Genomic DNA, 57671 nt, shown 5'->3' with positions numbered 1-57671 from the left:
AGTAACTCTCTCCTACAATTTTGTTTATCTCCGATTTTTCTTTTGCACTATTGCTCTTTTTTAGTTGTACCAATCCTTCTTTAAGTGCTTTTTCAAAATTACCTTGTTTGAAACTCATATCGGCTTGATAGTATGATAAGTTTTTGTTCAAGTCTTTATCATCTTGTACTTGTTCAAAATATTGGCTTGCTTGGGCATAATCATCAGCATCATACGCCATATATCCCAAATAATAAGCTGCTTTTGGACCATATTCTTTAGAGTTTTTCACTGAGGTAAAATACTTTTTCGCCTCCGCTTTTTTCCCTTGCGAGAAAAGTGCGTATCCCTTCTGGAAATTATACTTATCTCTCTCGGTGGGACTTACCAAGCGAGCATCAACTTTATTATACCACTCTTCCGATTGTTTGTAGTTCCCCTGTGTGAAATAATAGTCCGCTACATCAAGGCTCGCATTGCCTGCATAGGGCGAAGAAGGATATTCTGCCAAGAATTGCTCCATAAGTGCATCAGCACCACTTTGCCCCAAACGAATAGCTGATGAGGCTACAAAATAGCTACAATTTGCCTTGGTATTGGCATCGGTGGTTTGTTGCATTTCTTGTTCAAAGAAGTGCTGTGCAGGCCTATATTGCTTACGATTGTAAAGCGATAAAGCTTTCTGAAAAGCAACCTGCGAATGTGTGTATTCCATTGTAGCTTGTGAAAAAGCAGTTGTTGCTACTCCCAAGCAAAAAATCGGTACTATGTGTCTGAATTTCATATTAAATAGGTTTTAAATGCCCAAAAGTAGTATATTATTTGATAAACAACAATTTTTTTTCAAAGAATTAACAAATAAAATTCCATTACAAACGAAAAAAGACCTTCGTAAAAAAGGTCTTTTCGCAAAAAAATTAAGTCATATTATAACTTATAAAGCATACTTCTATATTTCTCTAACAAAATTATTGGTATTTGCAATACAATATACATATAGGCAATCCATTGATTCGAAACGCTTTAGTAAGTTCTCTATTTTCATCTACATCTATTTTGACAATCTTAGTATCATCACCCTATAATAGAAGCCTCGCAGAAAATAGTGTTCATCTGAACCAATACTTTTGATACCAATCTACATAAAATATAATTAAAACAGGATTTCTTACATTGATTATTTCTCTAAAAACAGGTATACTACTTATATTTTTATGTAATATTTTTCAATTATTTGAAGTAAATAGCCCAAAGTAATACATTCTTATCGGTAGTTTGTATTTGCTTATCAAGCAATTGGAATACTGACAAAGAAACTGCAGGACACCCCCAACTCTCAGGTATTCCCTTAGGATAAGGAGCTTTATCAGGGATAATACTCCAAGGATGAAGTACAATATCTCGCCTTAAAGCATTGTTATTAGTAGAATCTTGCCCATAAAGAAGATATTTCTCCCCAAAATTTGTACTTTTGACTTTTTGCTTGGATAACAAATATTTTCCCAATGAAGAGCAATGACTATTAGGTTCATTACTAAAAACAGGTTTTTCTCGCGAAAAATCTTCTGCTGTGGGCGATGTACCACAACCATGACTTACCAAGTAACTATTTACAAATTTTTCCGTATTGAAATTGTAAATAAAAAGTCTTTCTTTCCCTGAATGTATTGAATAATCTATCAAAATAAAAAAATCTGTACAAAGTTTTTTCTTCTGACAATAAGAAGTAGCTTCTTTTATATAACTATCGTATAAAACCTCTGCTGACTTGTCCATCTTTTTTTGTTTCTTATTTGAAAATAAACCCCAAGTTATACTTGATAAACATAGTATCAATATCAGCAATAATATTTTTTTCATACCTAGTTACTATTTTCAGAATATTGATTATTCTTTTTTTGTATATTTTTGGATTTTTTCAATCAGAATATCTGCCGAATCAACCCCCTCTTCACGCCAAACAACATCGCCAAGATAGTACAGAATAAAAGTAGGTAATCCATTGATTTGAAATGCCTTAGTAAGCTCTCTATTCTTATCAACATCCATCTTGATAATTTTAGCATCATCACCCATTACGATAGAAACCTCGCGCAAAATTACATTTATTTGTTCAGATAAATAATGCCAATCAGCACAAAATGTAATAAGAACAGGTATCTTTGTATTGATTATTTCTCCAAAAACAGGCATAATACTCTTTATTTTTATTTTCTTTTGCAAAAATATAAAAAAGTTTTTTACTACGCAACTTTTTTTCGTAATTCTATAACAGTTATTTCAGGCGGCATTCCTACCCGACCAGGGAAAGCTAAATATCCAAACCCTCGATTTACATTGATATATCGATTATTTTCAATATAAATACCACCCCAATACTTGTAACGCCATTGTACGGGACTCCATTTTATCCAATTCGGAATTTCGATACCAAATTGCATTCCGTGGGTGTGTCCGCTCAATGTCAAGTGTATAGGTACTGGATTCTCAATAACTTGGTATTGCCAGTGTGTAGGGTCGTGGCTCAAAAGTAGTTTAAAATCAGTCGGTTCTGTTTCTTTTAAGGCTTTTTGTAAATCTCCTTTTTTAACAAACCCTTCTCCCCAATTCTCTACACCAATGATAGCAATGCGTTGATTTTCTTTTTCTATAAAAGTGGATTCATTTAGTAATAAATTGTATCCTAATTGTTTATGTATTTTTTTGATTTGTTGCAAGTTTGCTTCTTTTTCTTCGGAAGAGCGCCATTGTACATAATCGCCATAATCGTGATTGCCAAGCACCGAAAAAACACCATCTTTTGCTTTTAATTTATCAAAAACGTCAAGCCAATTATCCATTTCTTGTGCTTTGTTATTAACCAAATCACCCGTAAAAAAAATCACATCACTTTGTTGTTCATTGATAAGGTCTATTCCGTATAGAACTTTTTGTTTGTTATCAAAACTTCCGGAATGAATATCAGAAATATGAGTTATTTTATATCCGTCAAAGGCTTGGGGTAAATCATCAAAAAAAAGCGTATGTTTTATAACGCGATAATTGTATCTACCTCTGAAAATGCCGTGTAACATTCCTGCAAAAGGAATTGAAGCGATTCCTAAACCTAACAGACTTACAAATCGTCTTCGAGAAGGAATTTTTGGAGTTTTTTTCAAACGAAAAGGCACTGATAACAAGCGAATACCATCTTCACCTACAACAAACAAAGTCAAAATTGTTGTAAAAAACAACCACGAAAGTAAAAATCCAAACGAATACTGCCTATGATTATCCCAGATACCTTCAAAAGAGCTATTCCATACCCAAAGAAAATAACCTAAAAGAATAGCAGAAATAAGGTAATAAATATACACATATCGACGCCGTACAAGCGCTTTACGAATGGCTATTGCTCCAAGCAACATCATCACCACATAAAAAATACAGAGATAATTGATAAAATTATGCATCTAAAATTAGTTTTACAAAATATTTTCTAAACGAATGATTTGAGTAGCAAAAACTTTGCCAGAAATGAATTTTTGGGTAATTTTTTTTATTTTCAAAAAAAACTGATTTTTGTTTTACAATTAACTTCTTTTTTCATTTTCTGTCCGATATTCATTTGGTGTTTTTCCTACAATTTATTTAAATACCGTAGTACTGAAATACCTTTGTGAAGTAAAACCTATTTCAAAGGCTATTTCAGAAATATTTTTTGTTGTTTGCAAAAGTACACGGCTTTACCCAACAGGGCTATGCGAATTGATTATTCCACAATAAATACTAAATTTACTAATGGAGGCGATGCCACAGGTAGATGTGTTCACTGTATGAAAGATTTATAAAAAATTTTTGAGTTCATCATATAAATTCACATCTTTGCAGTATGTAAAATCAAGTTGTTATGAAAATTTTTAAAGGTCAAAATCTCTTAGAGTTTGCAGAGCACTTCAAAACCAACTTAGATTGTAAGGAATATTTAGCTCATTGGAGATAATTTGCAAGAATACAAAATTAGAATCTGTCAAAGAGAACTTTCCTATACAAAATACATTTTTTATTGATATATCTTTTCCTAAAATAAAAACTGATTATGTCAAAATAATTCTTAAAGATACTATCGTTTCTTCTTGGCACAAAGGCAAAGATATTGCTACATTTTTATTCGTTGATAAAAATTGATATTGATTAACAATCTTTATAAGAAACTCTCAGGAGCTTCTTCTGCCCAATTGGCATAAGTTATATAATGTTGTGCTAACTTAGATATTTGTTCTATTTGCTGGGCAGAAAGTTCCTTTACTTTGCGTGCAGGAACTCCTGCATAAATACTCCCCGAGGCTATTCGCGTATGCTCTATTACAACAGCTCCTACCGCTATAATACTATTACTTTCCACTACACAATCGTCCATTACGATACTTCCCATTCCTATCAAAAACATTATCTTCTATCGTACAACCATGGACAATAGCTCGGTGCCCAATAGAAACATTATTCCCTATTGAAACAGCGTATTTATTAAACGTCGCGTGAATAATAGCCCCATCTTGAATATTCACATTATCACCAATGCGAATACTATTCACATCGCCACGAAATAACAGCATTGTACCAAACACTGCATGCTTTTCCCAACACAACATCTCCTACAATTGTCGCATTTTCAGCTACATACGTTTTTTCTCCTTATAATAGGTTTCTTTCCTTGTATTTCTTTGATTATCATTGATAATAAATTTTAAAAAACCAAAAATACAATTTTTTCCCGAATTTCTACTCCTTTTATTTCATTTCACAAAAAAAGAGTATCTTTGCCAAAAATTTTCCAAATGAAATGGATTATAGCTTTATTAAGTTATGTACTTACAAGAAGTTTTTGGGGAGGATTATTCGGTTGGATAATAGGTTCTGTCCTTGAAAATATAGGAACAAATAAAAATCATTCTTCAAAAAAATCAACAATTTTTAATACTCACAGGGCAAATTATTTTTCTGCCGATTTTGAGCTGAACTTACTCTCTCTTTGTGCTTTTGTTATCAAAGCAGACGGACGTACTACTCAACAAGAATTGGATTATGTTCGTAGCAAATTTGTAGCTATGTATGGACGTGAACGTGCCAATGAAGTATTTTACTCATTCAATAACTTGATAAAACACCAAAATATTTCCATTGAACAGATTTGCGCACATATATATATACGTACTCAGTATGCTACTCGCTTACAGATTATTCATTTTTTGTTTGAAATTGCCCAAATTGATGGACATATAAGCGACGCCGAGTATAATCAAATCTTACGTATTGCACGAAATCTTCGTATTTCATCACAAGATTTTGAGAGCATCAAAGCGATGTTCATCCAAACTCAAAATAATGCTTACAAAATTCTCGAAATAAACCCCGATGCTTCCGATGCCGAAGTGAAAAAAGCCTATCGTGAAATGGCTAAAAAATATCACCCAGACCGCGTAGTAACCCAAGATGACGCCATAAAGAAAGGTGCCGAAGAAAAATTCAAAAAAGTACAACAGGCTTATGAACAAATCCAAAAAGAACGAGGTTTATAATTCGTTTTCAATCTAATTCCTTCCGTAATCTTGCTACGGGTATTCCGAGTTGTTCACGATATTTTGCCACAGTTCTTCGAGCTATTGGATAACCTTTTTCTTTCATAATCAATGTAAGTTGATCATCAGGATATGGTTTCTTTTTATCTTCGCCATCAATAATTGTTTGTAGAAAGTCTTTTACCTCATGGGTTGAAATATCTTCTCCTACTTCATTCTTTATTCCTTCTGAGAAAAATTCTTTAATAAGTTTTGTTCCATATGGAGTATTAACATACTTACTACTTGCCACTCTCGAAATAGTTGATACATCCATATCAACCATTTCTGCTATATCTTTAAGTATCAAAGGTTTAAGTTTAGTTTCATCTCCCGTCAAAAAATATTCTTTCTGCCGTATCATAATGGCATTCATCGTTATATAAAGCGTGTGTTGGCGTTGTTTTACAGCATCAATAAACCATCGAGCAGCATCTAATTTTTGTTTGATGAATAAAACGGCTTCTTTTTGTCCCGATTTATTTTTAGAATCTTTGTAAGTTTCAAGCAAATCAATATAATCTTTTGATACGTGTAGCTCAGGAGCATTTCGACCATTGAGCAAAAGTTCCAATTCACCTTCATTTTCACGAATTGTAAAATCAGGAATTATTTGCTCTGTACGCATCTCTTCCGAATATCCTGGTTTAGGATTTAAACGTTCTATTTCGGCAATTACTTTCTTAAGATTTTCTTCCGAAATTGAATATTTTTGTGTCAGCTTTTCATAATGTTTCTTACTGAACAAATCAAAATTATTTTTCAGAATATCAATAGCGGTTAACACACTTAGAGTATGATTTTTCCTTTCAAGTTGTATCAAAAGACATTCCTGTAAATTGCGAGCACCCACTCCTGCTGGGTCAAGTTGAAAAATAACAGACCGAAGCACTTTTTCTACCGTTTCAACATCGGTATAAATGTTTTGTGTAAAAGCCAAATCATCAGTAATATCTGTCAATTCTCTTCGTATATATCCATTATCATTGATACTTCCTACCAAAAATTCGGCAATATCTCGTTGCAAATCAGTTAATCGAAATGTGTTCAATTGGTTCAAAAGCGATTGATGAAACGAAACTTCTGCTTTGTAAGGGATATCATAATCCGCATCATCATCACTATAATTGTTAGTATGCAAGCGATATTCTGGTATTTCATCATCACTCAAATATTCATCTACATTGATATCACTTGCTTCTATTATTTCTCTATCTTCGTAATCTTCTTGCGAATTATCAAATTCGTCTGCAAACACATCTTCTTCGTATGATGACTCCTCTACTCCACTTTCAAGCGCAGGATTCTCTTCCAATTCTTGCTTAACTCGTTGCTCAAAAGCCAATGTTGGTAACTGAACCAATTTCATCAACTGAATTTGTTGAGGTGATAATTTCTGAGCTAATTTTAGCTGTAATTGTTGCTTTAACATAACTGATTTATTTGGGGCAAAAATAACAATTTTTAATCATTTCAAGTACTTTCTGTACAAAAATATTATTCAATGTAACTTATTTCTCAATAATTTTAATAATTTTGTTTAAACTTTTTCATTAAAAACAAAAGTTGTTATTTTAAATAAAGTAAAATTCCCTATCATTTTGAGCAAAATTGAGAAATAATATTAAAAAAGGACTTCGATGTACATACTCAATTTCGCAATTTTGTTCAACTTGACAGCACTATACTCAAAGAATAATCTCACAAATGATAAAAAACTTAAATCCGTTTAATTTCCAATTTCATTCAAGCAATAACAAAATAAACTAAATTACTATTTAAACTCAATCTATATAAGCTTATAAGCAACATATTTTTTTATTTTTTTATTTTTTTATTTTTTTATTTTTGCATAATAAATAATTACCATTTTCAAAACCATACTTCACAATGAAAAAAATAATATTTTTCTACCTCGCACTTGTTTTCTCGACGCTTTCTGCACAAAGTTTGTACACTATTTCGGGGCGTGTAATTGAAGAAAATACTGAAAGTATTCCCTATGCAGTGGTCTCGTTAATGGACAATCAGTCGCAAAAGGCTATCGCACAAACTACTACTGATGCTAATGGCTATTTCTCCCTATCGGCAAAAAACAGTGAAATGCAAATCGTTATTTTCGCTTCAGGATATGAATCGTATCAAGGACAAGCATTTTTCCTACAACAAAACATTCAACTGGGAAATATTGTACTAAAAGCCTCAATCATCGAACTTAGCGATGTGGTTGTAACAGCAAGCAGCAAAAAGCCCGTAGTTCGGTTAGAAAACGGAAAAATTATTTTTTCGCCCAAAGAAAGTGTCGTCACCTTAGGAAGCAATGCTTTCGATGCCTTGAAAAAAACACCTGGCGTTTTAGTCGATAACACAAATACCATTTCTATTATGGGAAAGAAAGGAACGGTTGTTTTCATCAACGGGAAATCGACTTATATGCAAGCCGAAGACTTGGCAAGTTTCCTCAAATCTATTTCGGCTTCACAAATCAAAAACATTGAAATTCTGCTAAATCCATCAGCTCAATACGATGCCGAAGGTAGCTCAGGAATCATTAACATTGTTCTATCCAAAACCCATATCGAAGGTACATTCCTTTCTGTTGGTAGCGGAATTTCCTACTGGAAACACACTCGAAACAACACCGATATTTCCTTGCAACACAACACCAAGAAACGAAACATAAACTTCGGATACAATCATCAGTTTGGGAATATTGATTACAACTACGGCTCTGACAGGCGATTGGACGATAACTGGTACATAAGCTCCTCTGCAGATACCGACCGACGCAAGTCCATTTCAGCTAATTTAGGCACAGATATTTTCTTAAACGATAAAAACACTATCGGCGTGAACTTAACCGCTAACACGCTCTTTGGAAAAGGAAATATCGACACTCAAAACGACATCTACGACAAGCACTTCACATATCAAAAGACCCTTTACGGACAAAGCAATTACACCAAGCAAAAAGCAAATCGATACGGAGTAAACACTTTTTATGAGTATCGCATTTCCGACGAAGAAAAATATAATGTGGATATAGACTACATTTTCTTCGATGGCGTCTCCGTTATTCTTCAGCCCAATTGGCACAAAGAAATAAACACAGACAAAATAGCAGATGATACTTTTTTAGCTGACAGCGACCGAAAAGTTCATATTTTTGCTGCCGCATTCCATCAGAAGTTCCCTTTATGGCAAGGAAAATGGTCGTCAGGAATCAAATTTTCTCAAGTAAAAACACATAATCGCTCCGATTATCTTACTGTGCTTTCGTCAGGAAATCTGCTGAATGTAAACCGTTCTAATACTTTCGATTATCAAGAACGCCTATTAGCTGCTTATTTGCAAAGTGCTTACCAACTTAGCGAAAAACTTTCAGCCGAAATCGGAATACGAAGCGAATACACTTTTGCTATCGGAAAATTATTCCCTCGACAAGGAAGCCTTCAAAGCTATCAAGAAAACAAGCGTCAGTATCCAAACTTTTTTCCTTTCCTGAACCTTACGTATCAGCAAAATGAAAAAAATAGCTACGCATTGAGTTACAGCAAACGAATTGCACGCCCCGCATATCAAGATTTGAGCCCTTTCATTCAGTCGCTCGACGGGCTATCGGATTGGGTAGGCAATCCTTTTTTAGAACCTCAAAAAATACAAAAACTCACTACTTCCGCCACTTGGGATAAAACAACCGCTATTTTATCTTATACCTTTACAGATAATTACAGCGGACAAATTACCGAGAAACACCAAAATCAACGTGTGATTATGATTCCTCGAAACATCGGACATCAAAATCATTTTTCAGCTTCCATTCTGCAAGAAATTCAATGGACTTCGTGGTACAAAATGCATTTAAATTCGTCTATTTTCTATATGCACAATGTGTTTTCAATACCCGATTATGCTTCGTTTAGCCCACGAAAATGGACATTTACTTGCAACTCTCAACATCAATTCAAACTCCCTTGGCATATCACTGGCGAAGTAAATACGAACTATTACTCCAATCAAATTATTAATGCCAATGAAGTAACTAAGCCCAGCGGATTTATCGACATTGGTCTGCAACGCTCTTTTTGGGACAATCAACTTAACGTTGCCCTTTCATTTACCGATATTTTTCATACGCAACGTTGGGACTCTGAAAGTCATTTGCCTAATTTAGATAATTATATTTGGGGCTATGGAGAATCACGACAAGTTAAATGCTATCTGACTTATAAAATAGGAAAACAAAAAGAAAAAATATCACATCAAAGTGATTTGAATGAAGCAGAACGTTTTTAAAGAAATATTTTTTATTAAAAATCAATTTTGCTAATTGAGTACCCTATCTATTTGACTATCAAAAAAATAAAAATTGAGTTATACTACGTACAATGCTTTGACTACCATTTGATTAAGTTACATTATTACAAAAAAATAAAAAAAATATTATTTTTCTTTGTTTTTTCAAAAAAAGAATTTATTTTTGTCCCGAATTTCATTTAACATTTTTGAAATTTATCCAATATTAAAAATTTTTAAAACAACGTTTTATTTAAATTACATTTTATGAAAAAACAATTTTTAGCCTTAGCTACATTAGTAATTGCTTTCACAACACAGGCACAAGAACAAGCGTATAACAAATGGTCTATTGATGTAAATGGAGGAGTTAATAAACCTATTATAGAATTTTCTTCTGGATACTTTACCTCTACACCTAACCTCTGGACTGTGAATGGTGGGGTTCGTTATATGGCTAATAACAAATTTGGTATTCGATTGGCAGGAGGATACGATAGTTATGAAAATGGAGATAATTCACAAAAATTCAAATCAAACCTTTGGAATGTGAATTTACAAGGAGTTGCTAACCTTGCTCGTGTTTTATCTTTTGAAGATTGGACAAGAGATATCGGGTTATTGACTCACGCAGGTTTTGGTTATGGACAACTAAATGGAGATAACTTATCTAAAGGTGATGGTATTGCTTTCTTCGTAGCAGGTTTAACCCCTGAAGTTCGTTTGAGCAATCGTATAGCTCTACTTATTGATGGGTCTATTTATTTCAATGCACGCCAAGAAAATACATTTGATACATATTCTACAACGAATCGAAGAGGAATACAAGGTATCAACTTTACAGCCACAGCAGGTCTTCAAATTGCTCTTGGTAAACATTCTGTACATGCTGATTGGTTTGTTGATGATAGACTTCAAAAACTTACTGACCGCTTAGCAAAAGCCGAAAGTGATTTGGCTACTCTTGACCAAAAATTAAGTGGTAAAGAAGATAAAATGATTGACGAGAATGGTAATAGAGTACCTGATGAAATTGAAAAATACTTAAACGATAAGTATGGAAATCTAGACAAAGACACTTATAGCAATAAAGATGTAGCTCGTGACCTTATCGAAAAAGGGTATATCAATGTTTATTTCGACTTCAATTCATCAAAACCACAAACTTCTTCATTGTGGGCTGCTGATTTCGTAGCTAATTATTTAAGACAAGATTCTTCAGCTAATGTCAATGTAATCGGATATGCTGATGAAATTGGTGGAGAAAATTACAATCAAAAGCTATCGGCAAAACGTGCTGAAGTTATCAAACAACTTCTTGTAGATAGAGGAGTTGATGCTTCAAGACTTAATTTTGAAGGAAAAGGTGAAGACAATAGCGTAAATAAAAATTCTGCTAATGCTCGTCAAATGGCTCGTCGTGTAACTTTCAGTTTCTAAAATAAAAAAACAATAAAAGATTTTTACTATTTTTAATTAGCAAACCATTTTAATCTCGGTTTAAAAATATTAAACCGAGATTTTTTTATACATTATATTTTCCTTCTATTCCGTATCTTCTTTTCAATTTACTATTATTAGCTGATTAGGATAAATAATTGGTTAAAAAAATTTTTTATTTTATTTTTTCGATATAAAGTAATAAAATATCATTTTTTTTTATGTATCTCCGTTATTACTAATAAAAGAATATAATTGCTAAATTTTATAAGTCAAATGTAAAAATATATAACTGAAAACCAAATAGTTATATTTTCATATTTTTGATAAATTATTACAAAAAAAATCATTTATTACACTAAACGGACATACAAGTTTTTTTTCGTACATTTGTTTTGCATTCTACAAAAAATTTCACTTATTTTAATATCAATATAAAGATTATTCGAGTTAAATAAATCTACAATTCTATAACAGAATTGTTTTACAAATGAATATAACTTTAAATATAAATAATATGAAAGCCGTAATTGTAAACAAAACAGGAACTGGTCCTGTTGAAGTTGTCGAAAAAGAAATCCCAAAAGTAGGAATAGGGGAAGCTTTGGTCGAAGTAGAATATTGTGGTGTTTGCCACACCGATTTACATGTAGCCAATGGTGATTTTGGTAAAGTTCCAGGTAGAATATTGGGACATGAAGGTATCGGTATTGTAAAAGAAGTTGCACCCAATGTAAAATCTTTAAAAGTAGGTGATCGAGTGAGTATTGCTTGGTTTTTTGAAGGCTGTGGTACTTGCGAATATTGTACCACAGGACGCGAAACTCTCTGTCGAAAAGCTAAAAATGCAGGATATTCTGTAGATGGAGGTATGTCAGAATATTGCTTAGTAACGGCTAATTATGCTGTAAAAGTTCCAGAAGGTCTTGACCCTGCACAAGCAAGCAGTATCACATGTGCAGGTGTAACTACGTACAAAGCAATAAAAGTAGGCAATCTCAAACCCGGAGAATGGGTTGCCATATATGGTTGTGGAGGATTGGGTAATCTGGCTATTCAATATGCTAAACATGTATTCAATGCACATGTAATCGCTGTTGATATAAATGATGATAAACTCAACTTGGCAAAAGAAGTAGGCGCAGATTTTATTATCAATAGTAAAAAGGTAGATAATGTACCGAAGATGATAAAAGAATTATCTAACGGGGGAGTACATGCTACAGTGGTTACAGCTGTTTCTAAAGTTGCTTTTAATCAAGCTATTGATTCGGTTCGTCGCGCAGGAAAAGTTGTTGCTGTCGGACTTCCTTCTGAAACAATGGATTTACCAATTATTAAAACTGTTCTCAATGGTATAGAAGTCATTGGGTCTTTGGTAGGTACTCGAAAAGATTTGGAAGAAGCCTTTCAGTTTGGAGCAGAAGGAAAAGTAGTTCCGATTGTTCAAACAAGACCTATTGAAGATGCTCCTGCTATTTTTAAAGAAATGGAAGAAGGAAAAATACAAGGACGTATGGTTCTTGATATGAAAAAAGGAAAAAATACTTGTAATTGTAATCATTAACAAGTTGTACATTAGTTATCTTATCAATTTAGTTTTTAAAATCTGGATAAATTATCCAGATTTTTTAGTTTATATAAATCATCTTATCATCACTATCTTACTAATTCTAATTATTTTTATAAAATTAAAAATAATTAGTACCAATATTCTTTTTTAAATAAAAAAGATTGTATATTTGCAGAGAATTTTCAAACTTACTATTTTCATTTTATATATTTTACAAATAAAATAGTATCTTTATTAAACAAATTATTTATCTTTTATTCTTAGAAAAATACTATGTATGCACTATGTAACTTAAGCGTAGTTCCTATTCGAGAAGAAGCCTCTCATAAAAGTCAGCAAATTACGCAAATACTTTATGGAGATGTTTGTTTCATAATAAGAAAACAAGATAATTGGCTTTATGTACGAATAGATTTTGATCAATATGAAGGATGGGTTGATGAAAAACAAGTACAGCCTATTGATGAGCAAACATATAGAGAAATAAAAGAAACTCCTCCTCGTTATGCTTCTGATTTAGTAGATTTTGTACAAAGTATTGATGATGAAAATCAGTTACAACCTATTTGTATTGGAGCTACTACAAGTAATTCTCACTTTTTGGGTCAATTATTTACAGGAGATATACAACAGGGAGTAAATCGGAAAGATTTGATAGAAATAGCTTACAAATACTTAAATGCTCCTTATCAATGGGGAGGAAAATCTCCTTTTGGTATTGATTGCTCCGGACTTGTACAAATGATTTATAAACTTATCGGAATAAGTATTCCACGTGATGCTTATCAACAATCAGGTATCGGTCATTCAGTTGATTTTATAGAAGAAACTAAGGCAGGTGATTTAGTTTTCTTTGATAATTTTGAAGGACAAATAACTCATGTAGGAATGATTATACAAAAAAATTATATTATACATGCTCATGGAAAAGTACGTATTGATGCGCTTGACCATAATGGCATTTATAATATCGATTTTCAGAAGTATACTCATAAACTAAGAATGATAAAACGCATTCTTCCTAACGAAGAAAAATAATAGTATTAAGTATAAAAACTAATAAATTAGATAAAAGCTCATTATTTTTAAGTGAAATTTATTTATTTTCATATAAATAATTAAAGTATCAATCTAAAAATACAGAATCTCAACATTGAGATAATAAATCTCAACTTAAAAGTATAAAATCTCAATATTGAGATAATAAATATCAATATAAAAATATTGATTTCACATATAGATATTAAATATATTAGTCTAAAAATAAATAATTACAAACTAATTATTGTATATATTATTAAATTTTGTATAATCATAAAATATTTTTTACAATGACAAGAAATAGAAAAACCTTTGCGGGACTTATCTCACAAACACAGTTAATGACTTCTGGATTAAAGAATAATCAAGCAGAAGTAGCCAAACGAGGATTAGAATCAGATTTTGTTGCTGAATTAGAACAGCTTAGTGCAGAAGCTATTCGGTTAAATAATGAACAAGAAAAACTAAAATCAGATTTGAAACTTAAAACAGAAGCTATCAATTCTAAAATTGAAAAAATTCAAGCTAAAATGAGTGAAGCTAAGAAAGTAGTTAAGTTAGCTATTCCTCAAGCTGGATGGAAAGAATTTGGAATAGCAGATAAACGATAATATATAATAAACTTTTACCATAGATATATTTTTGGTAAAAGTTTTTATTATTTATATCACATATAGATATATACCATGTATTTATATCTATATATAGATTTATTATGCTATAAATCATCTTAAATAATCATACAAAAATAGAAAATTTATCTATTTATTATATATTATAACTATCTATTTATAAAAAATTTAATACAATATAATAATGTCAAATATAGAAAAATTTCAAGAAACTATTCGCTCAGGTTATTCTCATAAAGGAAAGTATATAACTATTGGAGGAGCAATGCTTGATGGTGAAGTACTTAAAGATACTTTTATAAATATTCCTTTAAAAACACTAAATAGACACGGACTTATAGCAGGAGCTACTGGTACAGGTAAAACAAAAACATTGCAAGGTTTAGCAGAAAATTTGTCAAAAGAAGGAGTTCCTACACTACTTATGGATTTGAAAGGAGACCTTAGTGGACTTGCTGCTCAAGGTGAAGAAAAATCTTTTATTACTGAAAGACATGCTAAGATGAATATTCCTTTTCAAAATGAAGCATTTCCTGTTGAATTGATGACTATTTCTGCTCAAAGTGGAGTACGATTACGAGCTACTATATCAGAATTTGGTTCTGTATTACTTTCTCGAATTTTAGATTTATCTGATGTACAAGAAGGAGTACTTGCTGTAGTATTCAAGTATTGTGATGATCATAATTATCCACTTCTTGATTTAAAAGATTTAAAAAAAATTCTTCAATATGCAACTGAAGAAGGAAAAGAAGAATTTGAATCTGAGTATGGTCGTATATCAAGTAGTTCAACAAGTGCTATCTTACGAAAAGTTGTAGAACTTGAAAACCAAGGAGCTGATTTATTTTTTGGAGAACGAAGTTTTGATACAGATGATTTATTACGTGTAGATGAAAAAGGACGTGGATATATCAATATTATACGTCTGACAGATATTCAGGATAGACCCAAAATGTTCTCTACATTTATGCTTTGTCTCTTGGCAGAAGTCTATAATACTTTTCCCGAAGAGGGCGATATGGAAAAACCTAAACTTGTCATTTTCATAGATGAGGCGCATCTTATCTTCAATCAAGCTTCCAAAGCACTCTTAAATCAGATAGAAAATATCGTAAAACTTATTCGCTCCAAAGGTGTAGGAATTATTTTCTGTACTCAAAACCCTACCGATATACCCGATGCTGTATTATCACAATTAGGAATGAAAATACAACATGCTTTGCGAGCATTTACAGCCAAAGATAGACAAGCGATAAAACTCACAGCGCAAAATTATCCTTTATCAGATTTCTATAATGTTGCCGAAACACTTACTTCATTAGGAACAGGAGAAGCTTTTGTTACTGTTTTAGATGAGAAAGGTCGCCCTACACCACTTGCAGCTACTATGCTTCGTGCTCCAATGAGCCGAATGGATATTCTTTCTGAACAAGAAATTGATGACGTTTTAAAGAAATCATTTTTAGTTAAAAAATACAATGATGTTATTGACCGAGAAAGTGCCTATGAAATATTGAACAACAAAATAAAACAAATTCAAGCTCAGCAAGCACAAGAGAAACAAAAGAAAGAATCCGAGAAATCTACTTCAAAAACAAGAACTTCATCAGGTAAAAGTACAGCGCAAAATCCTATTCTGAAAATGGTAACTAGTGCTACTTTTATACGAGGTGTATTCGGTGTATTGAGTAAGGTAATGAAAAAATAATCTTTTCTAACTGAATATTTTATCTATTTAGCTAATTATCTAAATAGATAAAATATTCAATAGTTTATAGTAATTATTTTTTAGTATCTTACGGATAACATTTATTTAACGTAGCTTTTTTTCGAAAATAATTCTTTATCCGAAATATTTAATTAACTTTGTAGCTCAAAATTTCAATAAAAAATCAGATAATGAAAAAAATAATATTTTCACTTACCACAATACTACTCATTAGTTGCAATTCAACGGACAAAAAGTTTTTAATAACAAACAATAATGTAGGATTACTCCCAAAAGGATTATTAGTTAGTAAATTAGATTCTGTATTTGCCAAAGATTCTCTTGTAAAAACAGCTTTCGAAGGAGAATTCCGATACGCAAGTGATGAACGTATTATGGTTTTTGAAAAATCAGGAGACAAAAAACAACTTTTAGAAATCACTCCAAGTCTTCCCGAAGGAAATAATCCGCAAGTAGTTCAAGATATTCAAATAATGGACGAACGTTTTGCTACTGAAAAAGGAATTTGCCTTAAAAGCACTTTTGCTGATATTAAAAAAGTATATAAAGAATTTGATGTAGAGGCTTCACTAATGAGCGTAATTGTTAGCCCTAAAGAAAGTTCTTTATATTTTGTTTTTGATAAATCTGAACTAATGGCTTCAAATACAGGAGAATATACCCTTAATGATATTCCAGATACGGCTACTATCAAACGACTTATGGTTACTTGGGTAAAATAATAACATCAATTTTTTCCTACTTAAAAATTTCTCACTAAATTTCAAAACTTAAAAATAAAAAAAGAGTTTGTATATAATACAAACTCTTTTTTATTATAGAATTTTTACCTATTCACTCCACAAATCTCCTTGTGCTGGTTTAGGACTTACAGGTGTAGTTCCTTGTAAAGATAATACATAACTAGCTACCTGTTGGCGTTGTTTTGCATTTAATTTCGATTTCCAAGCCTCCATACCTTTTCCACTACGTCCCCCTTCAGTAATGGTTTTAAATACATTTTTAATTCCTCCTCCCAATATCCAATATTCATCTACCAAATTAGGACCTATTCCTCCTCCTCCATCAGGAGCATGGCAAAGAAAACAATTAGTTTGATATATATCTTTTCCTGCTTGTAAATCAGTAGCGTCAGTAAGTAATGTAACATTTTCTATATCAATCATATTCGGATTTGCTTTTTTGTAAGCTTCCATTGCTTGTTGAGCCGCTACAACTTCTAATCGATATTCTTCTTCTTGATTAGCTCCTCCTAAAAAATGGAAACGTACTAAATAAATTCCAGCAAAAATAACACAAGCATAAAACAAATATACCCACCATGGAGGTAAATTATTATCTAATTCTTGTATTCCGTCATAATTATGGTCAAGGATTATTTCAGATTCTTTATCAAGAGATTTCTGGTCAAGTAATTTTTTGTAAAGTCTGCCAAACCAACTTTGTTCTTCTTGCTGAGCAATTTGTGCTTTTTGTTCATCAGTCAAAAGACTTTCAGCGATTTCTTCTACCCGGTAAGAAATCATTTCGATGACAATTAAAACAATCGTTAAAAACACCAAAAATATAGATATCTCTGGATAAGTAGCAATAGCAGAATTCTCTTCAGTAGAAAAGAAATATTCGGCTGCCAAAGCAGCAAACCCTACAATAATAAGGATTCGTATTAAAGCTAATAAATTTTTCATTGTAAAATGTTGTTGTTATCGTCGTCTTCGTTAAGTGGTATATTGCTGATTTCGTTCAAATCTTTTTTCTTATAAGTTAAAACCCACCAAAAAAGTAAGGCGAAAAAAGTAAAACATATAATAAGCGAAATAATTGGAAATATGGATACTCCATCAATAGTCGTCATATGATCTTTAATGAACTTCATCATAACAAATATTATTTAGATGAGTTATCTGTTTTAATATCTGTACCCAAACGTTGTAAATAAGCAATAAGAGCTATGATTTCTCGTTTTTCCATTGGAATAAAATCTTCTTTTCGCTTTTCTGCTTTTTTACGAGAATTTTCATATTCCTCAACAAATTTGGGATCATTACGTAAATTTTCAACTATTTGTTTAGCTTGGACTTCCATTGATGTGTGTGCATTTTTAATATCTTTTTCTGTATAAGGAACTCCCAAGGTAACCATTGTTTCCATTTTAGCTTGAATATCACTGGCATCTAATTCATTGGTAATCAACCATGGATAAGCTGGCATTATACTTCCTGGTGAGGTAGAACGAGGGTCTTCCATATGGTTAAAATGCCAATTATCATTAAATTTTCCTCCTTCGCGATGTAAATCGGGACCTGTACGCTTACTTCCCCATAAAAATGGATGGTCATATACAAATTCCCCAGCTTTTGAATTTTCTCCATAACGTTCTACTTCACTACGGAAAGGACGAATCATTTGTGAATGACATCCCACACAACCTTCGCGAATGTACAAATCTCTACCTTCTAATTCAAGTGGTGTATATGGTTTCACACTTGTAATAGTTGGAACATTTGATTTCACCAAAATAGTTGGAATAATCTGAACTGCTCCTCCAATAGCCACTGCAATAGTCGCCCAAATAGTCATTTGAATCGGTTTTCTTTCTAACCAATGATGCCAAGTTTCACCTGCCAATCGTCCTTTGCTAATAGGAGCTAAGGCTGGTGCTTGTGCTAACTCATCTTCTACTTTTTGTCCTTGACGAATTGTCTGAATTACATTATATACAGCAAAGACAGCTCCTGTCAAATATAATGTCCCTCCTATTGCACGCATTACATACATAGGAATAATAGCATTGACTGTTTCAAGAAAATTTCCGTACAATAAACTTCCATCAGGAGCAAACTGTTTCCACATTGAAGCTTGTGTAAATCCTGCTATATATAATGGTATAGCATACAGAATGATTCCCAAAGTTCCTATCCAAAAATGAAAATTAGCCAACTTAACCGAATAAAGTTGCGTTTTCCACATCTTAGGAACTAAATAATAAATCATACCAAAGGTAAGAAATCCGTTCCAAGCCAAAGCTCCTACGTGTACGTGTGCAATAATCCAGTCAGTGAAGTGAGCAATTGCATTTACATTTTTAAGAGCTAATGTTGGTCCTTCGAATGTAGCCATACCATAACCCGTTATAGCTACTACTAAAAACTTTAAAACGGGGTCTATACGTACTTTGTCCCAAGCACCTCGAAGTGTTAAAAGTCCGTTAATCATACCTCCCCAAGAAGGTGCAATTAACATTACGGAAAATACTACCCCAAGGTTTTGTGCCCAATCAGGAAGTGATGTATATAATAAGTGATGTGGTCCTGCCCACATATAAATGAATATCAAACTCCAAAAGTGAATAATTGACAATCGATATGAGTACACAGGACGATTAGCAGCCTTTGGTATAAAATAATACATCAAACCTAAAAAAGGTGTAGTAAGAAAAAAAGCTACAGCATTATGCCCATACCACCATTGAACCAAAGCATCTTGAACTCCCGCATATACAGAATAACTCTTCATAGAAGTAAGACTAATAGGAAGCTCAAAACTATTGAATATATGAAGTAATGCAACCGCTACAAACGTAGCCAAATAGAACCAAATTGCCACATAAATATGCCGTTGTCTCCTTCTGACAAGCGTCCCTATCATATTAGCTCCCCAAGCAACCCAAACCAAAGCAATAGCTATATCAATAGGCCATTCCAATTCGGCATATTCTTTGGAAGTTGTAATACCCAACGGAAGGGTTATTGCCGCTGCTACAATAATAAGTTGCCACCCCCAGAAATTAAAATTGCTCAGGAAATTACTATACATACGTGCTTTAAGCAAACGCTGTATGGAGTAATAACTTCCTGCAAAAATCGCATTCCCAACAAAAGCAAAGATAACAGCATTGGTATGCAAAGGACGTATGCGCCCAAAACTAAGCCAAGAAATGCCATCTGTCATTGTTGGAAATAAAAACAAATAAGCTAAATACAGCCCTGCTGTCATTCCTATCACTCCCCAAAAGAGCGTCGCATAAAGGAATTTTTTTACAATTTTGTTGTCGTAATAAAATTGTTGAATTTCCATAAGTCAATAAATGATTATTTAGTAAGTTTTAAGTATCTGTACATTGTTTTTCTTCGGTAGAAGTATCTACAAGTTCGTCTTCAAAAAGCATTCTAATAGATGGTGTATGTGTATCCTCATATTGTCCACCTTTAACAGCCTTGATAAACAAAAAGAAAAACACACCTGCCACTAAGCTACTTATTGAAATCAACATATAGATTACTTCCATACTTTAATAAAATATTGGGCAAATATAGTCATTTTTTTGAAAATAAAAAAATGATATTTATCAGAAAATTAAAATTATATATACATTTTATTGAAAAATATTTCTTTATAAATATTACTTAACACCATGCATTAGTTTTTTAATCAGTGGGTTGAGGCAAATTACCAATATTCCTGCTAATGCCGGTATAACTGTAAATAAGAAAAAGAAATGACTCAGTGAGTAATTTTCTGTTATATTCTGTACTTGACCACCCAAAATAGCAGCTAATTTCTGTGCGATAGCAATGGCTAAGTACCACATTCCGAACATAAAAGCAAGCATACGGCGAGGAACTAATTTCGATACATACGACAGCCCCACTGGCGAAATAAACAACTCACCCAATGTATGGAAAAGATAAGTAAGAATCAAAAACACCATTGATATTTTCACTCCTTCGGATACGTTCAATGCTCCTATACCTAAGATTAAAAAACCAATAGCTACTAATATAAGACCAAAACCATACTTGAAGGCTGCTGGCGGATTGTATTTAGAGTCCCACAATTTGGATACGGTAGAGGCTAAGGCTATAATGAAAAAAGAATTGAGTGTAGAGAACCAAGATACGGTTATCTCTGATGTTTCTTTGGTGAATTCATTATAGAGCATCCATAGGGCGGCACCCCATATTAACACAAAACAAAGCAACAGAATACTATTGGAGAGTGAAATCATTTTCCAAGTTGATTTGACTAACAATATCAAAACCCATGAAATAATCAGAAGGGGAATTGTTACCAGTAGTCCATTAACTATATTGAAAATGAGCAACGAGTTCCCTTCTAAGGTTCTGTCAACATTATCACGAGCTATCAATACCAATGAGGTTGCTCCTTGTTCAAAACTCATAAAAAAGAATATAAGGAAAAATGCCAGAAGAATTACACCAAACATTCTATCACGAACTATTTTCCCATATCGCATAATACGGCTAACAATCAAGAATATAAAAAGAAGCAGTGCCAGTAGTATCATCAGGTATTGACCTCGCAAAAAGCTCATGTCTAAAAACTGAAAGATGTCAATAATACCATTCTTAGATAGTGGGTCGTTAAAAGCATACAAGAAACCTATCACAGCAACTACCACAATTAGCGCTATATCGACCATAGTAAATGGATTACGGCTACGCTCTTGTGGCAATTCTTCCTGAGGTATATGTGTATGATGTTGTTTTGTTTTATCTAAAACACCTAAGTTACCCATCAGGGGTTTGGCAAGCCAAAACATCAGCGTGCCTAAGAACATAAAGATACCTGCCAGCCCAAAACCCCAGTGCCAACCTTGTGTTTCGGCTACATATCCGCAGAGCATCATTCCGAAGAACGCACCCGAATTGACGCCCATATAAAATATAGTATAAGCCCCATCTTTCTTATCAGGCAAATTCTTATACATTTCACCTAAGATAGAAGGCATGTTGGGTTTAAAGAATCCGGTACCAATCACAAGACAAGTAAGTCCGATAAAGAACATAGTTGGTGTATCAAAAGCCATAGAAGCATGCCCGAGTGTCATAATTATAGCTCCGACAATCACGGCAGCACGCGAACCGATATATTTATCGGCGATAATCCCTCCTAATATAGGGGTTAAGTACAACATCATCACGTATGTACCATAGAGAGCTCCGGCTTGTTCGGCTGTCCATTCCCAACCTGAATACGGACTACCGAATATTACTTTTGCTGTTAGAAATTGAATTAGTAACACTCGCATTCCGTAGAATGAGAATCGCTCCCACATTTCGGTAAAGAACATGACAAATAGCCCCGATGGGTGTCCTAACACCTTATGCTTGAAGAAGTTTTTGTTTGCGTGATGTTCCATTTTGTACTATTGTTTATCTGTTAGTTTTTCTGCTTGTATTTTTTAAAAAGAGATATTTATCTATCAAATTTCGGCAAAGATAAAAAATCAGGTTGAATTATCCTAAATAAACCTTTATATTTAACATTTTATTATTCCATATTGATATAGGTACGCTTCCCTTTGTGCGAGAATGTACGATAGATGCGAGTTTTAGCTTTACGTCTTTGTTTTTGTATGGTATGTTTCCATTTGTGTTTGTATCGTCTTTTACTTTTAAGATATGTAAGGCGAAAGTTATCATAAAAGAGTCCTACTAATAAGATAGCAACAGCTATGAGTAAGACATTGATTTTTAAATTTTTAATAAAATATAAATATCCGCTGGTAATCCCTCCGAAAAAGAAAAATAGGATAATGAATAATCGTAAGCGTATGTTCGATTTTATTTTTTTCTCATTCGCTGCATAATTATTTCTACGCAGATATAACATTTGAGAGACCTCAATACCCAAATCGGTTATCAAGCCAGTTAAGTGTGTAGTACGCACTACCGAATGAGATATACGTGTTACGAATGAGTTCTGAACTCCCATTGCAAAAAGTAATATACACGCCATTATATCCTTAGAAATGAACCAATTACTATACGAAAGAAGTACCACCAAGACCAAGAGTGAACACTCCAACAAGGTCGGACGCAAATAAATCGAGTAACGCCGGTGATGATAAGCAGACTCTATCAGCCAACCCGAAACAAACGAACCTATCAGAAAGCTAACGATATAAACAAAATACACCACACCTTTCCAGAATTGATATTCGGAAAAATCACGAATAAAATGTGCAAAATGCCCCGTAACATTGGTCGTTAGTTCGCCAAAAGACAAAAAACCTGCCACATTGACCATACCTGCTACAAACGAAAGGACTACAGCTATTTGTAAATTCTCTTTGGGTGTTCTATTTTTACCTTGGTGATGAAACATTTTATTATAAAAAATTCAAACTAAACTCTATACATAATACGCTTTGAACCTCATTTTGATAAGTTCTTGTGCATTACTAATAGCTTTGAAACATTGTTTCGATTTGATTTTATCTTCCTTTTTGAGTTGTTTAATATCTATGTAACGCCCGTTATTATCATTTGCCAGTCCATTTTTTATACGAAACTTCAAAAGTGTCTTAGCTGCCGATGCACAAGATAGATACAGATTTTTGTTTTGAGGCTCTATCTCTGCCAGTTTTTCAAAGCGTTCGGCCGTATTGGTAATTCCTTTGACCTTGTGCGATAGGATAAGCAACCGACCAATATCAGTAAGAGTAGTTATAGCTCGTGATTTAATATCAAATTGGTCTTTGTGTTCGCCATCTTGCTCTACAATAAAGTTCCTAAAAATACCAAGTGGCGATGGGTTTTCTAAGGTAGAACGTGTCATTAGAGCAAAGAAACGCTCATTGTATTTAGTCTTGTCGAACACACTATCCATTAGTTTATCAACCAAGGTCTGTTCGCCAAAAGTAAAGCATATATCATAAAATATCGAAAACATAAGTAGGTCTTCGTTATTGGCTGTATTTATCCACTTGGCAAATTGTTCTTTCCAATGGGAAAGGCTCATACACCATTTTGGGTTCTTTGCCATCATATCGGCTGGGCAGTACTCATATCCTATTTTATAGAGCATTGTATTTATCTTATCAGCTAATGTAAGGAAATATTGTTGTACTTCTTCGTATTTGTCGGGTGCTACATTCTCAAAAACCAGTGCGTTGTCTTGGTCAGTAATTAAGAACTGCTCTTTTCTTCCATGGCTTCCCAAACTCATCCAAGCGAAACGTACCGGAGGTGGGGTTTCCATTCGCTTGATACATAGCTCAATGGCTTTTACATTGATAGCTTCAAAGAGCTGATGGAACAAATCGGTAATCAAACTCAGAGGAATGTTTTGCAAGACATAACCTTTGAGTAGTTTGAGCGATTGTTGTCTGATGCGTTTGAGGTGCTTAGATTTCTGCGCTCGCTTTATGGCTTTCATTAGTCCAGGCACATCGTGTCCGCGAGTTACTTCGATATCGTGCGGAGTGAGTATTCCACGCACAGGGCTTTGGTCGGTACCATCTTCGGTAATAATAAGTCGCCCAATATTGTGTTTTATCATCTGAAATTGTGCTTCTGACACAGTCATCTTCCTTGTATAGGTTTTCACAGGGCTACTCATACATTGCGAGGCTTTCATATCAAGAGAAAAATACCCAGTTGCTATTTGCTTACGTAGGTCTTTGTCGGTAATAATACCAATAGGAAACTTAGCTTCATTGACAATAACCATCGAACTAACCTGCTTTTGGGTCATGAGCCTTGCTACTTCTTGAATAGGAGTATCAGCTTGTGCTTTAACTACCTTACGCTTAAAGGGAACGGGTTGCAACTCAAAGAAGTTTTGGTAGTTTGTCTGATTTGTATTCTGGTACAAAAACTTAGAATAGTCCATCTCAAACGGATTACGATGCTTACTTGCAAAGCTATCAATTAGGAACAAACCAACATTGGCATTGGCATTGAGTATCGGAGTAAAGTCCGATAGTGGCACGCCATATAGTATGGTTTCTTCTTCGGCTATGGCTGCCATCTCATACGTATGACTATTCAGTAGCGGACGTATGCCAAAAACATCGCCTTCATCACATACATCAACCATCTTAAAGACATCGTCTTTGAGCTGTTTAAGCTCTATGGCGCCTTCTTTTACTATATAAAAATAATCGTGTGTAGCATCGCCTGCATTGAATAATACTTTTCCTTTTTCTAAATAAATAATTGTTACCTCTTTACTTAAATGAAGTAAATCATCGGGCGAAATAATATCAAAAGGAGGATATTTTTTCAAAAAATCAGCCACACGTACTGCTATCGTATTTTTAGCCATTTTCTTTTTTTTATTAAACTTCGTATGCTATTAGCTATCCTAAAGGTAATAACAACATACAACTTACTCTACTGCTTATTGCTCTGTATAAAAACCATCAAATACCAATAGTATAGTAGTAACCTTAGTAACTGCCATACATATTGGTATTTTAAATAATTATAAAAACTATGATAATCTCCAATACTAATTTAACCGAAAAACCGCACTATATAAATATTTTTTTCTACAAAGTTATTTGGTATAGCACTTATACCCTACTCTATTGTATTACAATTTATGAGAGTATTTCCTTCATTTCTGCCGATTGTGAAGACGAAGCGTTGCGCAGACCGATACGTTGTTTGTAAATATGAGAGGTATCGTCAATAAGTTTATTTAGCATAATAACAAACTTTTTACTTTCTTCAGAAGGCATAATAATACTCATTGAAAACGCCCACATCACAATATCAGCATACTGCTTATCAGTTTTTTTACGAACGGAATTAGCTCCGACTACCTTGTTTGCCATCTGGCTTTCGGCACGTCCTTCGGTAAGCTCACTATACTTACGATTAACAGATTCTAACTGCGATACTACTGAGCTTAAGCCCAAGGTTTTCAAGTACGAAACATTAGCTTCTTTCCCCATATCTAATAAAAAACCTTCAATAGCTTGGGTCTTTTGCCGATTGGGAAGCTGTTGCATTTTCTGATAAGGCTTAGCTACCTCATACAAATCTCCTGCTGCCTTCTTACGTGCTTCGATAGGAACTTTACGCTCCATACGAAAGAACGACATCAGATACACAATCAGTTCGTTACGTTTCTTATCCAATTCATTAAGCTCTTTAGTTTCGTGACTTGTTGTACTTCTACGAGACACATCGGTCAGTAGCGAAACATGTTCTTTAAACGAATCAAATAATTCTTGTTCAATATGCAATTTCTCTAAGGTTGCTTTTTCAAGCAAACCAATTACTCCCGAAAGAAATTTTGTATATTCCTCATTGTTAAACCGAGACAAATATACCGATTTAATTTTTATAACTTCTACGCTCATACGATACTATCTATAAAATAGGTTATACGGCGCAAAGATACGAAACTATTTTTAATATACAAATTTTATTTCATTTTTTTTCAAAAAATATTTTCATACCTTACTTAGCTCCCTATATAACATAACCAAAAATAATTTTCAAAAACATACAATTCACACAAAAAAACATCAATATAAATAAAATTAACTCAAAAACTCATATAAAAAGATATCAATACACAAAACAATAAATAACAAATCACTTCTGCACAACAGCGAAACACATATATACCAACTAAAAACACAATTCGTTATACATCAATCACAAAATCAACAACAAAAATATATATTTATAAAAACATCGAAACAAAAATAACTAACACAAAAATACATTTCGCTACACAACAAATACAAAACCAACACAACGAAAAACCATTTCGCTATACAACAAAACAAATATTTATTATACAATTATTAGTTACCACCTTTTTCAATCACTTTATTTATCAGATTAACAACAGATTCTACAGCGATTGTTTCCATAGCTTTATCATATCCTTCTGGATATTTATTACCATAAACAGAGGTAGGAAGTAAAGGATACTTATCTCTGTCGGACAACAAAGCATATTCCAATGGCTGATTGTACGGATAAAATCCTGCAAAAATATGAGTAACTCCCCATAGCGTTATAGTTGGTATGCCATACATAGCAGACAGATGTGCATTGCCACTATCCATTGCTACCATCACTTCTAACCTTGCTATCAATTGCAATTCTTCCGAAAACGAAAGTTTACCAATTGTATTATGCACATTGGGCAAATGTGAAAGTTCTTGCGCTTGCTTCTTTTCTTTTTCTCCTCCACCAAAAATAAACACATCATACTTTGGGTTCTTAGCTATGAGTTCAATTACTTGCTTCATACTAATAAACGGATATTGTTTGCCTACGTGTGCTGCAAAGGGAGCGAAGCCAATTCGTTTTTTACTTAAATCGATTTGTTTTTCAACCGAAACTGAAAGTGTTGGTTTGGCAGCAAAATATACTTTTTGCATAGCAATTGGAAATCCCATTCGAGCAAAAACATCAGCATAACGTAGGTAGGTAGGACGTAATTGTTTGAAAATTTTATTTTTTGCCCGTGTCAAAGCTTTTTTCTCTGCTCTCCCTTTATCAATTTGATAAAACGGAATTCCTATTGCTTTGAAAAACAACTTCAAAACCTGTGTGCGTAATACATTATGAATATCAGCAACTGCATCAATAGATAAGCTTTGTAATCTTTTAAATAGTTTCCAAAGACCTAAAAACCCTTTATGTTCGCCTTTCAAATCGGCAAAAATTAGTTCACAATTAGGCAAGTGGGCAAACATATCAGCATAGATTTTTTTTGTAAGTAGTGTTAGCTTTACAGATGGATACTGCGTACAAAACGCTGTAAGTACCGGTACACTAATAGCTACATCGCCCATTGCCGACAAACGGATAACTAAGATATGGTGTATTGTTCTTTTTTTCATACTACATTAACTTCCATTTCCAAACGTATTCCGAAGGTATCCAAAACCTGTTGCTGTACATACTTAGCAAGGTCAAAGATTTCTTTCCCAGTGGCTTTTCCGTAATTAACAAGTACCAGCGCTTGCTCTTTATGCACACCTGCATCACCTTGCCGATAACCTTTCAATCCACAAGCCTCAATAAGCCACCCCGCAGGTACTTTCACTTCGCTATCCGAAACAGAATATTGTGGCATTGTGGTATATTTTTCTTTCAAACGATTGAAAGTAGCTATATCAATTATCGGATTTTTAAAAAAACTTCCACTATTACCAAGCTCTTTCGGGTCGGGCAATTTGCTCTGACGAATAGCTATCACTGCTTCTGAAATCGATTGAATGGTCGGTTGCTCAATACCTTTATTTGCTAAATATTGCCCAATTGCTCCGTACGAGGTACGTAATACGTGATTACGTTTTGTCAGCTTGAACGTTACCGAGACAATTACATATTGCCCTTTGAGCGCTTTTTTGAACACAGACTCCCTGTAACCAAATTGACATTCTTCTGCTGTAAAATCACGAAGATGTTGGTCTGTTACTGACATTGCCCGACACGAATATAGCACATCTTTTATCTCTACTCCATATGCCCCGATGTTTTGCACAGGAGTTGTCCCTACATTGCCCGGTATAAGCGAAAGATTTTCAACCCCACCATAGCCTTGTGATATGCAATACATTACAAACTGATGCCAATTTTCACCTGCTTGTGCTGTAATCCAAACAAAATCATCATCTTGCTTGTCAATAGTAATTCCCCGTAGATTTATTTTTACTACCGGTATCGTAATATCTTGGGTAAGTAGTAAATTACTACCGCCACCAAGTACGAATATTTTATCATATTTTTGTAAAATTTCGCTCAGCTCCTCAATAGAAAAAACCTCTATAAACTTTGATGCCATTGTATTGACACCAAATGTATTATAGGGTTTTAGCGAAATATGAGTCTGTATTTTCATTATTCTGATTTTTTGTTTTCAAAGATTTTTATCAAGTAATCCGCTACAATTTTACTGATAAATAATTTCGGATATGATTCTTTTTAAATAAAAATTACCTCTATTTTTTTACGCATTGGAGCTTTCACTCAAAAGGATTTGCATCGCTAAAAAACTTACCGAGCCTCTTCACGCCCATCAATAAGCGATTGCACCGCCGAAATACACAAGCTAAGCAACAAGGCATACCAAAAACCCGAAACAGCAAAACCATCAAGTAATTTATCTGCCAATAAAATTAAGATTGTATTGATTACTAACAAAAAAAGTCCCAGTGTGATAATTGTTATCGGGAAAGATAAAAACACCAAGATAGGACGCAAAAAAACATTAAGGATACTTAATACAAATGCAAATACCACCGCCGATAAGTAATCATCGACATACACCCCCTTCAAAACAAAGCTCAGCCCAAACACAACCAAGCCAATAATCAGTAAATTCAAAATATATTTCATACAATATATATAGTATTAAAGTTAATTTTTATTTAAAAATTGAAGTACCTTATCCATAAACTCCGTAGGATTTTCAGCGTGAATCCAATGTCCCGAATTTGAAACCTCTTCAATTATTGCCTTCGGGAAATGCTTGTAAATAAGCGCACTATCCTCTTGGGTTATATAATTAGATTTTGAACCTTTCAAGAAAAGCGTCTCCCCTTCGAAAATAGCCGCATCAGGCAGTCCCTTTCCTATTTCGGGTAAGTTGTTTTTCAATGCCGAAAGATTGAAACGAAAAGCCAATTGCTCTTTTGTTTTCCAATAAAGGCTTTTGAGTAGAAACTGACGCGTACCCATATCCAAAATATACTTAGCTAATTGTTTATCTACTTCGGTGCGCGAAGAAACTTGCTGAAAATCAATCGAAGCCAAGCCATCTATTATCAACTGATGATGTACCGCATAGTTTTTTGGAGAAATATCGGCAACAATCAGTTTGTCAATTCGTTCTGGGTGAAGCACTGCGAGCAACATAGCTGTTTTTCCACCCATTGAATGCCCTATTATACTAAATCGAGAAATACCTTTTGCTGTTGCATATTGCAAAATATCGGCAACCATCACTTGGTACGAAAAGGCATCATCATGAAAACTATGCCCGTGATTGCGAGCATCAATCAAATGCGTTTCAAAACCTTGCTCTGCAAAGCGTAGCCCAAGCGTACGCCAGTTATCTGCCATTCCCAAAAATCCGTGTAAGATAAAGAGTGGCTTCCCCGCTCCTACTACTTGTGAATGAAGTATTTGCATAATTATTTCAGTCTGAAAAGATACATACTAATTACATTCTGCAAACCCAAATACAATGCTTCCGAAATAAGCGCATGTCCGATAGATACTTCTAACAAATTAGGTATATTTTGCTTGAAGTATTGCAGATTATCAAGGCTTAAATCGTGTCCTGCATTTAGACCTAATCCTACTTTCTCTGCTTCCAAAGCAGCTTTTACATAGGACTCAATTCCTTTGAGATTGCCCTTTTCGTATTGTGTGGCATAGCTCTCCGTATAGAGTTCTATGCGGTCTGTCCCTGTTTGAGCAGCTCCTTCTACCATTGCTTCTATGGGATCCACAAACAGTGAAGTACGTATCCCATTACGTTTGAACTCGCTAACTATTTCTGTCAAAAAATGCTTATGCTTTATCGTATCCCAGCCTGCATTGGAGGTAATAGCATCTTCGGCATCTGGTACAAGTGTAACCTGTGTTGGCTTGATTTTCAGCACCAACTCTACAAATTTTCCCACAGGATTACCTTCAATATTGTACTCTGTAGTTACTACCTGCAACAAATCCAAGGCATCTTGGTAGCGTATATGTCGCTGATCAGGACGCGGATGAATCGTAATACCTTCCGCTCCAAATCGCTGTACATCTTCGGCAACCTTCAAAAGATTGGGAACATTGCCTCCTCGCGAATTCCGAAGCGTTGCTATCTTGTTAATATTAACACTTAACTTTGTCATTTTGTTTCAATTAAAAATTAAAGTACAAAAATACGAACTAAAATGTGCTTTTTCCAAAATATTTTAATTATTTTGCAACCAAATTATTATTTGTCTATGAAAGTAGCTATTTATTGCCAGAAACACAAGGTAGAACACGATAATGTACTTAGTACTATTATTGAAAATTTGATAAAAAATCAAGACCAAATTTACATCGAAAAACAATTATGGTCTGATTTTTCTGCCAAAAAATCATTCGCCTACCCCATTAGTACCTTTTCGTCAATACAAGACTTAGATACAAGTTTCGATATAATGCTGACCATCGGCGGAGACGGAACCATCTTGCGAGGTATCACGTATATTCAGCATCTTGCGATACCTATATTGGGAATTAACGCCGGTAGATTGGGCTTTTTGGCAACCGTTCTACAAGAAGAAATTGATGAAATGTTTGTAAAAATTCGCCAGAAACGCTATAAAATACAAGAAAGAACCGTATTGCAAGTACTCACACAAGACTATCAGCCCATAGCCGATTTGAATTTTGCCCTAAACGAAATAACCGTTACACGTAAGAATACCACTTCAATGATTACAATTGAAACCTTCCTTGATGGAGAATACTTAACCTCTTACTGGGCAGATGGGCTTATTGTTTCGACTCCAACAGGCTCCACAGGGTATTCGCTTAGTTGTGGTGGACCAGTGATGATGCCTAATGCCGAAAGTCTTGTACTTACTCCCATAGCTCCACATAATCTGAATGCTAGACCTTTGGTAATTCCTGATGGAGTTGAAATATTGTTAAGTGTTTCAAGTAGGGAACAATTCTATTTTACTACATTCGATTCTCGGTTAAAATCACTTCCGTGTGAGACAAAAATCTTGATAAAAAAGGCTAACTTTAATTTGCAAATGATAGAACTTGAAGGACAAAACTTCTTAAAAACACTCCGAAAAAAACTACTATGGGGCGAAGATACACGAAACTAAACACGTAAGACTAACCATCGATATGTATATCATTCTTTGTTGATTGTCTAAGAATCAGTTCGGTGGGGAGCAAAATAGTCTGTTGTTTTACAGGAAGTCGTTTTTCTTCGTTGGCTATTTCGTCAATCATCAGTTCAACGGCTTTGTGTCCCATAATAGTACTAGGTTGTTGTATGGTCGAAATACTTGGTTCAAGGTGTTCGGTCATAAACCAATTACTAAAACCAAATACAGAAATATCTTTGGGTATAGACTTACCTATTTGATGGATTGCCTTTATTGCTCCAAAGGCTAAGAAATCGGTTGAGGCGAAAATAGCATCTATCTGTGGATTTTCTTTCAAGGTGGCTAATGTCTGGACTTGTGCTTCGTTAATATTATTGGCTTGGCAATGACGTACGATACGTTCATCTTCCATAATACCAAACTCGTGCAAGGCTTGGATATATCCGTTGAATCGTTTGCGATAATTGAGTTGCCATTTTGACCCACCCAGATACATAATATGTTTAGCACCATTGCTAAGTAGGTGTTTGGTTGCCTTATACCCTGCTTTTTGCTCATCGATAAGTACCTTAGAGCAAGGTATAGCACTTGAAGTTCTATCTAAAAGCACCAATGAGATATTATGTGCTAAGATATTCATAATATGTGATTGCTCGTGCAATTGTGATTGGTGAGAGAGTACCATAAAAATTCCATCTACCCGTTTGTTAATGAGTAGATTGACTTGTTGTTTTTCTAGTTCGACATTATCATCGGAGAAGAGGGTTATGACAATATATCCGTTTTTTTCTGCTTCGCTAATGATACCATTGAGTACATTGGCAAAAAAATAATGTTCTATTTTGGGAATGATAACCCCGAAGGTTTTGGACTTCTGTACGCGTAAATTTACAGCGTGAATATTGGGTTGATAATTGAGTTCTTGAGCCAATTTTTTGACTTGTTCTTTGGTCTCTTTGCCAATATCAGCATAGTCTTTCAGGGCTTTAGAAACGGTGGTTACAGAAACCCCCAGTCTTCTTGCTAAATCTTTTAATGTAACAGGGCTCATTATCTGGTATTGTATTGTAAATCTTAGTGTATTTTTGATTAAATAATTTAAGAATTCAATGTTTCTTAATAGTATTTATTTTTGTTAATCAATCGTTGATTGCGATTGCAAAGAACGTAAAATTTATCATAATATACAACTTTTAACACATAGAAATAAAATATTTTATTATATTGCGCCCGAAATATTATTGGTTGTATGATTACACATTTGCAAGGTCGCTTAACGGAGAAAACCCCTACTTACGTGGTTATTGATTGTAACGGGGTGGGGTATTTTGTTAATATTTCTCTTTATACCTTTTCAAAAATACCTGAAACAGCGCAAATCTTCTTATACACTTATCTACAAATAAAGGAAGATGCCCACACGCTTTTTGGCTTTTATGACAAAGCAGAGCGTGATATTTTCACTCTTTTGTTATCGGTCTCGGGAGTGGGCGCTAGTACGGCTCGCATTATGCTTTCTTCGCTTAGCCCAGCACAGGTACAACAGGCGATTATCAATGGAGATGTAGGAACGATTCAATCCGTAAAAGGTATCGGAGCGAAAACCGCTCAACGCATTATTCTTGACCTTCGTGAGAAAATGATAAAATTAGAAGGGCTTACAGAGACCTCTTCAACCCTGCATAATACTGGTAAAGAAGAAGCTATTGCTGCATTGGAAGTATTGGGCTACCCTCGTAAGGTAACCGAAAAAGTAGTACAGAAAATCATCACACAGGCATCAGAGCCTTTATCCGTAGAAAATATTATAAAACAAGCGTTGAAATTAGTATAGATACATTATTATTTTATTGAAAGATTACCTATTAAATTATATTAACTTTAAAATTTTATTAAAATGGCAACAGATAATCTAATTAGTTTAGAGCTTTCCAAAGAAGAATTGGACAAACTCAATCATCTTCTCTCACAGATAGAAGAACTATTAAAAGACAAATTTATCAACTTAACTCCGAGTGAGCGAGCAGAATATGCACGTGTAGGCAACCGAACCGAAGGTTGGATTACCCGTGTAAAGCAGTATATGGAGCAGTATCCGCAGTTGGTGTTACAGCATATCAATACTGCCGAACACGCCAAAGATTACAACACTCGACATGCGTTATTGCCTATACTTAGACGCTTAGAGGCAATTACTCAACGAGTTGATGACACATTGCTTTTAATCGGGACGGACTTGTATAACAACTCTATTGCGTATTATAAAGGGCTAAAAGCCGCAGCAGCGACCAATGCTCCGAATGCAAAAAGTGCTTATACAGACCTTAAAACACAATTCCCAACGGGTCGTTCTACCAAGAAAAGCGACGATAAACCCATTACGGAATAGTTTTTATCTCTTTTGAAGGGGTTGCAATCTGCTTATTAGGGGGTTGCAACCCGTTCAATAGGGGGTTACAACCCGCTCAGTAGGGGGTTACAACCTGCTCATTAGGGGTTACAACCCGTTCAGTAGGGGGTTACAACCCGTTCAGTAGGGGGTTACAACCCGCTCAGTAGGGGGTTACAACCCGTTCAGTAGGGGGTTACAACCCGCTCAGTAGGGGGTTACGACCTGTTTCAAGGGAAAATTGACACAAAAATAGCACCTAAAATTCAGTTTGAATTACATAAAAAATGAGAAAATACATAATTAGCGGTATCTTATTAACTTTTTCTAATTTATTGACAATCTATGCACAGGAACAAGAAAAACCTGTCGAAACACCCAAAGATAGCGTGCGAGTAAGTCGTTCGCTTCGGCAAATTTTCTTAAAAAATCCGGAGAGTATTGTCAAAAAATACGAATATAATGCCGCTTTGGACAAGTATGTCTATACAGAAACACTGGGAAGTTATGATATTTCTATCCCAATGTTTTTGACCCGAGACGAATACGAACGTCTTGTATTTCAGGAACGTACCAAAGCTTATTTTCGTGAGAAAAACAAAGCACTGTACGCCGAAGACAATGCTGATGAGCAAACCAAAAAGGCACAGCGGGATTTATTGCCTGAATTTTATGTAAAATCTGAATTCTTTGAGTCCATCTTCGGAGGAAATAATATTGATATCAATCCGCAAGGTAGTGTGGCTTTTGACTTGGGTATGCGCTATCTGAAAAATGACAATCCGGCAGCCACCCCCGAAAATCGGCGGAGCTACAACTTAGATTTCGAACAACGCATCAGTCTGGGACTTACCGGACAAGTAGGTACGCGCCTAAAAGTGAGCGCTATGTACGACACGCAAGCAACCTTTGACTTTCAGAATGTATTCAAACTCGAATACGAACCCAATGAAGATGACATTGTTCGCAAGGTCGAATTTGGTAATATAAGTATGCCAACCAATAGTGCGCTGATTACCGGAGCGCAAAGTCTTTTCGGTGTCAAAATGGAATTGCAATTCGGTCGTACCACTCTTACAGGGGTTTTCTCTGACCAGCGTTCGCAGTCTCAAACTATTACCTCGCAAGGAGGAGGCACACTACAAGATTTTGAAATTCGTATCTTGGATTATGATGACAATCGTAACTATTTTTTATCACAATTCTTCCGAGATAATTACGACAAAGCTTTACAGAATTATCCTTTTATCAATAGTAAAATACAGATTACTCGTATTGAAGTATGGGCAACTAATCGCTCTCAACGCTACAACACACAGACCAATATACGTAACCTGGTTGCCGTACAAGACTTGGGAGAGGCTATTGCGCAGAATACACGTATCAATACGAATGCTCCTGCGGGGTTTTTCAATGGCTCGGTAGGAAATAGACCTACCAACCAAGCGAATGATTACGACCCTACACGTATTGGTAGTAGTGGGTCTGTCTTAACCAAAGATATTCGTGATGTAGCTACTGTCAAATCAGGATTTGGAACTATGGCAAACCTTGTCAATGAAGGATTTGATTATGCTATTCTGGAAAATGCACAAAAACTTCAAGAAGGAGTTGATTTCAAAGTCGATACAAAATTAGGATACATCTCCCTTAGCCAACGTCTTAACAATGATGAAATACTTGCCGTAGCCTATCAATACACCTACGAAGGGCAAGTATATCAGGTTGGAGAGTTTGCCAATGATGGTATTTCGGCAACTACTTCAATCATTACAGGGGGTGGAAACAACGCCATTACCAATAATTGTTTGGTCATGAAAATGTTAAAAAGTAATCGCGTAGTTACCGGAGACCCTATATGGCAACTTATGATGAAGAACATCTATTCGCTTGATGCCTTACAAATAAATCCTGAAGATTTCAGGCTAAATATATTCTATACAGACCCCTCTCCTGTCAATTATATTTCACCCGTTGATGAAAGTACGTGGAATAGCGCCCTTACCAAGAAGATTTTGCTTCAATTATTTCATTTTGACCAGTTGAACTCTTACAATGACCCACAAGATGGCGGAGACGGATTTTTCGATTTTGTACCCGGAGTTACTATTGACCCCGAGTACGGGAAAATCATCTTTACCAAAGTCGAGCCATTCGGACAGTTCTTACACGCACAACTGGGGGGTGGTAACTATGACAATTTCAGTTCGTGGAATGCCAATCAGCGGAAGTTCGTCTATCGCTCGTTGTATACCAACATCAAAGCCAAAGCACAAGAAGATAACGAAAAAAACAAATTTGTACTCAAAGGTCGCTACAAATCAAGTGGAGGACGGGGTATTTCGCTCGGTGCGTTCAACGTACCTCGTGGTTCGGTACGTGTAACAGTAGGAGGACGCATCTTACAAGAAGGGATTGACTATACGGTTAATTACCAAGCAGGTACGGTACAAATATTGGACGAGTCTATACAAAATTCTAATTTACCTATTGAGGTTTCGGTTGAAAATAATTTGATTTTTGGAGGACAAAATAGACGCTTTGCCGGAGTGAATGTAGAACATAAATTCAATGACAAATTTACCATTGGTGGGTCTATTATCAATATGCGCGAGCGCCCATTCACTCAGAAGTCAAACTACGGACAAGAGCCTGTGAACAATACTATATTCGGTTTAGGAGGGACGTATTCTACTGAAATGCCTTTCCTTACACGTTGGTTGAATAAAATTCCAACAATGCAATCAGATGTTCCTTCCAATATTTCGGTTCGTGGTGAGGTAGCTTATTTGCTTCCGAGCACACCAAAAAGCACCGATTTTGATGGTGAAGCTACCGCCTACTTAGACGACTTTGAAGGCTCGCAAACCACTATTGATTTGCGAGGAGCCTTAGCCTGGTCACTAGCAAGTACGCCTTTGGCTTTTGTACCGAATGGACAACTATACGGAACAAATCCTGAAGACCCCGATAACTTACGTAACGGATACGGACGAGCCAAACTGGCATGGTATAGTATTGACCCGCTTTTCTATTCAAATAATCGCCCAAGTGATGTAGGAGCCGATGAAATATCAAAAAATAGTACGCGGCGTATTTATATCAATGAGATATTCCCAGAACAAGAAGTAGCTCAAGGGGAACTTTTGGTGCAAAACACACTCGATTTGGCATACTATCCACAACAAAAAGGTTCATATAATAATAATCCGTCTGCTATGAATACTATCAGTGGTTCAGACAAATGGGGAGGTATTATGCGAGGCATGACCACTACCAACTTTGAAGATAATAACATTGAATATATTCAATTTTGGATGCTTGATCCATATACTTCAGGAGAATTTACACCCTCATCAGGAGAATTAGTCTTTGATTTAGGAAATATTTCCGAAGATATACTCAAAGACGGGCGAAAACAATACGAAAACGGACTACCAGGGCTTTCAATCACATCGAATTCGAACCCAAGTGCTTGGGGAAAAGTTCCCGCAGCACAATCACTCCTATACGCTTTCGATTCCAATACGGATAATCGAACACTACAAGATATAGGGCTTGATGGGCTTAATGATACCGAAGAGAGAAATACATATTCTAATAATGTTAACAGTTCTCCTAATGACCCTGCCTTAGACAATTATCAATTCTATTTGAATCGAAGCGGAAGCATTGCCAACAGATACTTCAATTATAATAATACACAAGGTAATTCGCCTGTGAATGTTACTGATACCAACCGGGGTTCTACCACACACCCCGATGTGGAAGATGTAAATCGGGATAATACAATGAATACAGTAAATAGTTATTTTGAATATCGTGTTCCTATCGGTGGTAATATATCACTAACAGACCCATATGTAACTGATATTAGAGAAGTTATGACAGATGCTCCTAACGGACAACGAATTCGTGCTCGTTGGATTCAGTTCAAAATTCCTATCAAAAACCCTTCCAGAGCTTTCGGAGGAGGAAGTGGCGACTTACGTTCGGTTACTCACATGCGTATGTATTTGACTGGGTTCAATAGTGATGTTGTACTTCGTTTCGGGACATTAGATTTAGTTCGTGGTGATTGGCGTCATTATAGCAAAACATTGAGTGATGACCTTGATGACCCTTCTGATGATAATACCCAAGTGGAAATCAATACGGTGAATATTATTGAAAACGAATCGCGACAACCTATTCCATATCGAATGCCCCCAGGAGTATATCGCGAACAAATCAATCAGAACAATACACTGGTAAGGCAAAACGAGCAATCGCTTTCGTTTTCCGTTTGCAATTTAGAACCCAATGACTCACGGGGTGTCTATAAAAATCTGAATGCAGATTTACGTCAGTACAAGCGAATAAAAATGTTTGTACATGCGGAACAACTCAAACTACAACCTCTTTCGGACAATCAGTTAGTAGCTTTTGTCCGATTAGGAAGTGATTTGAGCGAAAATTATTATCAAGTAGAAATCCCACTACAAGTAACCTCCCCAGGAGCATATTCAGAAGATGCTATATGGCCTAAGATGAATATGTTTGATATAGAAATGCAAGTACTTACCAAACTTAAAGCGATTGGTATTAACAATAACACACTCTCTCAAGTAACCTACTACGATGCGGATATGAATCTTATCAATTCGCCTAATACAACCCCTTACGTAGCTGGGAAAAACAGATATGCTATAAAAGGTAATCCATCTCTTGGGAAAATACTCTCTATGATGATTGGCGTAAAAAATGCGTCTTCAACACATCTTTGTGGAGAAGTATGGTTTAACGAATTACGTTTAGCAGAGCTCGAAAATGAAGGTGGGTGGGCTGCTATTGGGGCTGTAGATATGAATGCAGCAGACTTTATAAACCTTTCTCTGACAGGTCGTATGAGTACAGTTGGTTTTGGAACAGTTGAGCAAAAACCCAACGAACGAAGCCGTGAAGAACTCAAACAATTTGATGCAATGATGAATGTAAATGCAGGAAAATTACTCCCCAAGAAATGGAATGTACAAATTCCTGTAGGACTTAATCATTCACAAATGATTTCTACTCCAAAATACGACCCTCAGTACGATGATATTCGCTTGAAAGACCGATTAAATTTGGCTTCTAACAAAACACAACGCAACACTATTGAACAACAAGCTCAGAATTATACCAAACGACAAGGAATTACCATTATTGGAGCCAAAAAAGGACTTTCTGAAAATCAAAAAGCTAAGTTCTACAACATTGAAAACTTTACACTAAACTATGCTTACAACGAAATGTTCCATCATGATTTCGAAATAGAAACACAAAACGAACAAAGTATCCGTACAAGTGCAATGTATGCTTACGCTTTTGAACCTTACCGCCTTGAACCTTTGAAAAATAACAAACATTTCTCGGGTAGTAAATACTGGCAATGGCTCTCGGAGGTCAATTTGAATTTGTTGCCTACCAATTTGACTTTTGCTACCAATATTTCTCGTAATTTCAGCAAACAACGCTTCCGTGAGGTATATCAAGAGGGCATTAACCCAAGTTTGCAAACAGGATTACCTGAATTACAACAACGTAATTTCTTATTTAATTGGAACTATGGAGTCAATTATAATTTTACCAAATCATTACGTGCAAGTTACGAGGTTACCAATAGTAATATTGTAAGAAACTATTATACATACGATGGTTCAGGTAATCGGGTGATTGATAAAGAACTTTCAATTTGGAATGATTTCTGGAATACAGGAACTTCTAATCATTTTATGTCTCAAATTAAAGTAAATTATGAACTTCCTTTTGAAAAATTACCTTTTTTATCGTTTATAAAAGCATCGTATTCATATACAGGTGATTATGATTGGCAACGAGGTTCTGATGCTTTAACCTTGGTTGCTTCTCGACAAATCAATACAATTCAGAACGCTAATACTCACAATTTGACTTCTAATATGACTTTTGACCGATTTTATCGTTCATTAGGCGTAAAAGTTCGCAAAAAAGATGAAAAAGCAACCTTGAAACATTACTTAGTTGATTTTGTTACAATGGTAAAACGTGTGGGGGTTAATTATTCGGAAACCAATTCTACAGCATTGCCTGGTTATTTGCCACAAGTAGGTTTTTTTGGTACATCAAAACCGAGTTTAGGTTTTGTATTGGGTAGTCAAGAAGATATACGTTACAAAGCTGCTCAGCGTGGTTTACTCATTACTCAAGCTGAATTTGCCGATTTCAATGACCAATTTATTCAATCGAAAAATACTAATCTGGCTATTACAGCAAACTTGCAACCTATCCAAGATTTACAAATAGACCTAAATGCAACTCGTGAATATACAGACAATTATACCGAATCATTCATTGTTGATAGAGACCAATACACGCCTCTTATTGGTAACCAAACAGGTATGTTCTCTATATCAAATAATATGATTTTGACTTCATTCTTACAATCCGATGAGTATCATTCTGAAGCTTTTGAACGATTCAAATCATATCGATTGACCATCGCTAATAGATTAGCTGCTAATCGAGGTATTAACCTCTCTGATCCAAATAATATTGACGCTGATGGCTTCCCGAAAGGTTATGGAAAAACCAATCAGGCAGTACTTATGCCAGCTTTTTACGCAGCATATACTGGGCAAAGTGCCAATAGTGTTTCTCTTGATGCCTTCCGTAGTATTCCGATACCAAACTGGACAGTTCGCTACTCTGGATTGATGCGATTGGAAAGTTTCCGTAAAATTTTCCGCCGTTTCTCTCTTACGCACGGCTATCGTTCGAGTTATGCTCTTAGCGAATTCCGTACCAATTTGGAATACGACCCTACCAATCCGAATCAAGTTGACCAAGGAGATAATTTCCGTAACGAAAAACTTTTTACGAATGTGAATTTGGTAGAACAATTCTCACCCCTTATTCGTGTTGATTTGGAAATGCAAAACACATTGAGTGTCTTGGGAGAGATTCGTAGAGAACGTACTATTTCAATAAGTTTAGACAATAATTATTTGACCGAAATTCTACGTAAAGAATATCGTTTAGGACTAGGTTATCGTATCAAAGACCTACGCTTTGTAACCAAATTCAATGGACAAGAAGTAACTCTTAAAAGTGATTTAAACCTCAAAGCTGATATTTCGATGGCTAATAACTATACCGTAATTAGAAATATGGAATTGAATGACAATCAAGTAACTTCGGGGCAAACCTCGTGGATGACACGTTTTACAGCCGATTATGCTCTGTCAAGACACTTGAATACTATGTTTTATTTTGATTATTCGTTCTCAAAATATGCTATATCAACGGCTTTTCCTATGACTACATTACGAACAGGATTTACCATTCGTTACACATTTTAAATAATATAAATAACAAATACAATGAGTACAAAATCGTTTTACAAAATCCTTTTATTATGTGTCGGTATTAGTTTTATATCGTGCAGAAAAGATGTTGACAATGGGCAACAAGTTGAAGAGCATCCGTTGCAAAAAGAAGCTCCTCAGGGATGGGTTTACTACGACGGAGATGAAGTTTAATAACAAGGAAATAGATCATTCCTATTGGGGTATTTATGGAGATGAGTATACCTTTAATAAACGTTATGGACAAAAACAAGGAATGTTACAAACTTATCGAAAAGAACAAATAAGTTTTATCGATGATCAAGGGAAAAAAGTGGTACGAATTACCGCTACTCGTGATGATAATCCGCCTGCTACTACGTATGAACCCGAAAAACATCGTCCAGGTTGGTGGTCAGGAGTCTTATCAAGTCGTGATGCAAAAAATTATAACAGCAATCCTAGTAAGTTTTATCCTTTATTTTCACGAATTGAAATTAAAGCCAAAGTTCCTTACGAATATGGCGTATGGATGGCGTTATGGCTTCGACATTATAAGGGGTGCTAGTAAAGCTGAATTAGATATTTTAGAAATATTCTACAAACACTATCAGACTACACCAAACAAATTGCAAATAAACCAAACCTTGCATATGTTCAATAGTGAAACGCAGAAAACTCATATAAATCAAAATAAAAATCCGTTTACCATACTTAATTTTAATCCTTCTGAGGATTATCACGTATATGGCGTGCAGGTAGACCCTGACCCAAATGATCCAAAAAGGCATGCTATTATTAGTTTCTTGCTTGACAGAGAAATCACAGATACTTGGAAAACAATCGATTATGGAGATAGATACAATTCATTTATAACTGAAGCATTTGAAGAAGGAATAGAAAATACAACGTGGGACGTAGCTATTACTGGACAAATAGGTGGTTCAAACGCAGGTGTTGGTTATCCCGAAGATCATAATCCTGATCTTCAGAATGTTACCATGGACATAGATTGGCTTCGCGTTTTTGTACGACAAAAATAATCTACTTCATTTGTAAAATTCTTAATATCAAAGGCATCAACACTTTTTGAAAATAAACAAAAAGAATTTAGAAAAAAATCCCTTTCATGTAAATGTATTTTGAAAGGGATTTTTTATTTATATCTTCGCTATATAAAAATTTACCGCTTCGGTGTATCGGTTAGTTCAAAACGAATTTCATTTATTTTTTTCAACATTTCATCGGTAATAAAATAAGAATTGTATTGCTTTCCGTCAATAAAAATCTTGTCAATATATATATTCTTTTCAGAAGCATTCGATTTGATTTTCAGTGTTTTATTCGGATAAAACATGGGATTGAGATGTAATATTATTTCGGTAAATTTAGGAGCAGAAAGCGTATAAATAGGCTCTGCGGGAACTATTGGATAAAAGCCCATCATACTATAAACAGCCCAAGCAGACATGGTTCCTGTATCATCATTGCCAGGTAGTCCTGCTGGAATATTTCTGAAATAAGTCTTGAGCAGTTCATCAACTCGTTTTTGTGTAAGCCATTCATTTCCTTTGACATAATTGTACAAAAACGGATAGCCCATATCGGGTTCGTTTGCCATATCAAACTGCCCACTTTCAAAAATATGATTCAAATTTTTGACAAAATTAGTTTCTCCTTTCATCAATTTAATAAGTCCTTTTACATCGTGTGAAACCATAAAAGCATATTGCCAAGCATTACCCTCTATGTAGCCCACATTTTTTTCAAAATTGGCACCACTATCTGGATTAAAAGGTTCGTACCAAGACCCATCGGCATTTTTAGGTTGAAGTAAATTCCACTTAGGATTAAAAAACTTTCGATAAGAAACAGACTGATTTATAAATCGTTTATAATCAGTTGTTTTTCCTATTTTTTTGGCTAATTGAGCAATGGCAAAATCAGCAATATTATATTCTTGTGTGGTAGAAACAGGTCCTTCAACACCACCTTGTACGCTCAAATATCCTTTCTGCAAATATTCTTTTAAACCAGGACGAAGCGGATTATTTTCGGTAGTTTCAGCCCCTTTACACATTGCCTGATAGGCTTTTTCAACATCAAAATCAGTAAGCCCACGAAGGTAAGTATCTGCCAAAACAATAGAAGCAGGGTCGCCCACCATAGTAAAAGTCTCGGTCGAATTCAGTTCCCACTTTGGAAGCCAACCACTTTGGTCATAAATATCTAACATACTTCGCACCATATCAAGTTGTTGCTCAGGATACAAAAGTGTCATCAATTGATGATAATTTCGATAAGTATCCCACAGAGAAAAAGTTGTATATCGAGTAGTTTGTGTCTTTCCTATTTTGTTATTTCCTGCCTCTGGATATTGTCCATTGATATCATTCAAAGTATTAGGATGAATGAGCGAATGGTACAAAGCGGTATAAAAAATTGTTTTTTGTTCTTGTGCCCCTCCTTGTATTTCGGCACGTGAAAGCAATTCGTTCCAACGATTTTTTGTCTGTTGATATACTTGTTCAAAAGATTGATTACTAATTTCTTTCTGCAAATTTTCACGTGCATTAGCAATACTTACATACGAAATTCCAATCTTAACTTCTACTTTTGTAGGTTCATTAAAGTGATAACGGAAATATGTACCTATACTATCACCAACAACTTCTCTATCAAAGCGTTCTTTTATACGTGTTTTTCCGTTGTAAAGCATCCATTGTGCTTCTACTCCATCATATTTATTATGCCCTTGCCAAATACCATAATCATCGGCTGGGCGAGAAAATTTCGCTACAAAATACACAGGATACGCTCTTTCGGGACTATTATAACAAAACGAGCCAACCATTCGCAAACCTTCTATTTCAGTAGGAGAAACTATTTTCACCATAGCTCCTTGTTCATTGGTAAGTCCCAACCCTAAGTTAATCAATATATTAGCATCTCCTTTTGGGAATGAATAGCTACTAATTCCTGAACGAATATGAGCTGTCATTTCAGCTTTAATATTATATTTATCAAGTTCTACGCTATAATATCCTGCTGATGCCTTTTCATTTTTATATGTTGTTCCGTATTCTAAATGATTGGTTTTTAGGTCTCCCATAGTTGGCATTAAGTTAATCACTCCTAACTCGGGACAACCTACTCCACTCATATTCACGTGAGTAAATCCGGTAAGGAATTTATTTTCATTCACATACGGATTTGAGAGCCATCGACTATCTTTTTCAAGTTCGCTATTGAATTGCTTTTTGTCAAAAGCCACATTAAAAGGTGAAATACTTAGCATTCCTCGTGGCGAAATAGCCCCTGGGTGTGTCGCTCCAAAATTAGAAGTTCCAATAAATGGATTTACATATTCGGCTGGTGATTGCCCAATTACTAACTGATTACATAAAAGAAATGCCAACAGATATATTTTTCTCATAAAAAAATTGATTTTTATTAAACAATAACCCTAACAAACAATCTGTTAGGGTTTGTATATTTACGATATTTTTTCTTTTTTGATGCGTGCCTTTTCGTTGCGTTCTATCTTATGTGAAGGGCGACTCCACTTAGGTTTTTCGCCCAAGGATGGATATTGTGAATCTTCGGCTTCAATGGTCTGCGGCTGCGGGTGTGTTTCAAATGGTTTTTGAGGTCGCATTCCCAAAATTTCAAACATACGCATATCTTCCGCAATATCAGGATTGGGAGTAGTTAAAAGTTTATCTCCTGCAAAAATAGAATTCGCTCCCGCAAAGAAACACATCGCCTGCCCTTCTCTACTGATGTGCGTACGTCCTGCCGAAAGCCTTATTTGGGTTGTTGGCATTACAATTCGGGTTGTAGCAATCATTCGTATCATTTCCCATATTTCAACAGGTTTTTGGTCTTCCAAGGGCGTTCCTTCCACAGCAACCAAAGCATTGATAGGTACCGATTCAGGTTGTGGATACAATGTTGATAACGAAACAAGCATACTTGCTCTATCTTCAACCGATTCGCCCATTCCGATAATACCTCCACTACATACGGTTATATTGGTTTTTCGTACATTTTCAATCGTTTGCAATCGGTCTTCATACCCACGAGTCGAAATGACTTCTTTATAGTATTCCTCCGATGTATCCAAATTATGATTATAGGCATAAAGCCCTGCTTCTGAGAGTCGTTGTGCTTGATTTTCAGTAATCATACCCAGGGTACAACATACTTCCATATCCAACTTATTGATAGTACGAACCATTTCGAGTACTTGATCGAACTCTGGTCCATCTTTCACATTGCGCCAAGCAGCCCCCATACATACTCGAGAACTTCCTGCTGACTTAGCTCTGAGAGCTTGGGCTTTCACTTGAGGAACAGTAAGCAATCCTTCTGCCTCTACATGCGTATGATAACGAGCCGCTTGGGCGCAATATCCGCAATCTTCGGAACAACCTCCTGTTTTTACAGAAATTAAAGTTGAAACTTGTATCGTATTGGGGTCGTGATACTTACGATGAATTGTTGCTGCTTCGTATAGCAAATCCATTAGAGGCTTGTTATATATTCTCAATATCTCATCCTTAGTCCAATTATGTCGTATTTCGCTCATTTAGTTACTTGTTTGAGAGTACAAATATAGCAATATTCTTTGGGAAAGAATCATAAAATTTATTTTTCTTTAAAACTAAATCTTAACATACTGATTCTCAATAATAATTTTTATCTTTCATTTTTTATAAAAAAAACAACTTATCTTTTAAAACAGAATCTGTTTATAAAAACTAATTTTAGATTGTTACAAGAAAAACAACCTCATATAATAAAAAAATAGTACTTTTGCATATCAATATAATTATATTATGGAAGAGTGGGCTAAAAATAATGGTAATTTTGAAGATATTCCTTCGATTAGCGCCAAAGCACTGCGTATCAATTTGAATAAAAACTTCTATGGAACCTTTTCTGAAATAGGTGCAGGACAAGAAACGGTGCGACATTTCTTTCGAGTTGGAGGTGCTTCGGGTACAATAGCCAAGGCTGTAAGTGCCTATGATAAAAATTTTAGTGATGCCCTATATGGGGCTGACAAAAATGGACGTTATGTAACCGAAAGCAGACTCAAAAAAATGCTTCAACACGAAACCAATCTACTTGAAGAACGTTTGCCTAGAAACGAACACCCTGAAAAATTATTTTTCACCTATGCCAATACGGTTACAACTATTGATTTTGCTAAACGTTTCAAAGGTCATGGTTGGGTAGGAATACGTTTTCAAATGGCTCCCGATGAAGATTATAATGATATCATTCTCCATATTCGTTTTCATCAAACGGAAGCACGTGCACAACAAGAAACTCTCGGCAAACTGGGCGTTAATCTCATACATAGTGCTTTTTACAAAACTAATGAACCTGAGCAGATTATAAAACACCTATACGACCATATTGATAAAACAGCAATTGAAATTGATATGATAAACTTCTCTGGTCCGCATTATCGCAATATTGATAATCGCTTGATGAGTTTACAACTTATCAAAAACGAAACAACCGAAGCAGTTCTCTTTGGTCCTGATGGAAATAATTTGCACCCTGCCGAAGAACTCTACAGAAAGAATATCCTGACCCTTAGAGGAACTTTTCGCCCTGTAACGCTGGTTAATATCGAAATGCTTGAAAAATCATTACAAATATTTCTACAAGAAACAAATGTAAATCCACAAAAAACTGAAGTTATCTTTGAACTAACCCTTTCAAATTTGAAAGAACTAGGAGAAATAGACGAAATAGATTTTATGCACCGCGTACAAATATTGTGCGCACTCGGATATAAAGTACTGATTTCTAATTTTAAAGAATATTATCGCTTGGTTGAATATCTGTCCAATTATACCAAAGAACGTATGGGATTGGTAATGGGAGTGAGCAACTTTTTAGCTATTTTTGATGAAGATTATTATACCAACTTGGGCGGAGGTATTTTGGAGGCCTTTGGTAAATTATTTTTCCGCGATATTAAGATTTATCTTTACCCAATGCGTGATATACAAACCAATCAAATACTAACTAGCGATAATCTGAGAGTAAAACCACATCTTAAAGAATTGTACAAATTCTTCAAATTCAACGAAAAAGTAGTTGATATTAAAGATTATACAGAAAGTTATTTAAATATTTTCTCACGCGAACTTTTCAAAAAAATAGAAAATGGCAAGTCAGACTGGAAAAATATGGTTCCACAAGGCGTTGCTCAAATGATAGAAGAAAATCATCTTTTTGGTTGGAAAAAAAATATCAATAAACAGAACACATAAAATAATATAGCTTTTGAATCCTTCTGATTACATTCTAAATTTCATCAATCAAACCAATCGTTCGTTGTTCTTAACAGGAAAAGCAGGAACAGGGAAAACAACGCTTTTGCACCAAATTATCAGTTCAACTTACAAAAACACAATCGTGGTTGCCCCAACTGGGATTGCTGCGCTCAACGCACGAGGAGTAACCATACACTCTCTATTTCAATTACCTTTCGCTTCATTTTTGCCAACAATAACCAATCCGCCTGTGGTAGAAGGAAATATTCGATTCGAAAACAGACATTCGTTGCAAAAGCATTTCAAAATGCATCGAAATAAACGGAAAATTATTATCAATTTAGAACTCTTGATAGTTGATGAAGTGAGTATGCTTCGTGCTGATGTGTTAGACGCAATGGATTATATGCTGCAATTTGTACGAAAAAATAAACAACCTTTTGGTGGTGTTCAAGTGCTTTTTGTTGGAGATTTGTTACAATTACCTCCTGTGGTAAAAAATGAAGAATGGAATATTTTACAACATTTTTACAAAGGAATATTTTTCTTTCATTCCAAAGTTATTGAACAAAATCCGTTGTTGTATATTGAACTTGACAAGGTGTATCGTCAATCAGATATACATTTCTTGTCAATTCTTAACCATTTGAGAAACAACAAAATAGAGACTAACGATATACAAATTCTAAACAAATATGTGCAACCTAATTTCAAATCGAACAAAAAAGATGGGTACATAACCCTGACTACACACAACATCAAAGCAGACAAAATAAATAAGGAAGCATTGGACGAATTACCCGAAAAAGCATATCAATATCAGGCAGAAATCATTGATGATTTTCCTGAATATATCTATCCGATTGACAAAATTCTCACTTTGAAAAAAGGAGCGCAAGTAATGTTTGTCAAGAATGATACTTCACCCGAAAAACGCTTTTTTAATGGAAAAATTGGTACAATTGTTTCGCTTTCTGAAGAAGAAATTTTGGTAAAACTTGCTGACGAAAATACGACAATCGAAGTACAAAAGTACGAATGGCAAAATATTCGCTACCGAACCAATCCCAAAACAAATGATATTGTTGAAGAAATCTTAGGAACTTTTACTCAATATCCCTTACGTATAGCATGGGCTATTACAATACACAAAAGTCAAGGACTTACCTTCGATAAAGCCATTATAGATTTAGGTGGCGTTTTTGCTCCCGGTCAAGCCTATGTGGCTCTATCTCGCCTGCGTTCTTTAAACGGACTGGTCTTATTGTCATCTATTTCGACTAATAATATACAGACTTCCAATGACGTACAAGATTATGCACAAACCAAAGCCAATGAAAACACTTTACATTGGGAGTTTTCTGTTCAGAAGAAAAAATACCTTGAAAAACAAGTAATAAGTGCTTTCGACTGGGAAGAACTATCCAATAAATGGTTTTGGCATGCCAATTCGTACAAAGCTGAAAGTGAACGAAGTAATAAAAGTAAATATAAAGATTGGGCAAAAAGACAAACTCAAAAAGTAAATGAAATTATTGCTCATTCTCAGAAATTTTCACGCCAACTACAATTCCTTTTTTCAGAAACACATATCGATTTGTATTTTATTTTGGAACGATTTGAAAAAGCAAAAACTTACTTTTTCCCTGTTTTAGACGACCTTACTTATCAGATTTTGCGCACACAAGCTGAGGTTTCTTCATCAAAAAATGTAAAACAATTTCATGAAGAACTTGCCGAACTTGAAGAAATACAAACTCAGGTTGTTTTTCGCTTACTCAAAACTGAAGTTTTTTTGAAAGCAATTTGCGAAGATGAAAACCTAACCAAAGAGTCCCTCTCGTGGAAAAAAATTAGCGATTACAAATCGAATTTGCTACAAAAAATCTATGATGAGCTAAGTATTCAGAAACTCAATCTGGAACAAGATAAAAAACAAAAGAATAAAAAAACTGAAAAAACAGGAAAAATAGCTACCCAATATCAAACTTGGGAACTTTGGAAGAAAAAAATACCTTTGGAAGAAATCGCCAGAGAGCGAAAGCTCTCATTAGCAACCATTTACAGACACTTAGGTTTGTTAGTAAAAGAAGGAAAAATACAACTCAATGAGATTCTTTCTTCTGAAAAAATACGCGAACTTGCAGTCGTTTTTGAAAAAGCAGAAGAAGAGACTACATTAACTCAAATCAAAGAACAAGTAGGCGAAACTTTCTCTTGGGAAGAACTAAAATTGTTTAAAAATTTTTTCAACAAAGAAGATTAAACATATATAATTTATTGATTTTCAATAAATAAAAAATGCCCCTTGTAGGGACATTTTTAGATTTATTGTTGTTGTAGTTTTAAGCCTCAGCCTTTGGAGTCCAATCATTGCAAAGCATTTCGGCAGCAGCGTGCAATTTATTAGGACATTTTGCTGTTTGATATTTGGCACACGTTGTGCAATCTACTTCATCTTTCAAACTTGGACGCATATCAAAACTGTCACAAGTATATTTTGCTTCCACCTTTGTTTCGTGGATTTTACAAACATTTTCTGTTGTCAAATTCTGGCAATTTGCACAACCATTTACTAATCGAATAGCCATAATCTTAATTTTTTTATTAAACTCCTATTTATTATTTTCTGAGGCAAAGGTATGGTGTATTTTTCTTAGAAACAAACTAAATAACTGATTTACAACTAATTATATTTTGAATAAATAAAAACAATTATCAAAAATATTGATTATTAGTAAGTTATATTTAACAAATATTATATTTAAAATCATTCTAAGAAGTTGTTTATAATAAGTCTGTTTATTTCTACTAATTCAGTACTAAAAATCCGATATTTGTAGTAAAAATAAATCTTCAATCTTAATTCATACCATAAAATATAATATATCTACTGAAATTTAAAAAAATCATAACATAAACTAATATCTTTTGACAAAAACAACCAGATTTAGGCATACATTTCTATACAAGTCAGAATATATTACAACTTTATTGATAATAAATATTTTAAGACAAAAAAATTCTCTGTTATAGATTTTTCAATAAATACTATTACAAAAATCAATAACAAAAATATTTGTATAACAAATAAAATTTGTACCTTTGCACATTATAAACGAAAATTAAATAAAGAAATGGCTTTACAAATAACAGATACTTCTTTTGAAGAAGTGGTTTTAAAGAGTGATAAACCTGTTTTGGTTGATTTTTGGGCAACTTGGTGCGGCCCCTGTCGTATGTTAGGTCCAGTAATTGAAGAAATTGCTACAGAGTACGAAGGGAAAGTTGTTGTCGGAAAAGTTGATGTTGATGCGAATCAGGAATTTGCAGGTAAGTATGGAGTACGTAATATTCCTACGGTACTCGTATTTCAGAATGGAGAAGTAGTAGGTAGACAAGTAGGTGTTGCTCCTAAAAAAACATACACAGATGCCTTAGACCAACTTCTATAATCTTAAAAAAATCAATTATACTTTGATAGCCTCACTATTGAGGCTATTTTTTTTTGAAAAAATAGTTTTTATATTTGTTTTTTCTTATAAAGATGTTACCTTTGTAGTGGTAATTGACTTTTTTCTTATGAAAGAATTTTTGAAAGTAGCCTTATTCCAAACAGATATTGCTTGGGAAAATCCAAAGGAGAATAGAGAGCGCTTAGCATATCAACTTTCGAGGCTTTCAACAGATACTGATATGGTCTTTCTGCCAGAAATGTTTACTTCTGGTTTTTCTCCGAATGCGGAAAAAATAGCAGAAACAATGCAAGGTGAAACTATCGAATGGCTCAAAAAACAAGCAAAACAATACAATGTTGCCATTGGAGGAAGTCTTGCTATTGGTCAAGAACAAAATTATTTCAATCGTTTGGTTATTGCTTTACCCGAAGGAAATTTTGTTTGCTATGACAAACGTCATTTGTTTACATCATCACACGAAAAAAATGTATACAAATGCGGTGAAAATCAATATTTTCTCACTTACAAAGGCTGGAAATTAGCACTTTTCATTTGTTACGATTTACGATTTCCTGTCTGGGTACGTAATACTGAAAGGTACGATGCGGCTGTTTTTGTTGCAAACTTCCCTTGCCAGCGCATTTCGGCTTGGGATACACTTCTTAGAAGTCGTGCTATTGAAAATATGTGTTACACTATTGGTGTTAATCGTGTGGGAGTAGATAAAAATCCTGCTGTTTATAATGGACATTCCGCTGTTTATAATAGCTATGGCGAATGCGTTTCAGGTCAAATATCTTGCGATGAAACAATTATTTATGCAATTCTTAACACTAAAACTTTACATAAGCATAGGTCTGAATTCCCTGCATTAAATGATGTTGATAATTTTTGTTTAAAAAATTAAAAATCAGCCATTTACACTATATTACATTATTTTATAAAAGTAAAAGTTTGTTTTTCTATCAAAAATTCTTTTACTTCAAGGTGATTATTTTGTCAATTTTAGAAAGAAAATAAACTATTTCAAAAATCAAATAAAATTCACTATCTTTGCCACTTGATTATAGAAAATAACACTAATGATAAATACAATAGAAACTGCTGAAATTGAACCCAAACCCAAATGGCTTCGAGTAAAACTTCCTACAGGGAAAAAATATACCGAACTTAGAAGTTTAGTTGACAAATACAAACTTAATACAATTTGTACTTCGGGAAGTTGTCCAAATATGGGGGAATGTTGGGGGGAAGGAACCGCTACATTTATGATTTTAGGTAATATTTGTACGCGCTCTTGTGGTTTTTGCGGGGTGAAAACAGGTCGTCCAGAGACTCTTGACTGGGAAGAACCTGAAAAAGTAGCTCGCTCTATTAAACTAATGAATATCAAACATGCCGTAATTACTTCGGTTGATAGAGATGATTTGAAAGATATGGGAAGTATCATCTGGGCTGAAACCGTTCGTGCTATTCGTAGGATGAATCCTGAAACTACACTGGAAACACTTATCCCTGATTTTCAAGGAGTTAAAAGAAATATTGACAGAATTTTAAAAGCTACTCCTGAGGTTATTTCTCACAATATGGAAACTGTTCGCAGGCTTACCCGCGAGGTTCGTATTCAAGCTCAATATGATCGAAGTTTAAATGTTTTGAAATATCTTAAAGAAAATGGAGCACATCGAACAAAATCTGGAATTATGCTTGGGTTAGGCGAAACCGAAGAAGAAGTAATTGAAACACTCCACGACTTAAAAGAAGCTAAACTTGATGTAGTTACCATTGGTCAATATTTGCAACCAACAAAAAAACATCTACCTGTAAAGCAATTTGTTACTCCAGACCAATTTAAAAAATATGAAGAAATAGCAAAATCCTTAGGTTTTCGCCATGTAGAAAGTGGTGCTTTGGTACGCTCTTCTTACAAAGCACACAAACACGTATTGTAATCTTAATTCTTGAAAAAATTAAATCATGAAAATAGCTGTAATTGGAACAGGGTATGTTGGCTTAGTTTCGGGAACTTGCTTTGCAGAAGTGGGTAACAAAGTAATATGTGTTGATGTTAATCAACAGAAAATCGACCAACTAAAACAAGGCATTATTCCGATATACGAACCCGGTTTAGAAACGTTAGTAAAAAATAATATTGCCAATGGAAATTTACAATTCACAACAGATATTTCACAAGCTGTTTCACAAGTAGAGTTTGTTTTTATAGCAGTTGGAACTCCTATGGGTAATGATGGGTCAGCAGACTTGCAATATGTTTTGGATGTAGCAAAGTCTATCGGAAAAACAATGCAAAACAGACTTATTATTGTTAATAAATCGACAGTGCCTATTGGGACTGCTGATAAAATAAAAAATATTGTAAATCAAGAACTTACACATAGAAATAGTAATTTATCTTTCGATATTGTTTCCAATCCTGAGTTCTTGAAAGAAGGCAAAGCAGTCAATGATTTTATGAAACCTGATAGAGTGGTAATAGGAGCTGAAAGTGAATATGCCTTTGAGCGAATGCGAAAACTTTATAAACCATTCTTCTTACAATACGAACGGTTTATAATGATGGATATTCGTTCTGCTGAAATGACTAAATACGCAGCAAATGCAATGCTTGCTACCAAAATTTCGTTTATGAACGAAATTGCCAACATTTGTGAAAAAGTCGGTGCTGATGTTAATAAAGTTCGTTTAGGTATTGGTTCTGATGCACGTATCGGATATAGTTTTATTTATCCTGGCTGTGGATATGGAGGCTCTTGCTTCCCAAAAGACGTAACAGCCTTGAAAAAAATAGCTCACGAATTTGATTATCAGCCTGAACTTATTGAAGCTGTGGAAGCCGTCAATAATCGACAAAAATATGTGATTGTACAGAAAATAATTGCTAAATATGGAGAAAATCTGCAAGGAAAAACATTTGCTGTATGGGGACTTTCTTTCAAACCCGAAACTGACGATATGCGTGAAGCTCCATCTATCTATGTAATAAAAGAATTGATAAAAAGAGGAGCATTTATACATGCCTATGACCCCAAAGCTACTTATCAAGCACAGGCTTTTTATCTTACAGAAGAACAAAACAGTATACACTATTACAAAGACAAATATGAAGCACTTTCAGGAGCTGATGCCATGATTTTACTTACCGAATGGAAAGAATTTAGAATTCCTGATTTTGATAAAATAGCTTCTTTGCTCAAAGAAAAAATTATTTTTGATGGACGTAATCAATATAATAATTTTGATTTAACTTCACAAGGATTTGAATATTATCAAATAGGCGTTCAGCACTTAACAACATCATAATAATGGATATAGTACGAAGATTGGGAATTTTTTTCATAGGTTTGTCTATAGGTATTGTCATTTTGGCTTTTTTCTTCAAAGGGAAAGGAGTTGAGATATGCTATTTGCCAAATTGTAGGGTTTTGAAAGATATTCGTAACAAAACTATTTTCATTGATCAATCTGTTGAAAAACAAAAATTTACGCTTGATGTTTTAAAACCTATCTTTTGGGAAGGAAACGTTGTTTTTTCGCAAAGTGATACACGTTCAACTCCTTGCAAAACCTATTTAATAGAAGGTCTTACAACCAATAATGAAATGGTAAAAATCAAAGTTGAAAATTGTCCAACGAAAGCTACTATAATTTCGGTAGAAAATTTTTAATCTTTCATTTATAAATAAAAATAGCTAAAACATCATTTCATCTGCTGAATCATCACCCACTCTATTTTGTGATTTGTCGCGTTGTTTTTTCCTATTTTCTGTTGGATTGCCAAATCGATATGTAAAATTCATTGTAATTTGTCGAGGGCGCCATTGCATTTCTGAATAAGTTTGCACTGAAGGAGTTTGTGTATCAGCAATCATTTTGCGCGAATTAAACACATCGCTAGCATTGATTGAAAGCGTTCCCTTTTTATTAAAAATTTCTTTGCTAAGTGCCAAATTCAGAAAAAAATCTCCTCGAATATCCGATTGAGCAGTTTTACGAGGTCCCATATACATAGCAGTAGATTGAAAATCAATATTCAAAGGAAGTAACATTTTAGCAGAAAGTCTTGTAAACCAGCTTGTTGTAGAAGCATTTAAATTCTGAGTAACATTATTGCCTAAATAATTTTTGTATGAAAAATCTCCTTCTGTTTTTTCACTAAAAAAATTAAAATTCCATGTAAAGCGCCAATTATTTTTCGGTGAATAAGTCGTTGTAAATTCTACTCCAAACCGATGTTGATTTGCTAAATTTGCAGCTGTTCGTACCATCACCGGTACATTTAGTCCCGCTATGGTTACAAACTCTCCTGACTCAACGGTAACAAACTGAAATACCTGTGTTGAATAATTGTAATACGCTGATGTGTTGAGCGTTACCTTCCCTCCTAACCGAGTTAAATATCCTAAATCGAATGCATTTGTATAAGTAGGGTCAAGATCTGGATTTCCTCTAAAAAGATTTGTATTACCTGTTCGAGAAGTAAAAGGATTGATAAATCGATTACGAGGTCGTTGCAATCTACGGGTGTAACTAATACTAACTTGGTTATTTTCAGAGAATTCGTATCCTAAAAATACTGATGGAAACAAACCTGTATATGTTTTTTTATTCTTTCCTGTTTGAAGTTCTTGAATAATTATATGTGTATCTTCGAAACGAAGCCCCAACATTGTATTGATTTTACCAAATTTTTTTCCATATTGCGAATAAAAAGCATTTATTTGTTCTTTATAAATAAAATGATTACTATAATTTGTATTTAAGGTAAGCGTTCCTGATATTTCATCAAATACCTGATAATCAGTATCTCTATTATTAAAATTACCCTGATAACCTGCTTCAAACTGACTATTTTCGCTGAATGGAAGTACATAATCAACCTTAACTAAATGGTCTTTTTGTTTTTCCAAATTAGTACTTTGTTCGTTTTGCAAGTCATAAATATATTCGTGAGCATCTTCTTTTTCTGTAGAATATTGATAATCAACAGTTAATTTATGTCCGTCGTTGTTAAATCTTTGGTCATAGTTGAATGAATATTGGATATTATATTCTTTTTCTTTTTCATTACTTTGTCGTAATCTATTAGAAACCAAGTTTTTGTTCTGATTATAGTTAAAAATATTTACATCAGCGTTTGCTCCATTTCGATTATCTCCATACATTATGCTGTTGGTTATTGAAATTTTGTCAGATAGTGCATATTCAATACCCAAATTGGTATTCCAACCGCGTCTAAGTCTCCAATTATCTCGATATTCGTCTTGATAACTTTCAATCATTGCATTTTTAAAAGATTTTTGTTCAAACAAAGTTGTACCTTTAGCATTGTTGTAGCGATACGATGTAGTATTGAAAAAGTTAAATTTTTTTTCTCTCAAGTTGAGATTGATTGAAGCTCCATAATTTTCAGTATCAGCGACACCAACAAAACTATTTACTGAACCTGTAAGTCCCAATCCTGTTCCTTTTTTCAAAACAATATTGATAATTCCAGCTGTTCCTTCGGCATCATAACGTGCAGACGGATTGGTTACTACTTCTACTTTTTCAATCATATCAGAAGGAAATTGTTTCAGGGTCTCTGGACTCATTCCTACAAGCGATGATGGTTTTCCATTGATAAGCACTCGTACATTTTCGCTTCCACGTAAACTGATAGTTCCTTCACTATCAACACTTATTGAAGGAACATTGTCCAAAACATCAGTAATAGAACCTCCTTTTACAGTCATATCATCTCCTACATTATAGATTTTTTTGTCTAAACGCATTTCGACAGTTGATTTTTTGCCAACAACCTCAACACCTTCTAACTGAGCTACGTCATCATCTAAGGATATTGTCCCTAAACTTTTGTCTTCGTTTAAAACAAAACGAGTAATTTGATAGGTTTTATACGAAAAAAACTGAATTTTCAACAAATAAGTTCCTTTGGGAGCTTCTAACGAAAATCGTCCATAAGTATCAGTAACTCCACCTGTTAGTTTGCCAATTTCATTTATATTTTCTAATGTAATAGTAGCATATTCGAGAGGTTGCTTGGTTGAAGTTTCAATTACTTTACCTGTAAGTTTGACATTTTGAGCCTTAATTCCTATTGAAAAAAGTATAATAAATAGTAATATAGTCGATTTCTTCATTAGTAAATAATATTTTTTTGCAAAAATAAGGAAAAAAAGCATTATTTCTTTCTATAAAGAGTTTATTATAATCAAAATCTAACAAAAAAGTATTTGTATATCCGTAATTAAA

General features: G+C 34.4%; 45 protein-coding genes and 1 pseudogene (1 of these 46 running past the window's edge). 22 read left to right on the top strand and 24 right to left on the bottom strand.

Annotated elements, in window-relative coordinates:
• The 5 genes and pseudogenes from OO775_RS11255 to OO775_RS11235 form a co-directional block, all read right to left on the bottom strand.
• Positions 1-763 carry the 5' portion of a tetratricopeptide repeat protein gene (locus OO775_RS11255; RefSeq protein WP_264847252.1) on the bottom strand. Its footprint begins 2213 nt before the window's first position, so only the first 763 of its 2976 coding nucleotides appear in the window; its start codon is at positions 761-763; its stop codon lies beyond the left edge, outside the window.
• A gap of 446 nt (positions 764-1209) precedes the next feature.
• Positions 1210-1755 carry a murein L,D-transpeptidase catalytic domain-containing protein gene (locus OO775_RS11250; protein WP_264847251.1) on the bottom strand — a complete coding sequence of 182 codons (546 nt, stop codon included), beginning with the start codon at positions 1753-1755 and terminating at the stop codon, positions 1210-1212.
• 111 nt (positions 1756-1866) lie between these two features.
• The gene (locus OO775_RS11245) at positions 1867-2172 is read right to left on the bottom strand and encodes a thioredoxin family protein (protein WP_264847250.1); all 306 of its coding nucleotides are present in this window, start codon (positions 2170-2172) and stop codon (positions 1867-1869) included.
• 50 nt (positions 2173-2222) lie between these two features.
• On the bottom strand, positions 2223-3431 hold the full coding sequence (locus tag OO775_RS11240; RefSeq protein WP_264847249.1) for a metallophosphoesterase: 1209 nt from the start codon (positions 3429-3431) through the stop codon (positions 2223-2225).
• 731 nt (positions 3432-4162) lie between these two features.
• Positions 4163-4693: pseudogene (locus OO775_RS11235) on the bottom strand (gamma carbonic anhydrase family protein).
• 103 nt (positions 4694-4796) lie between these two features.
• Between OO775_RS11235 and OO775_RS11230 the strand changes: the two are divergent.
• A complete protein-coding gene (locus tag OO775_RS11230) occupies positions 4797-5537 on the top strand; it encodes a TerB family tellurite resistance protein (RefSeq protein WP_264847248.1) in 741 nt (246 codons plus the stop codon).
• A 7-nt stretch (positions 5538-5544) separates the two neighbouring features.
• On the opposite strand, the gene rpoN is transcribed toward OO775_RS11230, so the two are convergent.
• Positions 5545-7008 (bottom strand): RNA polymerase factor sigma-54, encoded by a 1464-nt coding sequence (rpoN, locus tag OO775_RS11225; protein ID WP_264847247.1) that lies wholly within the window; start codon positions 7006-7008, stop codon positions 5545-5547.
• A 458-nt stretch (positions 7009-7466) separates the two neighbouring features.
• Between rpoN and OO775_RS11220 the strand changes: the two genes are divergently transcribed.
• The 7 genes from OO775_RS11220 (at position 7467) to OO775_RS11190 (ending at position 17012) form a co-directional block, all read left to right on the top strand.
• Positions 7467-9872: a TonB-dependent receptor gene (locus OO775_RS11220; RefSeq protein WP_264847245.1), complete on the top strand. Its 2406-nt coding sequence runs from the start codon at positions 7467-7469 to the stop codon at positions 9870-9872.
• A 267-nt stretch (positions 9873-10139) separates the two neighbouring features.
• Positions 10140-11312 carry an OmpA family protein gene (locus tag OO775_RS11215; protein WP_264847243.1) on the top strand — a complete coding sequence of 391 codons (1173 nt, stop codon included), beginning with the start codon at positions 10140-10142 and terminating at the stop codon, positions 11310-11312.
• Positions 11313-11829: 517 nt separating this feature from the next.
• Positions 11830-12879 (top strand): alcohol dehydrogenase AdhP, encoded by a 1050-nt coding sequence (gene adhP / locus OO775_RS11210; protein WP_264847242.1) that lies wholly within the window; start codon positions 11830-11832, stop codon positions 12877-12879.
• A gap of 279 nt (positions 12880-13158) precedes the next feature.
• Positions 13159-13923: a C40 family peptidase gene (locus OO775_RS11205; protein WP_264847239.1), complete on the top strand. Its 765-nt coding sequence runs from the start codon at positions 13159-13161 to the stop codon at positions 13921-13923.
• Positions 13924-14216: 293 nt separating this feature from the next.
• Positions 14217-14537 (top strand): hypothetical protein, encoded by a 321-nt coding sequence (locus tag OO775_RS11200; RefSeq protein ID WP_264847238.1) that lies wholly within the window; start codon positions 14217-14219, stop codon positions 14535-14537.
• 205 nt (positions 14538-14742) lie between these two features.
• Positions 14743-16269, top strand: coding sequence for a helicase HerA-like domain-containing protein (locus tag OO775_RS11195; protein WP_264847236.1), 1527 nt, complete (start codon positions 14743-14745; stop codon positions 16267-16269).
• Between the two features lie 191 nt (positions 16270-16460).
• Positions 16461-17012, top strand: a complete 552-nt coding sequence (locus OO775_RS11190; RefSeq protein ID WP_264847235.1) for a hypothetical protein — start codon at positions 16461-16463, stop codon at positions 17010-17012.
• 108 nt (positions 17013-17120) lie between these two features.
• On the opposite strand, the gene OO775_RS11185 is transcribed toward OO775_RS11190, so the two are convergent.
• The 13 genes from OO775_RS11185 to OO775_RS11125 all read right to left on the bottom strand — a co-directional run bounded on the left by OO775_RS11185 (position 17121) and on the right by OO775_RS11125 (position 30925).
• Complete coding sequence (locus tag OO775_RS11185) at positions 17121-17978, bottom strand: cbb3-type cytochrome c oxidase N-terminal domain-containing protein (RefSeq protein ID WP_264847234.1); 858 nt, start codon at positions 17976-17978, stop codon at positions 17121-17123.
• Entirely contained in the window at positions 17975-18169 is a 195-nt protein-coding gene (locus tag OO775_RS11180; RefSeq protein WP_264847231.1) for a CcoQ/FixQ family Cbb3-type cytochrome c oxidase assembly chaperone, read from the bottom strand. The genes OO775_RS11185 and OO775_RS11180 overlap by 4 nt, the downstream gene beginning before the upstream one ends.
• A gap of 8 nt (positions 18170-18177) precedes the next feature.
• Positions 18178-20367: a cytochrome-c oxidase, cbb3-type subunit I gene (ccoN, locus tag OO775_RS11175; RefSeq protein WP_264847229.1), complete on the bottom strand. Its 2190-nt coding sequence runs from the start codon at positions 20365-20367 to the stop codon at positions 18178-18180.
• A gap of 28 nt (positions 20368-20395) precedes the next feature.
• Complete coding sequence (ccoS, locus tag OO775_RS11170) at positions 20396-20578, bottom strand: cbb3-type cytochrome oxidase assembly protein CcoS (RefSeq protein WP_264847227.1); 183 nt, start codon at positions 20576-20578, stop codon at positions 20396-20398.
• A 114-nt stretch (positions 20579-20692) separates the two neighbouring features.
• Positions 20693-22453 carry a peptide MFS transporter gene (locus OO775_RS11165; RefSeq protein WP_264847226.1) on the bottom strand — a complete coding sequence of 587 codons (1761 nt, stop codon included), beginning with the start codon at positions 22451-22453 and terminating at the stop codon, positions 20693-20695.
• A gap of 131 nt (positions 22454-22584) precedes the next feature.
• A complete protein-coding gene (locus OO775_RS11160) occupies positions 22585-23421 on the bottom strand; it encodes a YoaK family protein (protein WP_264847224.1) in 837 nt (278 codons plus the stop codon).
• 27 nt (positions 23422-23448) lie between these two features.
• A complete protein-coding gene (locus tag OO775_RS11155) occupies positions 23449-25365 on the bottom strand; it encodes a DUF294 nucleotidyltransferase-like domain-containing protein (RefSeq protein ID WP_264847223.1) in 1917 nt (638 codons plus the stop codon).
• Between the two features lie 277 nt (positions 25366-25642).
• Entirely contained in the window at positions 25643-26410 is a 768-nt protein-coding gene (locus OO775_RS11150) for a DUF6261 family protein (RefSeq protein WP_264847222.1), read from the bottom strand.
• Positions 26411-26863: 453 nt separating this feature from the next.
• Entirely contained in the window at positions 26864-27913 is a 1050-nt protein-coding gene (locus OO775_RS11145) for a glycosyltransferase family 9 protein (protein ID WP_373874571.1), read from the bottom strand.
• Entirely contained in the window at positions 27910-28917 is a 1008-nt protein-coding gene (gene murB, locus OO775_RS11140) for a UDP-N-acetylmuramate dehydrogenase (protein WP_264847221.1), read from the bottom strand. Before murB ends, OO775_RS11145 begins: the two co-directional genes overlap by 4 nt.
• Before the next feature lie 155 nt (positions 28918-29072).
• The gene (locus OO775_RS11135) at positions 29073-29414 is read right to left on the bottom strand and encodes a phage holin family protein (protein ID WP_264847220.1); all 342 of its coding nucleotides are present in this window, start codon (positions 29412-29414) and stop codon (positions 29073-29075) included.
• A 21-nt stretch (positions 29415-29435) separates the two neighbouring features.
• Entirely contained in the window at positions 29436-30203 is a 768-nt protein-coding gene (locus OO775_RS11130) for an alpha/beta fold hydrolase (RefSeq protein ID WP_264847263.1), read from the bottom strand.
• An 8-nt stretch (positions 30204-30211) separates the two neighbouring features.
• The gene (locus tag OO775_RS11125; protein WP_264847219.1) at positions 30212-30925 is read right to left on the bottom strand and encodes a pyridoxine 5'-phosphate synthase; all 714 of its coding nucleotides are present in this window, start codon (positions 30923-30925) and stop codon (positions 30212-30214) included.
• Positions 30926-31021: 96 nt separating this feature from the next.
• On the opposite strand from OO775_RS11125, the gene OO775_RS11120 reads away from it, so the two are divergent.
• Positions 31022-31903 carry an NAD kinase gene (locus OO775_RS11120; RefSeq protein ID WP_264847218.1) on the top strand — a complete coding sequence of 294 codons (882 nt, stop codon included), beginning with the start codon at positions 31022-31024 and terminating at the stop codon, positions 31901-31903.
• A 10-nt stretch (positions 31904-31913) separates the two neighbouring features.
• Here OO775_RS11120 and OO775_RS11115 read toward each other — a convergent pair whose 3' ends face one another.
• Positions 31914-32960 (bottom strand): LacI family DNA-binding transcriptional regulator, encoded by a 1047-nt coding sequence (locus OO775_RS11115; protein ID WP_264847217.1) that lies wholly within the window; start codon positions 32958-32960, stop codon positions 31914-31916.
• A 198-nt stretch (positions 32961-33158) separates the two neighbouring features.
• Between OO775_RS11115 and ruvA the strand changes: the two genes are divergently transcribed.
• From ruvA to OO775_RS11085, 6 genes are all read left to right on the top strand, one after another.
• Positions 33159-33743, top strand: coding sequence for a Holliday junction branch migration protein RuvA (ruvA, locus tag OO775_RS11110; protein ID WP_264847216.1), 585 nt, complete (start codon positions 33159-33161; stop codon positions 33741-33743).
• 63 nt (positions 33744-33806) lie between these two features.
• Positions 33807-34298 (top strand): hypothetical protein, encoded by a 492-nt coding sequence (locus OO775_RS11105; RefSeq protein WP_264847215.1) that lies wholly within the window; start codon positions 33807-33809, stop codon positions 34296-34298.
• Between the two features lie 287 nt (positions 34299-34585).
• Positions 34586-41656, top strand: a complete 7071-nt coding sequence (gene sov, locus OO775_RS11100) for a T9SS outer membrane translocon Sov/SprA (RefSeq protein ID WP_264847214.1) — start codon at positions 34586-34588, stop codon at positions 41654-41656.
• Positions 41657-41677: 21 nt separating this feature from the next.
• A complete protein-coding gene (locus OO775_RS11095) occupies positions 41678-41836 on the top strand; it encodes a hypothetical protein (protein ID WP_264847213.1) in 159 nt (52 codons plus the stop codon).
• Entirely contained in the window at positions 41826-42209 is a 384-nt protein-coding gene (locus tag OO775_RS11090) for a LamG domain-containing protein (protein ID WP_264847211.1), read from the top strand. The genes OO775_RS11095 and OO775_RS11090 overlap by 11 nt, the downstream gene beginning before the upstream one ends.
• The gene (locus OO775_RS11085; protein ID WP_264847210.1) at positions 42163-42684 is read left to right on the top strand and encodes a LamG domain-containing protein; all 522 of its coding nucleotides are present in this window, start codon (positions 42163-42165) and stop codon (positions 42682-42684) included. The genes OO775_RS11090 and OO775_RS11085 overlap by 47 nt, the downstream gene beginning before the upstream one ends.
• Positions 42685-42824: 140 nt before the next feature.
• Here OO775_RS11085 and OO775_RS11080 read toward each other — a convergent pair whose 3' ends face one another.
• Both OO775_RS11080 and bioB read right to left on the bottom strand, forming a co-directional pair.
• Entirely contained in the window at positions 42825-45077 is a 2253-nt protein-coding gene (locus tag OO775_RS11080) for a GH92 family glycosyl hydrolase (RefSeq protein ID WP_264847208.1), read from the bottom strand.
• A gap of 60 nt (positions 45078-45137) precedes the next feature.
• Positions 45138-46232, bottom strand: a complete 1095-nt coding sequence (gene bioB / locus OO775_RS11075; protein WP_264847207.1) for a biotin synthase BioB — start codon at positions 46230-46232, stop codon at positions 45138-45140.
• 250 nt (positions 46233-46482) lie between these two features.
• Here bioB and OO775_RS11070 point away from each other — a divergent pair, with 250 nt between their 5' ends.
• A complete protein-coding gene (locus OO775_RS11070; RefSeq protein WP_264847206.1) occupies positions 46483-47937 on the top strand; it encodes a TonB-dependent receptor in 1455 nt (484 codons plus the stop codon).
• Positions 47938-47950: 13 nt separating this feature from the next.
• The gene (locus OO775_RS11065) at positions 47951-50206 is read left to right on the top strand and encodes a helix-turn-helix domain-containing protein (protein WP_264847205.1); all 2256 of its coding nucleotides are present in this window, start codon (positions 47951-47953) and stop codon (positions 50204-50206) included.
• Positions 50207-50285: 79 nt separating this feature from the next.
• On the opposite strand, the gene OO775_RS11060 is transcribed toward OO775_RS11065, so the two are convergent.
• Positions 50286-50531 carry a hypothetical protein gene (locus OO775_RS11060; protein ID WP_264847204.1) on the bottom strand — a complete coding sequence of 82 codons (246 nt, stop codon included), beginning with the start codon at positions 50529-50531 and terminating at the stop codon, positions 50286-50288.
• A gap of 546 nt (positions 50532-51077) precedes the next feature.
• Between OO775_RS11060 and trxA the strand changes: the two genes are divergently transcribed.
• The 5 genes from trxA to OO775_RS11035 all read left to right on the top strand — a co-directional run bounded on the left by trxA (position 51078) and on the right by OO775_RS11035 (position 55084).
• Entirely contained in the window at positions 51078-51395 is a 318-nt protein-coding gene (gene trxA / locus OO775_RS11055; RefSeq protein ID WP_264847201.1) for a thioredoxin, read from the top strand.
• Positions 51396-51522: 127 nt separating this feature from the next.
• Positions 51523-52305 carry a nitrilase-related carbon-nitrogen hydrolase gene (locus OO775_RS11050; protein WP_264847200.1) on the top strand — a complete coding sequence of 261 codons (783 nt, stop codon included), beginning with the start codon at positions 51523-51525 and terminating at the stop codon, positions 52303-52305.
• A 175-nt stretch (positions 52306-52480) separates the two neighbouring features.
• Complete coding sequence (lipA, locus tag OO775_RS11045) at positions 52481-53350, top strand: lipoyl synthase (protein ID WP_264847199.1); 870 nt, start codon at positions 52481-52483, stop codon at positions 53348-53350.
• A gap of 25 nt (positions 53351-53375) precedes the next feature.
• Complete coding sequence (locus OO775_RS11040; protein ID WP_264847198.1) at positions 53376-54719, top strand: UDP-glucose dehydrogenase family protein; 1344 nt, start codon at positions 53376-53378, stop codon at positions 54717-54719.
• 2 nt (positions 54720-54721) lie between these two features.
• Positions 54722-55084: a hypothetical protein gene (locus OO775_RS11035; RefSeq protein ID WP_264847196.1), complete on the top strand. Its 363-nt coding sequence runs from the start codon at positions 54722-54724 to the stop codon at positions 55082-55084.
• 24 nt (positions 55085-55108) lie between these two features.
• Here the strand turns inward: OO775_RS11035 and OO775_RS11030 are convergent, their stop codons facing one another.
• Positions 55109-57559 carry a TonB-dependent receptor gene (locus OO775_RS11030; protein WP_264847195.1) on the bottom strand — a complete coding sequence of 817 codons (2451 nt, stop codon included), beginning with the start codon at positions 57557-57559 and terminating at the stop codon, positions 55109-55111.
• Between the last annotated feature and the right edge of the window lie 112 nt (positions 57560-57671).

The organism is Capnocytophaga catalasegens (assembly GCF_026005215.1).
Taxonomy (GTDB): Bacteria; Bacteroidota; Bacteroidia; order Flavobacteriales; family Flavobacteriaceae; genus Capnocytophaga; species Capnocytophaga catalasegens.
Note: the sequence above shows the minus strand (reverse complement) of the source record. Positions and strands in the feature narration are given on the sequence as shown.

What these genes read in the sequence shown, in the direction of transcription:
- ruvA (WP_264847216.1), top strand. Translation starts at nt 33,159, where the DNA reads ATGATTACACATTTGCAAGGTCGCTTAACGGAGAAAACCCCTACTTAC.
- OO775_RS11230 (WP_264847248.1), top strand. Translation starts at nt 4,797, where the DNA reads ATGAAATGGATTATAGCTTTATTAAGTTATGTACTTACAAGAAGTTTT.
- OO775_RS11250 (WP_264847251.1), bottom strand. Translation starts at nt 1,755, where the DNA reads ATGGACAAGTCAGCAGAGGTTTTATACGATAGTTATATAAAAGAAGCT.
- OO775_RS11190 (WP_264847235.1), top strand. Translation starts at nt 16,461, where the DNA reads ATGAAAAAAATAATATTTTCACTTACCACAATACTACTCATTAGTTGC.
- OO775_RS11240 (WP_264847249.1), bottom strand. Translation starts at nt 3,431, where the DNA reads ATGCATAATTTTATCAATTATCTCTGTATTTTTTATGTGGTGATGATG.
- OO775_RS11060 (WP_264847204.1), bottom strand. Translation starts at nt 50,531, where the DNA reads ATGGCTATTCGATTAGTAAATGGTTGTGCAAATTGCCAGAATTTGACA.
- lipA (WP_264847199.1), top strand. Translation starts at nt 52,481, where the DNA reads ATGATAAATACAATAGAAACTGCTGAAATTGAACCCAAACCCAAATGG.
- OO775_RS11155 (WP_264847223.1), bottom strand. Translation starts at nt 25,365, where the DNA reads ATGGCTAAAAATACGATAGCAGTACGTGTGGCTGATTTTTTGAAAAAA.
- OO775_RS11125 (WP_264847219.1), bottom strand. Translation starts at nt 30,925, where the DNA reads ATGACAAAGTTAAGTGTTAATATTAACAAGATAGCAACGCTTCGGAAT.
- OO775_RS11050 (WP_264847200.1), top strand. Translation starts at nt 51,523, where the DNA reads ATGAAAGAATTTTTGAAAGTAGCCTTATTCCAAACAGATATTGCTTGG.
- OO775_RS11200 (WP_264847238.1), top strand. Translation starts at nt 14,217, where the DNA reads ATGACAAGAAATAGAAAAACCTTTGCGGGACTTATCTCACAAACACAG.
- OO775_RS11070 (WP_264847206.1), top strand. Translation starts at nt 46,483, where the DNA reads ATGGAAGAGTGGGCTAAAAATAATGGTAATTTTGAAGATATTCCTTCG.
- OO775_RS11040 (WP_264847198.1), top strand. Translation starts at nt 53,376, where the DNA reads ATGAAAATAGCTGTAATTGGAACAGGGTATGTTGGCTTAGTTTCGGGA.
- OO775_RS11080 (WP_264847208.1), bottom strand. Translation starts at nt 45,077, where the DNA reads ATGAGAAAAATATATCTGTTGGCATTTCTTTTATGTAATCAGTTAGTA.
- OO775_RS11160 (WP_264847224.1), bottom strand. Translation starts at nt 23,421, where the DNA reads ATGTTTCATCACCAAGGTAAAAATAGAACACCCAAAGAGAATTTACAA.
- OO775_RS11085 (WP_264847210.1), top strand. Translation starts at nt 42,163, where the DNA reads ATGGCGTATGGATGGCGTTATGGCTTCGACATTATAAGGGGTGCTAGT.
- OO775_RS11150 (WP_264847222.1), bottom strand. Translation starts at nt 26,410, where the DNA reads ATGAGCGTAGAAGTTATAAAAATTAAATCGGTATATTTGTCTCGGTTT.
- OO775_RS11215 (WP_264847243.1), top strand. Translation starts at nt 10,140, where the DNA reads ATGAAAAAACAATTTTTAGCCTTAGCTACATTAGTAATTGCTTTCACA.
- OO775_RS11220 (WP_264847245.1), top strand. Translation starts at nt 7,467, where the DNA reads ATGAAAAAAATAATATTTTTCTACCTCGCACTTGTTTTCTCGACGCTT.
- OO775_RS11180 (WP_264847231.1), bottom strand. Translation starts at nt 18,169, where the DNA reads ATGATGAAGTTCATTAAAGATCATATGACGACTATTGATGGAGTATCC.
- OO775_RS11135 (WP_264847220.1), bottom strand. Translation starts at nt 29,414, where the DNA reads ATGAAATATATTTTGAATTTACTGATTATTGGCTTGGTTGTGTTTGGG.
- OO775_RS11185 (WP_264847234.1), bottom strand. Translation starts at nt 17,978, where the DNA reads ATGAAAAATTTATTAGCTTTAATACGAATCCTTATTATTGTAGGGTTT.
- OO775_RS11145 (WP_373874571.1), bottom strand. Translation starts at nt 27,913, where the DNA reads ATGAAAAAAAGAACAATACACCATATCTTAGTTATCCGTTTGTCGGCA.
- OO775_RS11205 (WP_264847239.1), top strand. Translation starts at nt 13,159, where the DNA reads ATGTATGCACTATGTAACTTAAGCGTAGTTCCTATTCGAGAAGAAGCC.
- OO775_RS11120 (WP_264847218.1), top strand. Translation starts at nt 31,022, where the DNA reads ATGAAAGTAGCTATTTATTGCCAGAAACACAAGGTAGAACACGATAAT.
- OO775_RS11195 (WP_264847236.1), top strand. Translation starts at nt 14,743, where the DNA reads ATGTCAAATATAGAAAAATTTCAAGAAACTATTCGCTCAGGTTATTCT.
- OO775_RS11115 (WP_264847217.1), bottom strand. Translation starts at nt 32,960, where the DNA reads ATGAGCCCTGTTACATTAAAAGATTTAGCAAGAAGACTGGGGGTTTCT.
- OO775_RS11165 (WP_264847226.1), bottom strand. Translation starts at nt 22,453, where the DNA reads ATGGAACATCACGCAAACAAAAACTTCTTCAAGCATAAGGTGTTAGGA.
- OO775_RS11090 (WP_264847211.1), top strand. Translation starts at nt 41,826, where the DNA reads ATGAAGTTTAATAACAAGGAAATAGATCATTCCTATTGGGGTATTTAT.
- ccoS (WP_264847227.1), bottom strand. Translation starts at nt 20,578, where the DNA reads ATGGAAGTAATCTATATGTTGATTTCAATAAGTAGCTTAGTGGCAGGT.
- OO775_RS11095 (WP_264847213.1), top strand. Translation starts at nt 41,678, where the DNA reads ATGAGTACAAAATCGTTTTACAAAATCCTTTTATTATGTGTCGGTATT.
- sov (WP_264847214.1), top strand. Translation starts at nt 34,586, where the DNA reads ATGAGAAAATACATAATTAGCGGTATCTTATTAACTTTTTCTAATTTA.
- OO775_RS11030 (WP_264847195.1), bottom strand. Translation starts at nt 57,559, where the DNA reads ATGAAGAAATCGACTATATTACTATTTATTATACTTTTTTCAATAGGA.
- ccoN (WP_264847229.1), bottom strand. Translation starts at nt 20,367, where the DNA reads ATGGAAATTCAACAATTTTATTACGACAACAAAATTGTAAAAAAATTC.
- rpoN (WP_264847247.1), bottom strand. Translation starts at nt 7,008, where the DNA reads ATGTTAAAGCAACAATTACAGCTAAAATTAGCTCAGAAATTATCACCT.
- bioB (WP_264847207.1), bottom strand. Translation starts at nt 46,232, where the DNA reads ATGAGCGAAATACGACATAATTGGACTAAGGATGAGATATTGAGAATA.
- OO775_RS11035 (WP_264847196.1), top strand. Translation starts at nt 54,722, where the DNA reads ATGGATATAGTACGAAGATTGGGAATTTTTTTCATAGGTTTGTCTATA.
- OO775_RS11245 (WP_264847250.1), bottom strand. Translation starts at nt 2,172, where the DNA reads ATGCCTGTTTTTGGAGAAATAATCAATACAAAGATACCTGTTCTTATT.
- OO775_RS11105 (WP_264847215.1), top strand. Translation starts at nt 33,807, where the DNA reads ATGGCAACAGATAATCTAATTAGTTTAGAGCTTTCCAAAGAAGAATTG.
- trxA (WP_264847201.1), top strand. Translation starts at nt 51,078, where the DNA reads ATGGCTTTACAAATAACAGATACTTCTTTTGAAGAAGTGGTTTTAAAG.
- adhP (WP_264847242.1), top strand. Translation starts at nt 11,830, where the DNA reads ATGAAAGCCGTAATTGTAAACAAAACAGGAACTGGTCCTGTTGAAGTT.
- murB (WP_264847221.1), bottom strand. Translation starts at nt 28,917, where the DNA reads ATGAAAATACAGACTCATATTTCGCTAAAACCCTATAATACATTTGGT.